At 56.6% G+C, this 56,855-nt stretch carries 53 protein-coding genes and 1 riboswitch (2 of these 54 running past the window's edge); of the genes, 33 read left to right on the forward strand and 20 right to left on the reverse strand.

Annotation, left to right across the window (positions count from 1 at the left end; all coding sequences use genetic code 11):
* Together tynA and paaZ are read right to left on the reverse strand one after the other, a co-directional pair.
* A protein-coding gene (tynA, locus tag MY052_RS11665) for a primary-amine oxidase (RefSeq protein ID WP_248538866.1) crosses the window boundary here: on the reverse strand, positions 1-810 show its beginning. Its footprint begins 1,458 nt before the window's first position; only the first 810 of its 2,268 coding nucleotides appear in the window; it begins with the start codon at positions 808-810; its stop codon lies off the left edge, out of view.
* Between the two features lie 248 nt (positions 811-1,058).
* Positions 1,059-3,104 (reverse strand): phenylacetic acid degradation bifunctional protein PaaZ, encoded by a 2,046-nt coding sequence (gene paaZ / locus MY052_RS11670; RefSeq protein WP_248538867.1) that lies wholly within the window; start codon positions 3,102-3,104, stop codon positions 1,059-1,061.
* A 285-nt stretch (positions 3,105-3,389) separates the two neighbouring features.
* Here paaZ and paaA point away from each other — a divergent pair, with 285 nt between their 5' ends.
* The 13 genes from paaA to paaY all read left to right on the forward strand — a co-directional run bounded on the left by paaA (position 3,390) and on the right by paaY (position 14,585).
* Positions 3,390-4,322, forward strand: a complete 933-nt coding sequence (paaA, locus tag MY052_RS11675; protein ID WP_248538868.1) for a 1,2-phenylacetyl-CoA epoxidase subunit PaaA — start codon at positions 3,390-3,392, stop codon at positions 4,320-4,322.
* A 10-nt stretch (positions 4,323-4,332) separates the two neighbouring features.
* Entirely contained in the window at positions 4,333-4,620 is a 288-nt protein-coding gene (gene paaB, locus MY052_RS11680) for a 1,2-phenylacetyl-CoA epoxidase subunit PaaB (RefSeq protein WP_032943000.1), read from the forward strand.
* Between the two features lie 7 nt (positions 4,621-4,627).
* Complete coding sequence (paaC, locus tag MY052_RS11685; protein WP_115074164.1) at positions 4,628-5,383, forward strand: 1,2-phenylacetyl-CoA epoxidase subunit PaaC; 756 nt, start codon at positions 4,628-4,630, stop codon at positions 5,381-5,383.
* Positions 5,384-5,395: 12 nt separating this feature from the next.
* Positions 5,396-5,896, forward strand: a complete 501-nt coding sequence (paaD, locus tag MY052_RS11690) for a 1,2-phenylacetyl-CoA epoxidase subunit PaaD (RefSeq protein WP_248538869.1) — start codon at positions 5,396-5,398, stop codon at positions 5,894-5,896.
* A 7-nt stretch (positions 5,897-5,903) separates the two neighbouring features.
* Positions 5,904-6,974 carry a 1,2-phenylacetyl-CoA epoxidase subunit PaaE gene (paaE, locus tag MY052_RS11695; RefSeq protein ID WP_202218011.1) on the forward strand — a complete coding sequence of 357 codons (1,071 nt, stop codon included), beginning with the start codon at positions 5,904-5,906 and terminating at the stop codon, positions 6,972-6,974.
* On the forward strand, positions 6,971-7,738 hold the full coding sequence (gene paaF / locus MY052_RS11700) for a 2,3-dehydroadipyl-CoA hydratase PaaF (protein WP_202218012.1): 768 nt from the start codon (positions 6,971-6,973) through the stop codon (positions 7,736-7,738). Before paaE ends, paaF begins: the two co-directional genes overlap by 4 nt.
* A 2-nt stretch (positions 7,739-7,740) precedes the next feature.
* Positions 7,741-8,529: a 2-(1,2-epoxy-1,2-dihydrophenyl)acetyl-CoA isomerase PaaG gene (gene paaG, locus MY052_RS11705; RefSeq protein WP_202218013.1), complete on the forward strand. Its 789-nt coding sequence runs from the start codon at positions 7,741-7,743 to the stop codon at positions 8,527-8,529.
* 3 nt (positions 8,530-8,532) lie between these two features.
* On the forward strand, positions 8,533-9,951 hold the full coding sequence (locus MY052_RS11710; RefSeq protein ID WP_248538870.1) for a 3-hydroxyacyl-CoA dehydrogenase: 1,419 nt from the start codon (positions 8,533-8,535) through the stop codon (positions 9,949-9,951).
* Positions 9,944-10,366, forward strand: a complete 423-nt coding sequence (gene paaI, locus MY052_RS11715; RefSeq protein ID WP_035897858.1) for a hydroxyphenylacetyl-CoA thioesterase PaaI — start codon at positions 9,944-9,946, stop codon at positions 10,364-10,366. The genes MY052_RS11710 and paaI overlap by 8 nt, the downstream gene beginning before the upstream one ends.
* A complete protein-coding gene (gene pcaF, locus MY052_RS11720) occupies positions 10,366-11,571 on the forward strand; it encodes a 3-oxoadipyl-CoA thiolase (RefSeq protein ID WP_248538871.1) in 1,206 nt (401 codons plus the stop codon). The genes paaI and pcaF overlap by 1 nt, the downstream gene beginning before the upstream one ends.
* A gap of 28 nt (positions 11,572-11,599) precedes the next feature.
* Entirely contained in the window at positions 11,600-12,916 is a 1,317-nt protein-coding gene (gene paaK, locus MY052_RS11725) for a phenylacetate--CoA ligase PaaK (protein WP_035897384.1), read from the forward strand.
* A 134-nt stretch (positions 12,917-13,050) separates the two neighbouring features.
* On the forward strand, positions 13,051-13,977 hold the full coding sequence (gene paaX, locus MY052_RS11730) for a phenylacetic acid degradation operon negative regulatory protein PaaX (protein ID WP_185064500.1): 927 nt from the start codon (positions 13,051-13,053) through the stop codon (positions 13,975-13,977).
* An 11-nt stretch (positions 13,978-13,988) separates the two neighbouring features.
* Positions 13,989-14,585 (forward strand): phenylacetic acid degradation protein PaaY, encoded by a 597-nt coding sequence (gene paaY, locus MY052_RS11735; protein ID WP_248538872.1) that lies wholly within the window; start codon positions 13,989-13,991, stop codon positions 14,583-14,585.
* Here paaY and MY052_RS11740 read toward each other — a convergent pair.
* A complete protein-coding gene (locus MY052_RS11740) occupies positions 14,578-15,471 on the reverse strand; it encodes a LysR family transcriptional regulator (RefSeq protein ID WP_248538873.1) in 894 nt (297 codons plus the stop codon). The two genes, paaY and MY052_RS11740, sit on opposite strands and share 8 nt — an antisense overlap.
* Before the next feature lie 102 nt (positions 15,472-15,573).
* Here MY052_RS11740 and MY052_RS11745 point away from each other — a divergent pair, with 102 nt between their 5' ends.
* On the forward strand, positions 15,574-16,128 hold the full coding sequence (locus tag MY052_RS11745; protein ID WP_202218018.1) for an AAA family ATPase: 555 nt from the start codon (positions 15,574-15,576) through the stop codon (positions 16,126-16,128).
* Between the two features lie 71 nt (positions 16,129-16,199).
* Positions 16,200-16,427, forward strand: a complete 228-nt coding sequence (gene pptA / locus MY052_RS11750; RefSeq protein WP_248538874.1) for a tautomerase PptA — start codon at positions 16,200-16,202, stop codon at positions 16,425-16,427.
* A 93-nt stretch (positions 16,428-16,520) separates the two neighbouring features.
* Here the strand turns inward: pptA and MY052_RS11755 are convergent, their stop codons facing one another.
* Entirely contained in the window at positions 16,521-17,102 is a 582-nt protein-coding gene (locus tag MY052_RS11755) for a flavin reductase family protein (protein ID WP_248538875.1), read from the reverse strand.
* A 212-nt stretch (positions 17,103-17,314) separates the two neighbouring features.
* On the opposite strand from MY052_RS11755, the gene MY052_RS11760 reads away from it, so the two are divergent.
* The 5 genes from MY052_RS11760 to MY052_RS11780 all read left to right on the forward strand — a co-directional run bounded on the left by MY052_RS11760 (position 17,315) and on the right by MY052_RS11780 (position 22,537).
* Positions 17,315-18,016, forward strand: coding sequence for an ABC transporter ATP-binding protein (locus MY052_RS11760; RefSeq protein WP_248538876.1), 702 nt, complete (start codon positions 17,315-17,317; stop codon positions 18,014-18,016).
* Entirely contained in the window at positions 18,013-18,972 is a 960-nt protein-coding gene (locus tag MY052_RS11765; protein WP_035897398.1) for an ABC transporter substrate-binding protein, read from the forward strand. The genes MY052_RS11760 and MY052_RS11765 overlap by 4 nt, the downstream gene beginning before the upstream one ends.
* A gap of 98 nt (positions 18,973-19,070) precedes the next feature.
* The gene (locus tag MY052_RS11770) at positions 19,071-20,723 is read left to right on the forward strand and encodes an ABC transporter permease (RefSeq protein ID WP_248538877.1); all 1,653 of its coding nucleotides are present in this window, start codon (positions 19,071-19,073) and stop codon (positions 20,721-20,723) included.
* Positions 20,724-20,801: 78 nt separating this feature from the next.
* Positions 20,802-21,647, forward strand: coding sequence for an N-hydroxyarylamine O-acetyltransferase (nhoA, locus tag MY052_RS11775; RefSeq protein WP_248538878.1), 846 nt, complete (start codon positions 20,802-20,804; stop codon positions 21,645-21,647).
* Between the two features lie 101 nt (positions 21,648-21,748).
* A complete protein-coding gene (locus MY052_RS11780; RefSeq protein ID WP_248538933.1) occupies positions 21,749-22,537 on the forward strand; it encodes an MBL fold metallo-hydrolase in 789 nt (262 codons plus the stop codon).
* Between the two features lie 47 nt (positions 22,538-22,584).
* On the opposite strand, the gene MY052_RS11785 is transcribed toward MY052_RS11780, so the two are convergent.
* The 7 genes from MY052_RS11785 to MY052_RS11815 form a co-directional block, all read right to left on the reverse strand.
* Positions 22,585-23,598: a magnesium transporter gene (locus MY052_RS11785; protein ID WP_248538879.1), complete on the reverse strand. Its 1,014-nt coding sequence runs from the start codon at positions 23,596-23,598 to the stop codon at positions 22,585-22,587.
* Positions 23,599-23,652: 54 nt separating this feature from the next.
* Positions 23,653-23,836, reverse strand: a riboswitch (M-box (ykoK) riboswitch).
* A gap of 194 nt (positions 23,837-24,030) precedes the next feature.
* A complete protein-coding gene (narI, locus tag MY052_RS11790; protein ID WP_035897318.1) occupies positions 24,031-24,711 on the reverse strand; it encodes a respiratory nitrate reductase subunit gamma in 681 nt (226 codons plus the stop codon).
* Positions 24,708-25,403 (reverse strand): nitrate reductase molybdenum cofactor assembly chaperone, encoded by a 696-nt coding sequence (gene narW / locus MY052_RS11795; protein WP_035897317.1) that lies wholly within the window; start codon positions 25,401-25,403, stop codon positions 24,708-24,710. The genes narI and narW overlap by 4 nt, the downstream gene beginning before the upstream one ends.
* Positions 25,403-26,929: a nitrate reductase subunit beta gene (gene narH, locus MY052_RS11800; protein WP_202218024.1), complete on the reverse strand. Its 1,527-nt coding sequence runs from the start codon at positions 26,927-26,929 to the stop codon at positions 25,403-25,405. Before narH ends, narW begins: the two co-directional genes overlap by 1 nt.
* On the reverse strand, positions 26,926-30,666 hold the full coding sequence (locus tag MY052_RS11805) for a nitrate reductase subunit alpha (RefSeq protein WP_248538880.1): 3,741 nt from the start codon (positions 30,664-30,666) through the stop codon (positions 26,926-26,928). The genes narH and MY052_RS11805 overlap by 4 nt, the downstream gene beginning before the upstream one ends.
* Before the next feature lie 61 nt (positions 30,667-30,727).
* Entirely contained in the window at positions 30,728-32,113 is a 1,386-nt protein-coding gene (locus MY052_RS11810; protein ID WP_248538881.1) for a NarK family nitrate/nitrite MFS transporter, read from the reverse strand.
* A gap of 176 nt (positions 32,114-32,289) precedes the next feature.
* Positions 32,290-32,871, reverse strand: coding sequence for a TetR family transcriptional regulator (locus MY052_RS11815; RefSeq protein WP_035897575.1), 582 nt, complete (start codon positions 32,869-32,871; stop codon positions 32,290-32,292).
* Positions 32,872-32,993: 122 nt separating this feature from the next.
* Here MY052_RS11815 and MY052_RS11820 point away from each other — a divergent pair, with 122 nt between their 5' ends.
* From MY052_RS11820 to MY052_RS11830, 3 genes are all read left to right on the forward strand, one after another.
* Positions 32,994-34,484: an MFS transporter gene (locus tag MY052_RS11820; RefSeq protein WP_248538882.1), complete on the forward strand. Its 1,491-nt coding sequence runs from the start codon at positions 32,994-32,996 to the stop codon at positions 34,482-34,484.
* A 127-nt stretch (positions 34,485-34,611) separates the two neighbouring features.
* Positions 34,612-35,013: an antitoxin Xre-like helix-turn-helix domain-containing protein gene (locus MY052_RS11825; protein ID WP_035896960.1), complete on the forward strand. Its 402-nt coding sequence runs from the start codon at positions 34,612-34,614 to the stop codon at positions 35,011-35,013.
* The gene (locus MY052_RS11830) at positions 35,010-35,705 is read left to right on the forward strand and encodes an RES family NAD+ phosphorylase (RefSeq protein ID WP_051910821.1); all 696 of its coding nucleotides are present in this window, start codon (positions 35,010-35,012) and stop codon (positions 35,703-35,705) included. The genes MY052_RS11825 and MY052_RS11830 overlap by 4 nt, the downstream gene beginning before the upstream one ends.
* A gap of 5 nt (positions 35,706-35,710) precedes the next feature.
* Here the strand turns inward: MY052_RS11830 and yddG are convergent, their stop codons facing one another.
* Positions 35,711-36,589 carry an aromatic amino acid DMT transporter YddG gene (gene yddG / locus MY052_RS11835; RefSeq protein ID WP_248538883.1) on the reverse strand — a complete coding sequence of 293 codons (879 nt, stop codon included), beginning with the start codon at positions 36,587-36,589 and terminating at the stop codon, positions 35,711-35,713.
* A gap of 220 nt (positions 36,590-36,809) precedes the next feature.
* Here yddG and fdnG point away from each other — a divergent pair, with 220 nt between their 5' ends.
* Genes fdnG through fdnI form a run of 3 tightly spaced genes read left to right on the forward strand, consistent with a single transcriptional unit; the run spans position 36,810 to position 41,405 of the window.
* Complete coding sequence (gene fdnG / locus MY052_RS11840; protein ID WP_148077168.1) at positions 36,810-39,857, forward strand: formate dehydrogenase-N subunit alpha; 3,048 nt, start codon at positions 36,810-36,812, stop codon at positions 39,855-39,857.
* Positions 39,858-39,868: 11 nt separating this feature from the next.
* Positions 39,869-40,756: a formate dehydrogenase subunit beta gene (fdxH, locus tag MY052_RS11845; protein ID WP_035896968.1), complete on the forward strand. Its 888-nt coding sequence runs from the start codon at positions 39,869-39,871 to the stop codon at positions 40,754-40,756.
* Positions 40,749-41,405, forward strand: a complete 657-nt coding sequence (fdnI, locus tag MY052_RS11850) for a formate dehydrogenase-N subunit gamma (RefSeq protein WP_035896970.1) — start codon at positions 40,749-40,751, stop codon at positions 41,403-41,405. Before fdxH ends, fdnI begins: the two co-directional genes overlap by 8 nt.
* Before the next feature lie 85 nt (positions 41,406-41,490).
* Here fdnI and MY052_RS11855 read toward each other — a convergent pair whose 3' ends face one another.
* Positions 41,491-41,814, reverse strand: coding sequence for a CcdB family protein (locus MY052_RS11855; protein WP_248538884.1), 324 nt, complete (start codon positions 41,812-41,814; stop codon positions 41,491-41,493).
* Entirely contained in the window at positions 41,814-42,005 is a 192-nt protein-coding gene (locus tag MY052_RS11860) for a hypothetical protein (RefSeq protein WP_248538885.1), read from the reverse strand. Before MY052_RS11860 ends, MY052_RS11855 begins: the two co-directional genes overlap by 1 nt.
* A gap of 255 nt (positions 42,006-42,260) precedes the next feature.
* Between MY052_RS11860 and araJ the strand changes: the two genes are divergently transcribed.
* Positions 42,261-43,427, forward strand: a complete 1,167-nt coding sequence (gene araJ, locus MY052_RS11865; protein WP_248538886.1) for an MFS transporter AraJ — start codon at positions 42,261-42,263, stop codon at positions 43,425-43,427.
* A gap of 35 nt (positions 43,428-43,462) precedes the next feature.
* On the opposite strand, the gene adhP is transcribed toward araJ, so the two are convergent.
* Entirely contained in the window at positions 43,463-44,473 is a 1,011-nt protein-coding gene (gene adhP, locus MY052_RS11870) for an alcohol dehydrogenase AdhP (protein WP_202218032.1), read from the reverse strand.
* Positions 44,474-44,690: 217 nt separating this feature from the next.
* Between adhP and MY052_RS11875 the strand changes: the two genes are divergently transcribed.
* Positions 44,691-45,290 carry an inorganic diphosphatase gene (locus tag MY052_RS11875; RefSeq protein ID WP_248538887.1) on the forward strand — a complete coding sequence of 200 codons (600 nt, stop codon included), beginning with the start codon at positions 44,691-44,693 and terminating at the stop codon, positions 45,288-45,290.
* A 94-nt stretch (positions 45,291-45,384) separates the two neighbouring features.
* Here the strand turns inward: MY052_RS11875 and MY052_RS11880 are convergent, their stop codons facing one another.
* A complete protein-coding gene (locus MY052_RS11880; protein ID WP_248538888.1) occupies positions 45,385-47,097 on the reverse strand; it encodes an ABC-F family ATP-binding cassette domain-containing protein in 1,713 nt (570 codons plus the stop codon).
* 413 nt (positions 47,098-47,510) lie between these two features.
* Complete coding sequence (locus MY052_RS11885) at positions 47,511-49,205, reverse strand: NAD-dependent malic enzyme (protein WP_248538889.1); 1,695 nt, start codon at positions 49,203-49,205, stop codon at positions 47,511-47,513.
* Positions 49,206-49,502: 297 nt separating this feature from the next.
* Between MY052_RS11885 and MY052_RS11890 the strand changes: the two genes are divergently transcribed.
* Positions 49,503-50,549, forward strand: coding sequence for an NAD(P)-dependent alcohol dehydrogenase (locus MY052_RS11890; protein WP_035896129.1), 1,047 nt, complete (start codon positions 49,503-49,505; stop codon positions 50,547-50,549).
* 184 nt (positions 50,550-50,733) lie between these two features.
* Here the strand turns inward: MY052_RS11890 and MY052_RS11895 are convergent, their stop codons facing one another.
* Positions 50,734-51,759 (reverse strand): SDR family oxidoreductase, encoded by a 1,026-nt coding sequence (locus MY052_RS11895; RefSeq protein ID WP_248538890.1) that lies wholly within the window; start codon positions 51,757-51,759, stop codon positions 50,734-50,736.
* Positions 51,760-51,861: 102 nt separating this feature from the next.
* On the opposite strand from MY052_RS11895, the gene MY052_RS11900 reads away from it, so the two are divergent.
* Complete coding sequence (locus tag MY052_RS11900; RefSeq protein ID WP_248538891.1) at positions 51,862-52,791, forward strand: AraC family transcriptional regulator; 930 nt, start codon at positions 51,862-51,864, stop codon at positions 52,789-52,791.
* Here the strand turns inward: MY052_RS11900 and MY052_RS11905 are convergent.
* Positions 52,772-53,530 carry a class I SAM-dependent methyltransferase gene (locus MY052_RS11905; protein ID WP_202218037.1) on the reverse strand — a complete coding sequence of 253 codons (759 nt, stop codon included), beginning with the start codon at positions 53,528-53,530 and terminating at the stop codon, positions 52,772-52,774. The genes MY052_RS11900 and MY052_RS11905 overlap by 20 nt on opposite strands.
* A gap of 102 nt (positions 53,531-53,632) precedes the next feature.
* Here MY052_RS11905 and MY052_RS11910 point away from each other — a divergent pair, with 102 nt between their 5' ends.
* Positions 53,633-54,418, forward strand: coding sequence for a helix-turn-helix transcriptional regulator (locus tag MY052_RS11910; protein WP_248538892.1), 786 nt, complete (start codon positions 53,633-53,635; stop codon positions 54,416-54,418).
* 69 nt (positions 54,419-54,487) lie between these two features.
* Here MY052_RS11910 and MY052_RS11915 read toward each other — a convergent pair whose 3' ends face one another.
* The gene (locus MY052_RS11915; RefSeq protein WP_202218039.1) at positions 54,488-55,393 is read right to left on the reverse strand and encodes a LysR family transcriptional regulator; all 906 of its coding nucleotides are present in this window, start codon (positions 55,391-55,393) and stop codon (positions 54,488-54,490) included.
* A gap of 115 nt (positions 55,394-55,508) precedes the next feature.
* On the opposite strand from MY052_RS11915, the gene MY052_RS11920 reads away from it, so the two are divergent.
* Together MY052_RS11920 and MY052_RS11925 are read left to right on the forward strand one after the other, a co-directional pair.
* Positions 55,509-56,486, forward strand: coding sequence for a 2Fe-2S iron-sulfur cluster-binding protein (locus tag MY052_RS11920; protein ID WP_202218040.1), 978 nt, complete (start codon positions 55,509-55,511; stop codon positions 56,484-56,486).
* 37 nt (positions 56,487-56,523) lie between these two features.
* A protein-coding gene (locus tag MY052_RS11925) for an aromatic ring-hydroxylating dioxygenase subunit alpha (protein ID WP_202218041.1) crosses the window boundary here: on the forward strand, positions 56,524-56,855 show its start. Its footprint extends 925 nt past the window's final position; 332 of the gene's 1,257 nt are visible here — the first part of the coding sequence; it begins with the start codon at positions 56,524-56,526; its stop codon lies off the right edge, out of view.

The raw sequence follows: 56,855 nt of genomic DNA on the forward strand, positions 1-56,855 counted from the left end.
CGCGTCCTGCTTCAGGCCGTCTTTACCGTCAAAGTAGCCGACGGTCAGCGGGGTGGTGACCACTTTAGTGGTGTCTTTAATGCCGTGTTTTTTCAGCACGTCAGCAAATTCGGTGCTGGCGTTGATGATGTTCTGCACACTGACGAAGTCGTCAATCAGCACCATGCCGTGCGCATCTTTAATCGGTGTCCAGGAGAGGACTTTTTTGTTTTGCAGGTCAACCACGGCTTCAATCACGTGCTTGCCGTCCAGCATCACCACGTCGGCGGTGCGCGGGGCATTAACCGGGGTGCCTTTTAAGGCAAAGGCCCATACCGCCTGTTTGTCCGGTTCATGCAGGGAAATCTCGGTAAAGCGGGTGTTCGGCTGGAACTCCGGTGCGGCCTTCACAATGGTGACCGCTTCGCTGATTTCAGCGGAAGAGAGCGAGTTCAGCGGGTGCGGCACTTTCTCAACCTGGAAGGTTTGATCGAGGCCCGACTGGAAGACGTCGTTGATAAAGGTGTCGGATACCCACGCTTTACCGTCTTTCATCACCACCGGCACCTGCAGGTTCAGGGTTTTGCCGTTGACGATGGCGGTTTTTGCGCCCGGTTTTACCTTCACGAACGCCCCGTCTTTAATTAGCGTGTACATCTGCGCGTAATCATCCCACTGGACGTCCGCGCCGAAATCTTGCAGGGTTTTATCCATCGGAACCATATGCGCTTCGCCGCCGTGGGCGAATGCCGGAGCTTGCCAGGCGCAGAACAGGGCGACGGCCAGCGCCAGCGCTGTTTTACGGTTTGAACGAATCGAGCCTTTTGACATTGTGACCTCATTTTATCGTTATGTTGTGCCTTGCCGCTGCTACTTCGGCTTCAGTCTCTTAAGCTAACAGCGGAAGGTCACGAAGCGTTTGCTTGCTCTTGCCAGGTTGTTTGTCAGTTTTGCCAGTTACAAAAAATGCCTCCGCAGAGGCATTGGGTTTTCATGTGGTGCATTCCCGGCGTCGCTTCGCTCGGCTGGGCTACGAGTTCATTTTGTAGCCCGGCCGAGGTGTAGCCGACGCCGGGGTCTTACGCCGGGAAATCCCCGTGCTGACGCGCAACCAGCGTCAGAATGGAATACAGCGCCACCGCCTGCTGATGCTGATTGAAAATCTCCACCGCCCATTCCACTACGCCGGTGGCTTTTTCTTCGGCGTTGCGCTGGCGTTTGACCGTTTTACGCTTACAGGTGAGACGCACCTGAATGGTATCGCCTGGTTTCACCGGCTCGATAAAGCGCAGGTTTTCCATACCGTAGTTGGCGATAACCGGGCCGACGCCCGCATCAACAAACAGACCCGCAGCGGCGGAAATCAGGAAGTAACCGTGCACTACGCGCTCGCCGAAAATGGAGTCGGCGGCGGCAATCTTGTCCATATGGGCATAGAAGTGGTCGCCGCTGAGGCAGGCGAAGTTCACGATATCCGCTTCGGTTAACGTACGGCGTGGCGTCAGCAGGCTATCGCCAGGCTGGATCTCCTCGAAGTACTTACGGAACGGATGAATACGATCTTCTACCACCTGTGCGCCGCGCACCCATTGCTGGCTTACCGCCGCCAGCATGGTTGGGCTGCCCTGAATGGCGGTGCGCTGCATGTAGTGTTTCACCGCGCGCAGGCCGCCCAGCTCTTCACCGCCGCCTGCACGTCCCGGACCGCCGTGTACCAGCTGCGGCAGAGGTGAACCGTGACCGGTGGATTCTGTCGATGATTCTTCGTTCAGTACCTGAATACGCCCGTGTGCGCGGGCCGCACCGAGGATAAATTCGCGCGCCAGTTCGCCGCTTGCCGTCACCAGCGTACCCGCCAGGCTGCCTTCACCGGAACGGGCCAGCGTCATCGCGTGTTCGCTATTCTTATACGGCATCAGGGTGGCGACCGGGCCAAAGGCTTCAATCGCATGCACCGCGGAAACTTCATCCGGCTGCGCGCAGAACAGCAGGGTTGGTGGGAAGAACGCCCCGGCCGCGTTGAGATCCGCTTTGCCGCCCAGCAGCACTTCACATCCCGCTTCCACCAGACGGTTAACGTTGTCCTGCACGTCCTGACGCTGATCGCTATTGACCAGCGAGCCCATCTTCACGCCTTCCTGCGCCGGGTCGCCGACCACCACTTTTTGCAGACGAGCAATCAGCGCGTCGCCCACCGCTTTCACCTGAGCCTGCGGCACGATAATGCGGCGGATAGCGGTACATTTTTGCCCGGCCTTGGTGGTCATCTCGCGCACGACTTCGCGGATAAACAGGGCAAATTCCGGCTGCTCTGGCGTGACATCGTCGCCCAGCACGCAGCAGTTCAGCGAGTCCGCTTCCATGGTGAAGGGGACAGACTTCGCCACCAGATTCGGATGCACGCGCAGCTGCTGTCCGGTATGCGCCGAACCGGTAAAGGTCACCACGTCCTGGCTGTCGAGGTGGTCGAGCAGGTCGCCCGCGCCGCCGCAGATAAGGCTAATCGCGCCGTCCGGCACCAGGCCGCTGTCGATGGTGGCTTTCACCATCGCCTGGGTGAGTTGGGCGGTAGCGGTCGCCGGTTTGATGATTGCAGGCATCCCGGCAAGCCAGGTCGGTGCCAGCTTCTCTAACATGCCCCAGCAAGGGAAGTTAAAGGCATTGATGTGCACCGCAACGCCGGACTTTGACGTCAGCACATGGCGTGCGGCAAAGCCACCCTGTTTGGACAGCGGGATCAGCTCGTCTTCCGGCCACAGCACGTCGTCCGGCAGCTCGCGGCCGCCCAGGCTTGCATAGGTGAAGAGGGTGCCGATACCGCCTTCGATATCCACCCAGCTATCGCCGCGCGTTGCGCCGGTCTCGGCGGAGATGGCGTAGAAATCGGCCTTGAGATCCATCAGATGTTTGGCGACCGCCTTCAGCATCGCGCTGCGTTCAATAAAGGTCATCGCCTGAAGCGCTTTGCCGCCGTGCTCAATGGCGAAGCGACGCGCCTGCGCCATATCCAACCCTTCGCTTGTCACTTCCCACAGCGGTTCGCCGCTGATGGCGTGGTGAATGGTACGGGCACGGCCCCGGCCGGTTTGCCAGGTGCCGGACAAATAGCTGGCTAACTGCTGCATGGTGTTTCTCCAGATATGTTACGTAAACCTGCCTTTAATAGTTCTTTTCTGAATCATGAAAAGCAAGCCTGATTTTAATAATTTATTAACAATGCGATCGCAGACACTTTACGTGTATTGATTATGATTCGGTTTCACTGCGATAAATCAACGGGTATTGCGGTGCCCATCACAAAATTCACAAACAAAATTTGTGGTTTTATTTAACTAAGATGTAACTTTTACAAAACAACATGATTCACAAAAATTTATTTGTTGAATTTATCGGAATCATAAGGTGATGACGTGACAACAGAAGAACAACGCTTTGACCGGCGCATCGCGCAGGATACCGCTATCGAACCGCAGGACTGGATGCCGGACGCGTACCGCAAGACGCTGATCCGCCAGATTGGCCAGCATGCGCACTCGGAAATCGTCGGCATGCTGCCGGAAGGCAACTGGATCACCCGTGCCCCAACGCTTCGCCGTAAAGCGATTCTGCTGGCGAAGGTGCAGGACGAAGCCGGGCATGGCCTCTACCTCTATAGCGCGGCGGAAACCCTTGGCTGCGCGCGTGAAGACATCTACCAGAAGATGCTCGACGGGCAGATGAAGTACTCCTCCATCTTTAACTACCCGACGCTCACCTGGGCGGATATCGGCGTGATCGGCTGGCTGGTCGATGGCGCGGCGATCGTCAACCAGGTGGCGCTGTGCCGTACCTCTTACGGCCCGTATGCCCGTGCGATGGTCAAAATCTGCAAAGAAGAGAGCTTCCACCAGCGACAGGGCTTTGAAGCCTGTATGGCGCTGGCGGCGGGCAGTGAAGAACAGCGTCAGATGCTGCAGGACGCCATTAACCGCTTCTGGTGGCCGGCATTAATGATGTTTGGGCCGAGCGACGACAACTCGCCGAACAGCGCCCGCAGCATGGCGTGGAAAATCAAACTGCATTCCAACGATGAACTGCGTCAGCGTTTCGTCGACAACACCGTCCCGCAGGTCGACATTCTCGGCATGAAGGTGCCGGATGCGGACCTCTATCTGGACGAGTCCACCGGTCACTATCGCTACGGCGAAATCGACTGGCAGGAACTGAATGAAGTCATCAACGGGCGTGGTATTTGCAACCACGAACGTCTGGGCGCCAAGCGCAAAGCCTGGGAAGAGGGTGCATGGGTGCGCGAAGCTGCGCTGGCTCATGCCGAAAAACAACGCGCTCGCGATGCCGCCTGAGGAGAAAAAAATGAGCAAAACATACTGGCCGTTATACGAAGTATTTGTCCGCAGCAAACAGGGGCTGTCGCACCGTCACGTGGGCAGCCTGCACGCCGCCGACGATCAGATGGCGCTGGAAAACGCGCGTGACGCCTACACCCGCCGCAGCGAAGGCTGCTCCATCTGGGTGGTGAAGGCGAGCGAAATCGTCGCCTCCCAGCCGGAAGAGCGCGGTGAGTTTTTCGACCCTGCTGAGAGCAAGGTCTACCGTCATCCGACCTTCTACACCGTGCCAGACGGCATGGAACATATGTGAGGCAACGATGAACACGCAAAACCCCGTTGCAACCTATGCACTGCGTCTTGGCGATAACGGCCTGGTGCTGGCCCAGCGTTTAGGCGCCTGGTGCGGCCACGCGCCGGAGCTGGAAATTGACCTGGCGCTGGCCAATATCGGCCTCGACCTGCTGGGTCAGGCGCGCAACTTCCTGAGCTATGCCGCGGAACTGAACGGCAGCGGCGACGAAGACACGCTGGCCTTTGGCCGCGACGAACGCCAGTTCAGCAACGTGCTGCTGGTCGAACAGCCGAACGGCAATTTCGCCGACACCATCGCCCGTCAGTTCTTTATGGATGCCTGGCACGTGGCGCTGTTCAGCCGTCTGGTTAACAGCCGCGACGCGCAGATTGCCGCCATCGCCGCCAAAGGGCTGAAAGAGGTGCGTTATCACCTGCGCTTTAGCCGCGGCTGGCTGGAGCGTCTGGGCAACGGTACCGACTACTCCGCGCAGTTGATGCAGCAAGCGGTCAACAGCCTGTGGCGTTTCACCGGCGAACTGTTTATGGCCGACGAGCTGGATATCAGCCTGAGCGAGCAGGGCATTGCCGTTGACCCGCGCGAATTAGCGGCCGAATGGCAAACGACGGTGCACACCGCGCTGCTCGACGCCGGTCTGCAGATCCCTGAAGAAGCGGCGTTCCGTCGCGGCGGCAAGCAGGGGCTGCACAGCGAACATCTCGGCCCGATGCTGGCAGAGATGCAGTATTTACAGCGGTCGTATCCCGGCCAGCAGTGGTAGCAGGAGGTGGCTATGCAACGTCTCGCCGCAATCGCGCCCCCGGAGGTTCGTACCGTCTGGGGATTGTTAAGCGCCATTCCAGACCCGGAAGTGCCGGTGCTGACCATTACCGACCTCGGCATGGTGCGCCGCGTTGAGCGTCACGGCGACGGCTGGGTGATTGGCTTTACGCCGACCTACTCGGGTTGCCCGGCCACCGAACATCTGCTGGGTGAAATTCGGACGGTGATGGCGGAGCACGGCTATACGCCGGTGCACATCGTGCTGCAGCTCGATCCGCCGTGGACCACCGACTGGATGAGCCCGGATGCCCGCGAGCGTCTGCGCCAGTACGGTATCAGCCCGCCGCAGGCTCATGCCTGCCACGCCGACGAGATGCCAAAGGATGTGGCCTGCCCACGCTGCGGCAGCATCCACACGTCGCTGATTAGTGAATTCGGTTCCACGGCCTGTAAAGCGCTGTACCGCTGCGATAGCTGCCGTGAACCCTTTGATTACTTTAAATGTATTTGAGGCTGCGATGACAACATTTCATTCGCTTACCGTGGCAAAGGTCGAACCGGAAACCCGTGATTCGGTCACCATTACCTTTGCCATTCCTGATGCACTGCGTAGCGTCTACGCCTTTCGTCCGGGCCAGCACCTGACGCTCAAAACCCGCCTGGGCGGGGAAGAGTTACGCCGCTGCTACTCCATTTGCCGCAGCCGCTCGCCGTCAGAAATCAGCGTGGCGGTCAAAGCCATCGACGGTGGCCGTTTCTCCCGCTATGCCCAGAGCGATATTCAGCAGGGCATGGAATTTGAGGTGATGGTGCCGCAGGGGCACTTTGGCTACCAGCCGCAGGCCGAGCGTGAAGCGGAATATCTGGCGATTGCCGCCGGTTCCGGCATTACGCCGATGATGGCGATTATTGAAGCGACGCTGACGACCGAACCGGCCAGCCAGTTCACCCTGATTTACGGCAACCGCAGCAGCCACAGCATGATGTTCCGTCAGGCGCTGGCTGACCTGAAAGACCGCTACCCGCAGCGTTTACAGGTGGTGCATCTGTTCAGCCAGGAGTCGATGGACAGCGACCTGCTGCAAGGGCGCATTGACGGCGCCAAGCTGCATGCACTGGGCAAAACGCTGCTTGATTTCAGCCGCTTTGACGACGCCTTTATCTGCGGCCCGTCGGCGATGATGGACGAAGCCGAAGTGGCGCTGCGCGAACTGGGCGTGCCGGAAAAATCCATTCACCTCGAACGCTTCAATACGCCGGGTACCAGCGTGAAACGCGCCACCGGCGTGCAGGCGGAAGGCCGCACGGTCACTATTCGTCAGGATGGCCGCGATCGCCTGATTTCGCTGAACGCCGAAGATGACAGCATTCTTGATGCGGCGCTGCGTCAGGGCGCTGACCTGCCGTTCGCCTGTAAAGGCGGCGTCTGCGCCACCTGCAAATGCAAGGTGGTGAGCGGTGAGGTGGCGATGGCCGCCAACTATAGCCTCGAAGCCGATGAAGTGGCGGCGGGTTATGTACTGAGCTGCCAGGCGCTGCCAACCAGCGGCGATGTGGTGGTCGACTTCGATGCGCGGGGGATGGCATGAGCGAACTGCTGATTACCCGTCATGACCGCGTGCTGCAACTGACCCTGAACCGCCCGCAGGCGCGTAATGCGTTAAACAACGCGCTGCTAACGCAGATAGCCGACGCGCTGGAAACCGCGGCGGCGGACGCCAGCATCAGCGTGTGCGTGATTAGCGGCAACCCGCGCTATTTCGCTGCCGGTGCTGACCTCAACGAGATGGCAGAAAAAGACCTGCCCGCCACCTTCGACGATATTCGTCCGCGTCTGTGGGCACGCATTGACGCCTTCAACAAGCCGTTGATTGCGGTGGTGAACGGCTACGCGCTGGGCGCGGGCTGCGAGCTGGCGCTGCTGTGTGACCTGGTGATTGCCGGTGATAACGCCCGCTTTGGTCTGCCGGAAATTACCCTCGGTACCATGCCGGGCGCGGGCGGCACGCAGCGTCTTATTCGCAGCGTCGGCAAAGCGCTGGCGAGCCGCATGGTGCTGAGCGGCGAAAGCATTGACGCCGAACGCGCACAGCAGGCTGGGCTGGTGAGTGACATTCACCCGGCGAATCTCTCAGATGAATATGCGCTGAAGCTGGCGGCGACCATCGCCAGCCGCTCACCGCTGGCGCTGCGGGCGGCGAAACAGTCACTGCGTCTGGCGCATGAAGTGAGCTTACAGGCCGGTCTGGTGCAGGAACGTCAGTTATTTACGCTGCTGAGCGGTACTGAAGATCGTCGTGAAGGCGTGAGCGCCTTTTTAGAAAAACGCACACCGGAATTTAAAGGACGCTAATCGTGGACGCATTCATTCTCAGCGAAGTGGAACAGGGCGTAATGACCCTCACCCTGAACCGCCCGGACCGACTCAACAGCTTTAACGACGTGATGCACCAGCAGCTTGCCGATTGCCTGAAACAGGCTGAACGCGACGACACCATTCGCTGCCTGCTGATTACCGGTGCCGGACGCGGTTTTTGCGCCGGACAGGATCTGAACGACCGTAACGTTGACCCGAGCGGCCCCGCGCCGGATCTGGGCATGTCGGTAGAACGCTTTTACAACCCGCTGGTGCGCCGTTTAGCCGCGCTGCCGAAGCCGGTTATCTGCGCCGTTAACGGTGTGGCCGCAGGTGCCGGTGCCACGCTGGCGATGGGCTGCGACATCGTGCTCGCCGCGCGCTCGGCGAGGTTTGTGATGGCCTTCAGCAAGCTCGGTCTGGTGCCGGACTGCGGCGGAAGCTGGGTGCTGCCGCGCGTTGCCGGTCGCGCTCGCGCCGTCGGCCTGCTGATGCTCGGCGATAACCTCAGCGCCGAACAGGCCGCGCAGTGGGGGATGATCTGGCAGGTGGTGGACGACGCCGAGTTGAAAGACACCGCGCTGACCATGGCTCGCCATTTTGCCACTCAGCCGACCTACGGCCTGGGGCTGATTAAGAAAGCCTTACAGCTTTCCGAAACCAATACGCTTGATGAGCAGCTTGAGCTTGAGCGCGACTATCAGCGTATGGCCGGTCGCAGCGACGACTATCGCGAAGGTGTCAGCGCCTTCCTCGCCAAACGTCCACCACAGTTCAGCGGGAAATAAGCCATGAGTCAGACTCTTCACACCGTCGCCGTGATTGGCGGCGGCACCATGGGCGCCGGGATTGTCGAAGTAGCGGCCAGCGCCGGGCACTCGGTGCTGCTGTATGACATTTCCGCCGAGGCGATTACTCGCGCCATCGACGGCATTGCCCAGCGTCTGAACGCCCGCGTTAGCCGCGGCAAAGTCAGCGCCGGGCAAGCGCAGGCGCTGTTGGCGCGCATTACGCCAGCAACCGAATTAACGCAGCTAGCCGATGCGCAGTTAGTTATTGAGGCCGCCTCCGAACGTCTTGAGATTAAAAAAGCGCTGTTCAGCGAACTGGCAGAGATTTGCTCGCCGTCGGCGCTGCTGACCAGCAACACCTCGTCCATCTCGATTACCGCCATTGCGGCGGGCATCAAGCATCCGGAACGCGTGGCGGGGCTGCACTTCTTTAACCCTGCACCGGTAATGAAACTGGTGGAAGTGGTGAGCGGTCTTGCCACCTCAACGGAAGTGGTTGAGCAGCTTTGTCAGTGCGTGAGCGCCTGGGGCAAACAGCCGGTACGCTGCCGTTCCACGCCGGGCTTTATCGTCAACCGCGTGGCACGCCCGTTCTACGCCGAAGCCTGGCGCGCGCTGGAAGAGCAGGTGGCATCCGCGGAAGTGATTGACGCGGCGCTGCGCGACGGCGGCGGTTTCCCGATGGGGCCGCTGGCGCTGACCGACCTTATCGGCCAGGACGTGAACTTTGCCGTGACCTGTTCGGTGTTTAACGCCTTCTGGCAGGACCGCCGTTTTCTGCCGTCGCTGCTGCAACAGGAGCTGGCGCTGGCGGGGCGTCTGGGCATGAAGAGCGGGCACGGTGTCTACCGCTGGCCTGTAGAAAATCAGCCTGAACTGGCGCTGGCTGCCGTTTCTGCTGACCGCGCGGCGAACACCGTTAAAAGTGACGTTGTCACCGAATTGGACGATGTACTGCTGCTGGAAACCACCGGTGAAACGGCGCTGGCCTTAAGCGTGCAGCACCAGCGCCCGGTGGTGGTGTATGACCATGCGGCGGGAAATACCGTCGTGCTGGCAAGCGCTTCAACCAATCCGGATTCAGCCACCGACAAAGCGGTGTACTACTTCCAGCAGCAGGGCAAAAACGTGCTGCGTATTGCCGACTACCCGGGGCTTCTGGTGTGGCGCACGGTAGCGATGCTGGCGAACGAAGCGCTGGATGCGGTGCAAAAAGGCGTCGCTAACGCGGACGATATCGATACCGCGATGCGCTTAGGGGTGAACTACCCACGTGGGCCACTGGCCTGGGGAGAATCGCTGGGCTGGGGACGCGTGCTGCGTCTGCTGGAGAATCTACAACAGCATTACGGCGAAGAACGCTATCGCCCAAGTGCGCTGCTGCGCCAGAAAGCGCTGATGGAGATGCGTCATGAGTAATGAAGCCTGGCGCAATGCCCGCGCCATGTACGAGAAGGACACCTGCGCTCGTGAGCTGGGGATTGAGCTTATCGAAATGGACCAGGGTTTTGCGCAGATGACGATGGTGGTCACGCCAAAAATGCTCAACGGTCACCAGACCTGCCACGGCGGTCAGCTGTTTTCGCTGGCGGATACCGCGTTTGCCTACGCCTGCAACAGCCAGGGGCTGGCGGCGGTCGCCTCGGCGGCGAGCATCGATTTTCTGCGCCCGGCCTTCACCGGCGACCTGCTCACCGCCACCGCGCGGGTGAAACAGCAGGGCAAACTGACCGGCGTGTATGACATTGAAATTGTGAATCAACAGCAAAAAACCGTGGCGCTGTTTCGCGGCAAATCGCACCGCATCGGCGGCACTATTACAGGAGAAGTCTAATGCGTGATGCGTTTATTTGTGACGGTATTCGTACCCCGATTGGCCGCTACGCGGGCGGGCTAGCCGGGGTTCGCGCCGACGATCTGGCGGCGATTCCGCTGCGCGAGCTGCTGAGCCGTAACCCGACGTTAGACCCAACCTGTATCGACGACGTGATTTTCGGCTGCGCTAACCAGGCCGGGGAAGATAACCGTAACGTCGCGCATATGGCGACGCTGCTGGCGGGTTATCCGTACGGCGTGTCTGGTACCACCATTAACCGCCTGTGCGGCTCCGGTCTCGACGCGATTGGCTTTGCCGCGCGGGCCATAAAAGCGGGCGATGCGGACCTGATGATTGCCGGTGGCGTGGAGTCCATGTCCCGCGCGCCGTTCGTGATGGGCAAGGCGACCACGCCTTACCAGCGTCAGGCTGAAATGTTTGATACCACCATCGGCTGGCGTTTTGTGAACCCGCTCATGCAGCAACAATTTGGTACTGACAGCATGCCGGAAACGGCAGAGAATGTAGCGGAATTGTTAAATATCAGCCGTGCCGATCAGGATGCCTTTGCGTACCGCAGCCAGCAGCGTACCGCCAAAGCGCAGCGCGACGGCATTCTGGCGCAGGAAATTGTGCCGGTGCAGATTATCGGTAAGAAAGGCGCGGTCAGCGCGGTGCGTGAAGATGAGCATCCGCGCGCGGAAACCACGTTGGAGCAACTGGCCTCGCTGAAAACCCCGTTCCGTAAGGGCGGCGTGGTGACGGCGGGCAACGCTTCCGGCGTCAACGACGGTGCGGCGGCGCTGATTATTGCAAGCCAGCAGCAGGCCGCCGCGCAGGGCTTAACGCCACGTGCGCGCATCGTCGCCATGGCGACTGCGGGCGTTGAACCGAAGTACATGGGGCTGGGGCCGGTTCCGGCGGTGCGTAAAGTGCTGGAGCGCGCCGGGCTGAATATTAACGATATGGACGTGATTGAGCTGAATGAAGCCTTTGCCGCCCAGGCGCTGGGCGTGCTCAGACAGCTTGGACTGGCGGACGACGCAGCGCATGTGAATCCCAACGGTGGCGCCATCGCCTTAGGCCACCCGTTAGGCATGAGCGGCGCGCGGCTGGCGCTGGCAGCGACGCTGGAGCTGGAACGACGCAATGGACGCTATGCGCTGTGTACGATGTGTATTGGCGTGGGTCAGGGCATTGCCATGATCCTCGAGCGAGTGTGAGCTAATTGACCTGCGAGTACCCTACAACATGACAACTACAACAAAATTAGATCCGATTGAAACCGCATCGCGTGACGAGTTACAGGCTCTGCAAACCGAACGCCTGAAGTGGACGCTGAAACACGCCTACGAAAATGTGCCGATGTACCGCCGTAAGTTTGATGCGGCGGGGGTTCACCCGGATGATTTCCGTGAGCTGAGTGACCTGAGTAAATTCCCGTGCACCACCAAACAGGATCTGCGTGATAACTATCCGTTCGATACCTTCGCGGTGCCGATGGAGCAGGTGGTGCGTATCCATGCGTCGTCCGGTACTACCGGCAAGCCGACCGTCGTGGGCTATACGCAAAATGATATCGATACCTGGGCGAACATCGTCGCCCGTTCGCTGCGCGCTGCTGGCGGTTCGGCGAAGGATAAAATTCACGTGGCCTACGGCTACGGCCTGTTCACCGGCGGCCTGGGCGCGCACTACGGTGCCGAGCGTTTAGGGGCGACGGTGATCCCGATGTCCGGCGGCCAGACCGAGAAACAGGCGCAGCTGATCCGTGATTTTAAGCCCGACATGATCATGGTCACGCCATCTTACTGCCTGAACCTGATTGAAGAACTGGAACGCCAGATGGGCGGCGACGCGCGCGGCTGTTCGCTGCGTACCGGCGTCTTCGGCGCCGAGCCGTGGACCACCGGCATGAAGGCGGAGATTGAACGTCGCCTCGGTATTACCGCGTTGGATATCTATGGCCTGTCCGAAGTCATGGGGCCGGGCGTGGCGATGGAGTGTATTGAAACCGCCGACGGCCCAACCATCTGGGAAGATCATTTCTTCCCGGAAGTGGTCAACCCGGAAGACGGTACGCCGCTGGCCGACGGCGAGCACGGCGAACTGCTGTTCACCACGCTCACCAAAGAAGCGCTGCCGGTCATTCGCTACCGCACCCGCGACCTGACGCGTCTGTTGCCGGGCACCGCCCGCACCATGCGCCGGATGGATCGCATCAGTGGCCGCAGCGATGACATGCTGATTATTCGCGGCGTGAACGTTTTCCCATCGCAGGTGGAAGAAGAGATCCTCAAAATTGAACATCTGGCGCCGCACTACCAGCTGGAAGTCGATCGTCGTGGGCATCTTGATTCACTTTCGATTCGCGTTGAGCTGAAAGAGAGTAGCCTCGTGCTGAGCCACGAGCAGCGCTGCCAGATTTGCCACCATCTGCGTCATCGCATTAAGTCGATGGTGGGCATTTCAACGGATGTCAGCATCGTTAACTGCGGCAGCATTCCACGCTCCGAAGGCAAGGCCTGCCGCGTGTTTGACCTGCGTAAAGCCGCCGCCAACGGCTAAGCAATGTAGCCCGGCCGAGCGAAGCGACGCCGGGTTTTTGCACCGAACTACTCCCGGCGTCACTTCGTTCGGCCGGGCTACAAATTCCTGTGCTATGATTCAAAAAGGACAAAAACAACAACACTATGAATCATATGGAAAAACTCGATAGCTTTATTCAGCAGGCGGTGACCGCGATGCCGATCAGCGGCACCTCGCTGATTGCCTCACTGTACGGTGACTGTTTATCTCAGCGCGGTGGAGAAGTCTGGCTTGGCAGCGTGGCGGCGCTGCTGGAAGGGCTGGGCTTTGGTGAACGTTTTGTGCGTACCGCGCTGTTTCGCCTCAACAAAGAAGAGTGGCTGGACGTTGTTCGCATCGGCCGCCGCAGTTTCTATCGCCTGAGCGATAAAGGGCTGCGCCTGACGCGTCGCGCCGAAAGCAAAATTTATCGCGCCAGCGCACCGGAATGGGACGGTACCTGGCTGCTGCTGCTCTCCGAAGGGCTGGAAAAAAATACCCTTGCCGAAGTGAAAAAACAGCTGATCTGGCAGGGGTTTGGCGTACTTGCGCCAAGCCTTCTGGCTTCGCCATCGCAAAAGCTGGCGGACGTCCAGTCGCTGCTGCACGAAGCGGGCGTAGCGGAAAACGTTATCTTCTTCGAAGCCCATTCGCCGCTGGCGCTCTCCCGCGCCGCGCTGCGTGAGCGAGTCGAAGAGTGCTGGCATCTGACTGAACAGAACGCCATGTATGAGGCGTTTATTACGCTGTTCCGTCCGCTGCTGCCGCTGTTACGCGATGCCGAGCACGATGAGCTAACGCCGGAACGCTGCTTCCAGATTCGCCTGCTGCTGATTCACTTCTATCGCCGCGTGGTGCTGAAGGATCCGCTACTGCCAGAAGAGTTGCTGCCCGCCCACTGGCTGGGCCAGACCGCGCGCCAGCTCTGTATCAACATCTATCAACGCGTTGCCCCAGGGGCGCAGGCTTTCGTCAGTGAAAAAGGCGAAAGCTCGGTGGGCGAACTGCCCGCGCCGGGGCCGCTCTATTACCAGCGTTTTGGGGGATTACCCGAAGCGTAACAGGAGAAGCCATGCCGATTTACCAGATTGACGGGATGACCCCGGTTGTTCCAGTGGAAAGCTACGTTCATCCGACCGCCGTACTGATTGGCGATGTGATCCTTGGCAAAGGGGTTTACGTTGGCCCCAACGCTAGCCTGCGCGGCGATTTTGGGCGTATCGTCGTCAAAGATGGTGCGAATATCCAGGATAACTGCGTCATGCACGGTTTCCCCGGGCAGGACACGGTGGTGGAAGAGGACGGGCATATCGGCCACGGCGCTATTTTGCACGGCTGTGTGATTGGTCGTAATGCGTTGGTCGGCATGAGCGCGGTGATTATCGACGGTGCGACCATCGGTGAGAACAGCATCGTTGGCGCGTGCGCTTTTGTCAAAGCGCGGGCGGAAATGCCCGCCAATCACCTGATTATCGGCAGCCCGGCGAAGGCGATTCGCAGCTTAACCGAGCAGGAGCTTGAGTGGAAGAAACAGGGCACGCGCGAGTATCAGGTGCTGGTCGAACGATGCCAGAAGACGCTGGTTGCCGTCGAACCGTTAACCGAAGAAGAGCCGGGCCGTAAGCGTCTGGAGTTTGACGAAAACCTGCGGCCGAAATCCGCTATTTAGGGTAGCGCAACGCCTCCACCAACAACGCAAACGCGGTGGTGTGCTGGCGGCGGCTGGGGTAATAAAGATAATAACCGGGAAACGGCGCGCACCAGTCGTCAAGCACGCACTGTAAGCGCCCGGCGGCTACGCTATCCAGGACGGTGTCCTCAGGAACATAGGCCAGCCCCAAACCGGCTTCTGCGGCTTCAATACGCTGCGGCAGGCAGTTTAGGATCAGTTGCCCCTCAACGCGCACGCGCAGAGGCTCGCCGTTTTGTTCAAACTCCCAGGCATACAATCCGCCGCGCGTCGGCAGGCGCATATTAATACAGCGGTGTTGCGCTAAATCGTGCGGCGTTTGCGGAACGCCATAGCGGGCAAGGTACTCCGGCGAACCAACGACGACCATCCGCATATCCGGGCCAATCCGCACCGCAATCATATCGCGCGCCACCTGTTCCCCTAAACGCACACCGGCGTCTAAACGCGCATCGACAATATCCGTCAGGCCGTTATCGACCGTTACCTCAATATTGATTTCCGGGTACTGCACCATAAAAGGCTTAATCAGCGGCCAGATGACGGTATTCATCGCATGCTCGCCGACGGTGAGGCGAATGTTGCCCGCCGGGCGATCGCGCGTATCGCGCAGCGCAGAAATTTCCTGTTCAATTTCCTGCAGGTGCGGGGTAAGCCGCTGATACAGCTTTTCGCCCGCCTCGGTCGGGGAGACGTTGCGGGTGGTGCGCGTTAGCAGGCGCACGTCGAGACGGCTTTCCAGATTGCGCATCGCGTGGCTCAGCGCCGACTGCGACACGCCAAGCTGCGCCGCCGCGCGGGTAAAACTGCGCTCGCGCGCCACGACCATAAAAGAGATGAGGTCGTTGATGTTGTCTTTAAGCATGGGATGTGGCCATTAATGAATCTGGTTCATAGCTCCAGAGGGATTTTTTTAGTTTAATGTTCGTCGCGCGATATGCAACCCGGGAACGTGAGTGAGAGGCCAATGAAAATCAATGTGGTAGGCACCAGCGGCGTGGGGAAGTCTACGCTGGCAAAGCGTCTGGCGGCGCTGTTTTCTGTGCCCTATATCGAAATGGATACGCTTTACTGGCGGCCAGACTGGCAGGGCGTAACCGATGAGGAACTCTTTGCCGCGCTGACGCAGGCAACCGCTGCGCCCGGTTGGGTACTTGACGGTAATTACAATCGCAGTCGCCCGGTAAAATGGCGCGACGTGGATCTGGTGGTGTGGGTGGATTACAGCTTCTGGCGCACCTTCCGCCAGGCGGTCTGGCGTGCCGCAAGCCGGGCGTGGCGACAACAGGAATTGTGGCCTGGCACCGGTAACCGGGAGAGCTTCCGGCGTTCCTTCTTCAGCCGTGACTCCATTATCCTCTGGACGCTGAAAACCTGGCGGCCAAACCGCGCGCGTTATCTGCGGGATATGGCCGATCCTGCCTGGCAGCATATCCGCTTTGTGCGGCTGCGCAATCAGCGTGAAACCGAAGCGTTTATCACGCAGTTGATGGCCGAAAAAGCGCGGCAATCTACCGCTTAAGCGCACGAAAAGGCAGTGGTTTACGCCAGGCTATGGTAGCTTTATGGCTCTAACCATAAGGAGCCCTGCAGATGCCACACGTTGATATCAAATGTTTTCCCCGTGACCTGAGCGACGAGCAAAAAACCGCGCTGGCAGCGGACATCACCGAAGTATTAATTCGCCATCTGAATAGCAAAGAGGGCGCCGTTAGCGTTGCCCTGAATCAGGTACAGCAGAGCGACTGGCAGCAGGTGTGGGACACCGAGATTGCCCCACATATGGATGAGCTGATTAAAAAACCCGGCTACAGCATGTAAGCCTTTCGTAGCCCGGACGAGGCGCTAGCCGACTCCGGGGAGGCTCGGAGCCATTCCCGGTGGTGCTTCGTTTGGCCGGGCTACCCTTGCTGGCTACTCTGAAGGAGTGTTGGCGCGGATTTGTTTTCCGCTCGCGACGAACGTTCCTGCGCCGAGATGATGCAGCGTATTGCGCTTATCGTCGTCGAAATGCCAGCGTCCGGCGACAAATGCCTGCTCATCCGCCGCGGCGGAAACCACTTCGCCAAACAGCGTGTCGTATTGCCCGGCGGCGGCCGTGGCGGGCAGCAGTCGGCACTCCATCCACGCCAGACATTTCTCTTCAATTACCGGCAGCCCCAGCACCGGGCCTTTCACCACCGGAATACCGTAGGCGTTGAATTTATCCTCTTCGCGTCCGCTGACGCTGCCAACGGCATACGTCCAACTGGCGGCGGCGACGCCTGGTACCACGATGCCGAACGTGCCGTTGCGCTCAATAATCTCCCGCGACCAGGCGCTCTTATCGACCACGATAGCGATGCGCGGCGGCTCGAACTCCACTGGCATTGACCAGGCCGCGGCCATCACGTTGCGTCGTTTTGACTCGACGTCAAAGCTGGTAATGAGGATGGTCGGGCCGTGATTGAGCAGGCGGCTGGCGTGGTGAAGTTCAACGGGGCGAAAACGGCTCATAAGGATTTCCTGAATAATGGGATGGGGTTAACCACACACTAAATCGCAATAAAAGCGTAATCAATACGTCATATCACCTGCCTATAGTCGCCAGCACTAAGTCCCAAAGAGGATAACAATATGTTGGCTCCCCTGATCTTCATGCAGGTGAGCGCGGCCCGTCGGATTTCGACCGCGGGTGAAGCATTGCTTTCCCATCGGGGAGGGCGAAAATGCGCGCGCTAACTGGCATTCGGCTCGACGGCGTTTCTTTCGCTTTCGGTGCCGCCACCGTTCTTAATCACATCAACCTGCAGATCGATGCGGGCAGCATCGTGGCATTGCTTGGGCCTTCCGGCTGCGGCAAAAGCACGTTACTGCGCCTGCTGGCAGGACTTACCGTTCCCGCTGAAGGTGAAATTCATTTCGGCGACCGTCTTATTGCCAGACCCGGCTGGGGGCTGCCGCCCGAACAGCGCGATATCGGCATGGTTTTCCAGGACTATGCGCTGTGGCCGCATATGACTGCCGCTGAAAACGTCGCTTTTCCGCTGCGAATGCGCGGCGTGGCCCGTGATGAGCGGACGCGCCGGGTTAATGACGCGCTGGCGATGGTCGGGCTTTCCGGTTTCGGCGAACGTAAGCCTTCCGGGCTCTCCGGCGGGCAGCAGCAGCGCGTGGCGCTGGCAAGGGCGATCGTCGCCGAACCACGGGTACTGCTGTTTGATGAGCCGCTTTCCAACCTCGATAGCGAACTGCGTGAATCGTTATGTCTGGAGATGAGCCGACTGCTGCGCCAGCTCGGCATCACCGCCGTGTACGTCACCCACGACCGCCGCGAGGCCGAACTGCTGGCCGACCGAATTGTGCACCTTTCTGCGGGCAGCATTGCTGCTGTTCGCACCGTTGCTTCTACCTCAAGGGAACTTGTATGAAATCCGTTAAAAAAGGCGTTGCGCTCGCGATGATGTTATCTGCTTCGATGATTTCCAGCGCCCATGCGCTGACCGTATACACCGCAGGCCCAGGTTCTCTGGCAAAAAATCTGGCCAGCGGCTATGAAAAGAAAACCGGCGTGAAGGTGAATATCTTCCAGGCCACCACCGGCAAGGTGATGGCCCGTCTGGAAGCCGAGCAGGCTAACCCGCAGGCGGACGTGCTGATTTCTGCCTCGTGGGACACCGCTGAAGACTTGCACGGCCGCGGCTGGTTGCTGCCATATCAGAGCGGGAATGCCGATAAGGTTCCGGCGGCGCTGAAATCTACCGACTATGTGGCGCAGGGTATTTCGGCACTGGGTATTGTCTGGAACACCAAAAGCGGTACTCCGGAGCCGAAAGAGTGGCGCGACCTGACCGAAGCGGCGTTTAAAGACAAAGTCACCACGCCGGACCCGGCGCTTTCTGGTGCCTCACTCGATTTGCTGATCGGGTTACAAAATGGCATGGGTGATAAAGCCTGGGCGCTGTTTGATGAACTGAAAAAGAACGGCATGGTGGTGAGCGGGCCGAACGCGCAGGCGGTTACGCCGGTGATGCAGGGGGCGAAAGCGGCGGTATTTGGCGCGGTGGACTATGTCTCCTACGGTAATATCGATCAGGGCGAATCGCTGAAGGTGATTTTCCCGGCAAGCGGTACGGTGATTGCGCCGCGCCCGATGATGATCCTCAAATCCACACAACATGCGGATGAGGCGAAAGCCTTTGTCGACTACGTGCTGTCGCCGGAGGGGCAGGCAATGGTGGCCGAAGCGTGGCTGATGCCGGCTCGCAGCGATGTGTCGGCGAAACGCCCGTTGCTGAACGACCTGAAAGTGCTGCCAACCGCCAGCGATGGTAGCAGCGAGCGCAGCGCCGTTCTGGCTCGGTTCAATACGTTGTTCGGGCAGTAAATTTCCGTCGCCCGGCCGAGCAAAGCGACGCCGGGATTTAGCATTGTGTACAACCCCGGCGGCGCTTCGCTTGGCCGGGCTACAATCTGGAACCTCGGGTGAAACAAAAATCCCTCTCTTTCGTCACCCTCATCGCTCTGGTGGCGCTGGTGGCATTACCGCTCTTTTTCATTCTGTTGCAGGCTATTTTCCCGCAACTTAGCGCAGGTTCGCTGCATCAGCCATTTAGTGGGATTACGGCTTTACTGAGCGATCCGCAGCTGATGCCGATGCTCGGTGGAACCCTATGGATTGCCTGCGGCGTGGCGTTGATGAGCGTGATTGTCGGCCTGCCGCTCGGCGTGCTGCGCGGGCTGTTTAACCTGCCGCTGCCGAAACTGTGGGATCTGCTGTTCTTAATTCCGTTCCTCACGCCACCGTATATCGCTGCGCTGTCATGGATGCTGGTGTTGCAGCATAACGGTTACCTGCAGCAGTTGACCGGTTGGGATCTGAACGATCTACTGTTTAGCCGCACGGGGATCGTGCTGGTGATGACCCTGAATATCTTCCCGGTGGTCTATTTTGCCGTCTCCCGCAGCCTGCTGGCGAGCGGGCAGCGGCTGGCAATTGTTGCACGGGTTCACGGGGCGAGCGCCTGGCGGGCATTCTGGCACGTCACGCTGCCGATGCTTTCCCCGGCGCTGGCGGCGGGGATGCTGCTGGCCTTTACTCTGGCGATTGAAGAGTACGGGGTGCCTGCGGCGCTGGGCTCGCGGGCGGGCGTGGTGATGCTCACCGTAGGCATTGAGAAAAAGCTCGCGGACTGGCCTATCGATCTCACCGGTGCGTCGCTGCTGTCGGTACTGCTGATTACCGTGGCGCTGCTCGCCTGGTGGTTACAAAAACGGCTGACGGGAACGACGGAGGTCACCAGCGTCACCGGAAAACCCGGGGAGAACAGCGGGGCGTCGCTCGGAGTGATGACGCTACCTGCGCTGCTGGTGATGGGCGGTGTTGGTGGCCTGGCGGTACTGCTTCCCGGCGCGTCGATGGTCGCAACCAGCCTGATGGGGACGCTTTCCGGCGGATTGAACATGGGCAACTTTACGTTGAAGCACTTTAGCGCGCTGTTCGCGCAGCAGGGCGATGCGCTGTCGGCGCTGGGTACCAGTTTATCGCTGGCGCTAGCCTCTGCACTGATTGTCGGCCTGCTCGGGCTGGTGGCGGCCTGGCTGGTGCTGGTACAAAAAATCAAAGGCAGCGCACTGATCGATGCCCTGTCGCTGATGCCTGCCGCGCTGCCGGGAGTGGTGGTGGGCGTTGGGCTGATTCTACTGTGGAATCAGCCGTTCTGGCCGGTCTCACCTTACAATACGTGGTTTATGCTGCTGCTCTCTTATTGCTGTCTGCTACTGCCGTGGCCGGTACGCTATGTCGGCAGCGCCCTGCGTCAGTTGGGGAATAATCTGGAGCCCGCGGCGCGGGTGCACGGTGCGTCGCCGTGGCAGGCGCTACGGCTGATTGTCCTGCCGCTGGTGTTTCCGGCGCTGCTGGCGGCGATGCTGATGGTGTTTGCCGTTGCTTCCCGTGAACTGGTGACTTCTCTGCTGCTGGCACCGGCGGGGACGCAGACCGTAGCGGTGTTTATATGGCGGCAGTTCGAGCAGGGGTCGGTCGGTCAGGGGATGGCGATGGCGAGCCTGACGCTGTTCGTCGGGCTGGGGTTAATGCTGACCGCGCTGGGGTTAATGCAACGAAGTACACGGTAGGTTAACCGATCGCACAAATCGGTCAGTAGACCGGGCAAAATAGGTTATAAAGAACGGACACCAACGCTGGAGGCATTGATGACCCCTTTCTTAAGCGCCTATTTTGCTCGTCTCGGTTGGACGGGAACCCCTGACGTATCCATTGAGACGCTGCGCAGTCTGCATATCCACCACAACAGCGCCATTCCGTTCGAGAACCTTGACGTGCTGTTACCGCGCGAGATGCACCTCGACGATCAATCACTGGAAGACAAGCTGGTTCACGCACGTCGTGGCGGCTACTGTTTTGAACAAAACGGTCTGTTTGAGCGCGTACTGCGCGAACTGGGTTTCCACGTGCGCAGCCTGCTGGGCCGCGTGGTGCTATCGCATCCGCCGCAGATGCCGCCACGAACCCACCGCCTGCTGCTGGTGGACGTTGACGGCGAGCGCTGGATTGCTGACGTAGGCTTTGGCGGGCAGACGCTGACCGCGCCAATCAAGCTGCTGGCGGATATTACCCAGACGACGCCGCACGGCGACTATCGTCTGCTGTATGAAAATCAGGAATGGATTTTACAGTTCAGCCACCACGATCACTGGCAGTCGATGTATCACTTCGATTTAGGTCGTCAGTATGCGTCAGATTACGTGATGGGCAACTTCTGGTCGGCGCACTGGCCGCAGTCGCATTTCCGCCACCATCTGCTGATGTGTCGTCACCTGCCGGACGGCGGCAAAATGACGCTGACCAACTTCCACTTTACCCACTGGGATAACAATCACGTGGTCGAGAAGATTGATTTCCCGGACGTGCCCGCGCTGTACGAGGCGCTGCAAATCCGCTTCGGGCTTGGTGTGACCGACCCGAAATATGGCTTTAGCGTCAGCGAACTGGAAGCCATTATGGCGGCATTCGACACCCACCCCGAAGCCGGAAAATAACCCGTAGCCCGGCCGAGGCGTAGCTGACGCCGGGGTTTGACACCGAGATGCCCCGGCGGCGCTTCGCTTTGCCGGGCTACGAAATGTTCAGGGATGAGATGATGGCATTAACGATTCATATATTGCTTGAAAACCACCTGGCTCGCGGTGCCGATAGCGGACTCCGAGCCAAAGCGGGATTAAGCCTGCAGCTTGAGGATGAAACCACCTCGATTCTTTTCGATACCGGCCCTGATGACAGTTTCCGGCACAATGCCGAGCGAATGGGGATTTCGCTGGATAACCTCACGGCGACGGTGCTTTCACACGGTCATTACGACCATTGCGGCGGCGTACCCTGGCTGCCGGATAACAGCCGCATTATTTGCCATCCGACCATCGGCAACGAGCGCTATGCCACGCTGAACGTGGCGGGGCGCAGCCATAAAATCAAAAAGCTGTCGCTGGAGATTGATTACGCTCGCCATCGTATGGAGTGCACCCGCGCGCCGCTGCACATTAGTGACCGTTTTATCTGGTCAGGCGAAATAGCCGTTGATAGCCCCAAAGCCTACGGTGTGACCGGCTACCAAACGGATTACGTGATTGATGAGGGGGTGTTGATTTATCTGTCCGAACGCGGGCTGGTCATTATTACCGGCTGCGGGCATCGCGGGATTATCAACATCGTGCGGCACTGCCAGCAGATTACCGGCATCGACAAGGTTCACGCGATTATCGGCGGTTTTCATCTGCGCAGTGCTTCACCGCGCACGCTCTGGCAGGTCAGGCAATTTTTACAGCAGCTTAACCCCGATAAAATCATGGGCTGCCACTGCACCGGCGCGTGGGGAAAACTGTGGCTGCCGGAGGTTATCTCCCCGGCAACCGGCGACACCTTCACCCTGTAGCCCGACGTCGCTTCGCTTGGCCGGGCTACGGAATGAGAGGCTTCGCGCTAGCTTAACCCTAAGAAATGCTGAGCGATTTTGAAGTAAATAATCAGCCCGGTGCCGTCAATCAGCGTGGCGATAAACGGCGCGGAAACCACCGCCGGGTCGATGCCGACGCGTTTAATGACCAGCGGGATCACCGAGGAGACGATCGCGCTCCAGATGGTAACGCACACCAGCGTCAGGCTGACGATAAAGGTGATTTCCGGGCCAATGCCCATGATCCATGCTCGCAGACAGCCTGCTGCGCCGAGCGTGATGGCGACAAGCATCGCCGTCGACATCTCTTTACGCAGAATTCGCCCCAGATCCCTTAAGCCCACTTCGCCAAGCGCCATGGCGCGCACCAGCGTCGAGGTGATTTGCGTACCGCTGTTGCCCCCGGTGCCAATCAGCAGCGGGATAAAGAAGGCCAGCGCGATGGCGGACTCCAGCGCCTCTTCAAAGTGCTGAATCACGGTACTGGTGTACGCTTCCGCGATAAACAGCAGCAGCAGCCAGACGGCGCGTTTTTTCCACAGCGTAACCGGGCTAATCTCCAGATACGGTTTTTCCAGCGGCAACGTCGCCCCCTGAAGCTGCGCATCTTCGGTGATTTCATCGGCTAACAGCTTATCAATCTCTTTTTCATTGAGGCAGCCGATAAGCTTGCCGTTTTCAATCACCGGTAGCAGCGTCAGGCGGTGCTTTTCGATAAGCTCTGCGGCCACGTCGCGGGTATCGTCCGGACCGACGTGGAATAGGGTGGTGGTCATCAGCTGCGCGACCGGCTGATTATCGTCGGACGCTTGTAACAGCGCGCGAGTGGATAATATTCCACGCAGGTTGTCGCCGGAAACCACGAATACGGCGCAGGGGAAATGATCGTCATTTAATTGTCGCAGGAACATCTCGCGCGCTTCTTTTACGCTGAGAGGTTCCGGCAACGAAATAAATGTTTTCGACATGTAGCTTGAGATAATATCGCCCGTAGCCGGGGCAGTTGGGTAGTGCGGCGCAGTGGCATGAATATAAGACATCAAAATGTTCCCTATAGAAATTCTATATAGGGCGATCAAAACTGGAAATGCTGAGAAAAATCCCTACGTCCCGGTTTTAGCACTGAACAACGTATCTGTACGACCTTGAGCCGTCAGAAGTTATCTTGGCAACACCTTGATTCGATGGATGCCTGTATTTCCCTGTGATGGTCTCTCTCGATACCACCAGGGCGATAACTTATGTTTATTCAGGAGCCTCGCCATAACAAGATTATTAATTACGATGCTGAGTGAATTTATATTTCCCGCGTGATTTCAGACACGCTGGTAAATTCAACGAGCGTAATATAGCGCGTTATTATTCATTGTGGTGGTGAAAGATAAAGTGGTTGAGATTAGGTTTAGTATTTTGTTTGTGGCGTAAAAAACCCGGCGTCGCGATGCTCAGCCGGGCTACAGGGATTAAAACGGTTATCGGCGTGAGCGTACGACCTGATAACGGCGAGTCAGGTATTCCACCGGCGCGCTCCAGACGTGTACCAGGCGGGTGAACGGGAACAGCAGGAAGATGGTCATGCCGAGCACCAGATGCACGCGGTAAATCCAGGCCACGCCGTCCAGGTGCGCCGATGCGCCGCCGTGGAAAGTGACCACCGCCTGCGCCCAGTCCACCAGCTTCAGCATCTCGCTGCCGTCAGGGTGCTGCGCGGAGAACGGAATGGTGGTCAGGCCGAGGCAGCACTGGATCAGCAAAATACTGAGGATCAGAATATCCGCCGTCGATGAGGTTGCGCGAATGCGCGGGTTGAACAGACGACGAATCAGCAGACCCGCGCCGCCGACCAGCGTCATTACCCCACAGGCACCGCCGAGAATCATCGCCATCAGCTGTTTCTGCGACAGCGGCAGCCAGGATTCATATACCCAGTGCGGCGTCAACATGCCGAAGAAGTGGCCGAAGAAGATCCCCAGAATACCGACGTGGAACAGGTTGGACCAAATCACCATCCCGCGCTTATCGAGCATCTGGCTGGAGGAGGCGCGCCAGGTGTACTGACCATAGTCGTAGCGCAACCAACTGCCCAGCAGGAACACCGTGCCGCAGAGGTAAGGGTAGATGTCGTAAAAAAAGACGTTGAGGTACTGTATCATTTCGGGCCTCCCGCACGGACGTCCACGTACTGTGGCGCCACGTCCTGGCTAAAGCGTCGTTGATAACTTTGCAGCGGGGAACTGTCACAGGCGGTGGCGTTATCTTCGATAAACTTCACCTGTTCCTCTTCCCAGACTGCGTCCAGCGCCTGACGGGTATCATCTCGCGCTTCGCCCGCCACCTGTTTTGTGACACTGTCACTTGATAATGATGTTTTCGCCAATGACAGCAGGGTATCGAACAGCTGATACCACGGTGCCTGACGCTGTTTCAGCCGACCGCCAATCAGCGCCAGAATTGGCGCGACGTTTTGCAGGCCTTCCTGCGCCTGAGCCTGTGGCAGAATGCTGAGATACTCGAGATAGAGCGGCAGATGGTCAGGCAGCTCGCGGCAGTCGAGCTGCAAACCGGCCTGTTCATACTGCGACATGAGCTCAACCATCGCTTGACCACGATCGCGGGATTCCGCATGGACGTGCTCAAACAGCATGAGTGACGTTGCGCGCCCGCGCTCGAAAATCTCGCACCATTCGGCCTGCTTATCGAGCAGCGAGGCCGCCAGATGCTGTTCCAGGAACGGGCGCAGCGCCGGGGCATCGCTGTCGATTAACGCAAATAGCTCATCCTTGTTGTCCCAGCTGAGCTCATCGGGGTACTCCAGCAGCAGCCCGATTATTTTCAGGACTCGCATTAGTTTTTCTCCCCGATATTGATGGCGTCTATACGATGGCTGTTAAACAGGTTGAACTTGGTGTCCGACCCGTGACAACCGTCGCCGAAGGTGAAGCCGCAGCCCTTGCTTTCCGGGAAGGCATCTTCCGCCATTTCACGGTGGCTGGTTGGAATAACGAAACGGTCTTCGTAGTTGGCAATTGCCAGGTAGCGGTACATCTCTTCAACCTGTTCCACGCTTAAGCCCACTTCTTCAATCGCGCGGGTGTCGGTGACGCCTTCAACGGTCTGAGAGCGTTTGTAGTGACGCATTGCCATCATGCGTTTCAGCGCGCGCAGTACCGGGCCAGTGTCGCCCGCGCTGAGCATATTCGCCAGGTACTGTACCGGAATACGCAGGCTTTCCACCGCCGGCAGAATGCTGTCGGTTTTTGGCAGACCACCGGCATCGGCAACGGACTGAATCGGTGACAGCGGCGGTACGTACCACACCATCGGCAGCGTGCGGTATTCCGGATGCAGCGGCAGAGCTAGCTTCCAGTCCATCGCCATTTTGTACACCGGTGAACGTTGTGCGGCGTCGAGCGTGTTCTGGGTGATGCCCTGTTTCAATGCTTCTTCAATCACCGCAGGGTCGTGCGGGTCGAGGAACACATCGCACTGACGCTCGTAGAGATCGGTCTCGTGTTCGGTGCTGGCTGCTTCTTCGATACGGTCAGCGTCATACAGCAGCACGCCGAGATAGCGAATTCGCCCCACGCAGGTTTCCGAACAGACGGTTGGCTGGCCGGATTCAATACGCGGGTAGCAGAAAATGCATTTTTCGGATTTGCCGCTTTTCCAGTTGAAGTAGATTTTTTTGTACGGGCAACCGGTGATACACATACGCCAGCCGCGGCACTTGTCCTGGTCAATCAGCACGATGCCGTCTTCTTCACGCTTGTAAATCGCGCCGCTCGGGCAGGTGGCGACACAGCTTGGGTTCAGGCAGTGTTCGCACAGGCGCGGCAGGTACATCATGAAAGTGTTTTCGAACTGGCCGTACATCTCTTTTTGCATCGCCGCGAAGTTCTGGTCATGGGCGCGTTTTTCAAATTCGCCGCCGAGCAACTCTTCCCAGTTCGGGCCCCATTCAATTTTGTTCATCCGCTGGCCGCTAATCAGCGAGCGCGGGCGGGCGGTGGGCAGGTTTTTGCCTTCCGGCGCATTGTGCAGGTGCTGGTAGTCGTAGGTGAAAGGTTCGTAGTAATCGTCGATGCCAGGGATAAGCGGGTTGGCGAAGATTTTCGACAGCACGCCCAGACGGCCGCCCATGCGCGGGGTCAGTTTTCCGCTGATACCGCGCACCCAGCCGCCTTGCCATTTCTCCTGGTTTTCCCAGTCTTTCGGGAAGCCGATGCCCGGTTTGGTCTCGACGTTGTTAAACCACGCGTATTCCATCCCTTCGCGGCTGCTCCAGACGTTTTTACAGGTCACGGAGCAGGTGTGGCAGCCAATGCATTTATCAAGGTTTAAAACCATCCCAACCTGTGAGCGTATCTTCATTTTGCCGCCTCCTGAACCTGGTCATTGCCTTCATCATCCAGCCAATTAATGTTTTTCATTTTGCGAATCATAATGAACTCATCACGGTTCGAACCGACCGTTCCGTAGTAGTTGAAGCTATAGGCAAGCTGCGCATAGCCGCCAATCATATGGGTGGGTTTCGGGCAGATGCGAGTGACCGAGTTGTGAATCCCTCCGCGTCGTCCGGTGACCTCAGAGCCTGGAATGTTCATGATGCGTTCCTGAGCGTGGTACATCATGGTCATGCCCGGCGGCACGCGCTGGCTGACTACCGCGCGGGCGGTGAGCGCACCGTTGGCGTTGAACGCTTCAATCCAGTCGTTATCGGCGATACCTAGCTCTTTGGCATCGGTTTCGCTCAGCCAGACGATCGGCCCGCCGCGCGACAGCGTTAACATCAGCAGGTTTTCGCTATAGGTGGAGTGAATGCCCCATTTCTGGTGCGGCGTCAGGAAGTTCAGCGCTTTTTCCGGGAAGCCGTTTGGCGGAATTTCCTTCATGTGGCTGACGCTGCGGGTGTCGATTGGCGGGCGATAGGCCACCAGGCTTTCGCCGAAATCGCGCATCCACGGGTGATCCTGATACAGCGACTGGCGGCCCGACACGGTGCGCCACGGGATCAGCTCGTGCACGTTGGTGTAGCCCGCGTTATAGGAGACGTGCTCATCTTCAAGGCCGGACCAGGTCGGGCTGGAGATGATTTTGCGCGGCTGCGCCTGAATATCGCGGAAGCGAATTTTCTCGTCTTCTTTGTTGGTCGCCAGATGGGTGTGGTTGAGGCCGGTAAATTCGCCTAGCGCTTGCCAGGCTTTCACCGCAACCTGCCCGTTGGTTTCCGGGGCTAAGGTGAGGATCACTTCGGCGGCATCAATCGCCGTTTCAATGCATGGGCGGCCTTTTGCCGGGCCGTCGAGCTTGACGTAGTTGAGCTTACCGAGGAAGTCGATCTCGGTCTGGGTTTTCCAACCGATGCCTTTGCCGCCGTTGCCGAGTTTGTCCATCAATGGGCCGAGCGAGGTAAAGCGCTCGTAGGTGGCCGGGTAGTCGCGTTCAACGGCGACAATGTTTGGCGCGGTTTTGCCTGGGATCAGGTCACATTCGCCTTTGCGCCAGTCCTGAATGGCAAACGGCTGCGCCAGCTCCGCCGGGGAGTCGTGCTGTAACGGTTGCAGCACCACGTCGGTTTCTACGCCGAGGTGACCCTGACAGATTTCCGAGAACGCTTTGGCGATGCCTTTGTAGATTTCCCAGTCGCTTTTGGACTCCCACGCCGGATCCACCGCCGCGGAAAGCGGGTGAATGAACGGGTGCATATCCGAGGTGTTCATATCGTCTTTTTCGTACCAGGTGGCGGTCGGCAGGACGATATCGGAGAACAGGCAGGTACTGGACATACGGAAATCAAGCGTGACCAGCAGGTCGAGTTTGCCCTCGATGGCGGCGGTCTGCCACTCCACTTCTTCCGGTTTTACGTCGTCGGTCGAACCCAAATCCTCGCCCTGAATCCCGCTGTCGGCACCGAGCAGATACTTCAGCATGTACTCGTGGCCTTTACCGGAGGAGCCCAGCAGGTTGGAGCGCCAGATAAACAGGTTACGCGGATGGTTCGCGCCGTTATCCGGCTGTTCGCTGGCAAAACGAATATCGCCAGACTTCAGCGCCTGAACGGTGTACTCCTGCGGCGTCATGCCTGCCGCTTCCGCTTTGGCCTTCACGGTCAGCGGGTTGAGGTTCAACTGCGGTGCGGACGGCAGCCAGCCCATACGCTCGGCGCGGACGTTAAAATCTATCAGATGCCCGGTGTACTTTTTCGGGTCGGCCAGCGGTGAGAGTAGTTCTTGCGCGGTCAGCTTCTCATAGCGCCATTGGCTGGCGTGGTTGTAGAAGTAGGAGGTGCTGTTCATCTGGCGCGGCGGACGGTTCCAGTCCAGCGCAAAGGCCAGCGGCAGCCAGCCGGTTTGCGGACGCAGCTTCTCCTGGCCCACGTAGTGCGCCCAGCCGCCGCCGCTTTGACCGACGCAGCCGCAGAACACCAGCATGTTGATCATCCCACGGTAGTTCATGTCCATGTGGTACCAGTGGTTGACCCCGGCACCGAGGATGATCATCGAACGACCGTGCGTTTTGTGCGCGGTGTCGGCGAACTCAAGGGCAATCTTTTCGATGTTGTGGCGTGATACGCCCGTTATCTGCTCGCCCCAGGCCGGGGTATAGGCTTTCACCTCATCGAAGCTTTTCGCCGCCAGGTCATCGTCCAGGCCGCGATCGAGGCCGTAGTTAGCGAGCACCAGGTCATAGACGCTTACGACCAGACGGCTGCTGCCATCGGCGAAGGTCAGCTGTTTTGCCGGCAGCTTGCGTACCAGAATCGGGTCTTGTTTGACGCTGCGAAAGTGCGGGTTTTCGTTGCCGCCAAAGTAGGGGAACGCCACGCCAGCCACGGTATCGCGGTTATCCAGCAATGAGAGCGCAAGCTCTGTCTCTTTGCCCGAGGCCAGCGATTCAAGGTTCCATTTGCCTTTTTCCCCCCAGCGGAAGCCTATCGAGCCGTTAGGTACCACCAGTTCGCCGTCGAGGCTATAGGCAACGGTTTTCCATTCCGGGTTATTGGCTTCGCCGAGCCCATCGACCAGGTCAGAGGCGCGCAGCAGGCGACCTGCGGTATACGAACCGTCGTCGCGGCTGTCGAGCATCACCAGCATCGGCATGTCGGTGTAGCGGCGGCAGTAGTTGATGAAATATTCGCTCGGGTTATCGAGGTGGAACGCTTTGAGGATCACGTGACCCATCGCCATAGCCAGTGCGCTGTCGGTACCCTGTTTCGGTGCCAGCCATTGGTCGCTGAGCTTGGCGACTTCAGAGAAGTCTGGGGTGATGGCAACGGTCTTGGTGCCTTTGTAGCGCACCTCGGTAAAGAAGTGGGCGTCCGGGGTACGGGTCTGCGGCACGTTAGAACCCCAGGCGATGATATAGCTAGAGTTGTACCAGTCGGCGGATTCCGGCACGTCGGTCTGCTCGCCCCAGGTCATCGGCGACGCTGGCGGTAAGTCGCAGTACCAATCGTAAAAACTTAAGCAGGTGCCGCCAATCAAGGAGAGATAGCGGGTACCGGCGGCGTAGGAGACCATCGACATCGCCGGAATAGGTGAAAAGCCCGCCACGCGGTCGGGGCCGTACTTTTTAATTGTCCAGACGTTGGCGGCGGCAATCAGCTGATTAAGCTCTTTCCACGAGGAACGCACAAAGCCGCCTTTACCGCGCGCTTGCTTGTAGCTGCGGGTTTTTTCCGGGTCTTTCATGATGCTGTCCCAGGCCACCATTGGGTCCGGGTGCGCGGCGAGGGCTTCGCGCCACAGCTCAATCAGCTTTTTGCGCGCCAGCGGGTATTTGAGGCGGTTGGCGCTATAGAGATACCAGGAGTAGCTGGCGCCGCGCGGGCAGCCGCGAGGCTCATGGTTTGGCAGGTCAGGGCGGGTGCGGGGATAGTCGGTCTGTTGAGTTTCCCAGGTGACCAGCCCGTTTTTAACATAGATTTTCCAACTGCATGAGCCCGTACAGTTCACCCCATGCGTGGAGCGAACGATTTTGTCGAATTGCCAGCGCTGACGATAGCTGTCTTCCCAGTCGCGGTTGTTGTCATAGACCTGTCCGTGACCGTTGGCAAAGGTCTCGCCTTTCTGCTTAAAGTAGCGAAAGCGATCCAGTAGCTTGCTCATACTTGCTCCTCCTGACGGGGGGTTTTGCTCCCCCGTGGTTACACTGCTCACATAGTTATGTTTATTTTGACGTCGGTTTGCGGCGGCCGTAGACGAGCCATGTCACCAGTACGCACACGACGTAGAAGACAAAGAACACTTTCATGGCGCCGACCGGTGAACCGGTCATGGCTAAAGAGGTGCCGAAGGCTTTCGGAATGAAGAAACCGCCGACTGCGCCGATAGCGGAGATAAAACCCAGCGCGGCGGCGGTATCGGTTACCGCCTCGTGCTGGGCCTGTTCATCCGTACCGCCGCGTTTTTTAACGCTGTCGATAGTGATTTGACGGAAAATCACCGCGATCATCTGGAAGGTGGAGCCGCTGCCGAGCCCGGCGGTGAGGAACAGGCCCATAAATACGACGTAGAAGGCGAGGAAGCTGCCGGAGCCGCTGCCCGGTAAGGTCAGGAACAGCAGGCCGGTGAATACCGCCATCAGTACGAAGTTCACCAGCGTCACCTTCACGCCGCCCAGTCTGTCCGAAATCACACCGCCAAATGAGCGCGCCAGCGCGCCGATAAACGGCCCGAAGAAGGCGAGTTTGAGGATGTTAACGTCCGGGAACTGGGTTTTTGCCAGCATCGCGAAGCCCGCTGAAAAACCGATAAAGGATCCGAAGGTCGCCAGATAGAGCAGGCTCAACAGCCACATATGCGGGCGCTTCAGTACCGGAAGTTGGTCACGCACGGAGGCTTTGGAGCTGGCAATATCATTCATCCCCACCCAGGCCGCGATAGTCGCGATAATTAGCAGCGGTACCCAGATAACGGCAGCATTCGCCAGCGAGAGAATGGAACCATCTTCCTGCGGTACGCCGTGAATGCCGATAAAGGTGAAGATGGGCAGGAAGATCACCGCTGGCGCCACCATCTGCATCACGCTGACGCCAAGGTTGCCCAGGCCGCCGTTGATGCCGAGTGCGCTGCCTTGTTTCGCTTTCGGGAAGAAGAAACTGATGTTGCCCATGCTGGAAGCAAAGTTAGCACCAGCAAAACCACATAGCAGTGCGATGATAATAAATACCCAGTAGGGGGTAGCGGTGTTCTGAATGGCAATGCCTAACCAGATGCACGGTACCACCAGGATCACCGTACTTACCACCGTCCATTTGCGCCCGCCCAATATGGGTACCATAAAGGAGTAGGGGACACGTAATATTGCACCGGAAAGTGAAGGTAGTGCTGTTAATAAAAAGAGTTGGTCGGTGGTGAAATTAAATCCGACTTTATTAAGATTGACCGCAACTGCACTAAATAACATCCAGACGCAGAAGGCGAGTAATAAACAGGCTACGGAAATCCACAGATTTCGCCTCGCAATTGATTTTCCTTTATTTTCCCAGAAGCCAGGATTTTCAGGTTTCCATTCTTTTAGAAGGTAATAATTCTCTTTCTCATTGCTTGCCATATAATCCTCGAGGAACGCGTCATAAAAAAGAAACAAAGGAAAAACAGCGAGGTAGGTGAGGAGGGGTATTATTGTCAGGCCGTTTTATCTCTTTATCGTTGAAGAATAGATAAAAAAAACGCGTTGTAAGAAAACGCGCTGTGAATAAAACGTTGTTAATTGTTACTAAATGTAAATTAAGTGGGCTTGAGCTCTAGCGTAATATAATGTTGTATATAGCGAGTGAAAATTTCGTCACTTATTTCTGCCATCCCTAGTGCATAAATTCCGTCTAGTCCACACACTAATGCAATTAATCGCCACGCAATGTTTTCCGCGCTATCTATTGGCCTGAATTCATTCGCTTCTGTTCCCCGCAAAATGAGTGATACGGTTTCCTTATGCCACATATCCATCGTGAGCAGGTAGGCCCCTTTTATTTCACTATCGCTGTCTGCCAGCAGCTGCGCTTCACGCCACAAGCGTATATAGGGTTCAAGTCGGCCATCGTCACTGCCAAGCATAGAAAAGAGGCGGTCATGCCAGCTCGCATCGTCCGCCACCAGAGGCATATCGAGCATTTCACGGATCAGCCTGACGAAGGCGAGGGATTTGAGTTCACCAATTGAGGTGAAGTGGTGATGTACCTGGCCGCTGGATACGCCGGCGACGCTGGCAATGTTGCGCACGGTCATGGCATTAAAACCCCCGCTTAGCGCCACCTGCATGGCGGTTTTGAGGATCGCTTCGCGCCGTTCTTCTCGATTTAAATAGTTCATTTTTCTTCGTTTAAGTAGGGTTTAGATGAGAATAACAAACAATTGGACATGCGTTCAACAATCCGGCAGGATCCTTTTCCTGGACATGCGTCCAACAAATTAACGATGTGAGGAATGGAAAAATGTCACGCCAATGGTTAACGCTCATGGCTATCCTGATGGTCTATATCCCGGTGGCGATTGATGCCACCGTGCTGCACGTAGCCGCGCCGACGCTTAGCGTTGCGCTGGGCACCAGCGGCAATGAGCTGCTGTGGATCATTGATATCTATTCATTAGTGATGGCCGGTATGGTGCTGCCGATGGGGGCGCTCGGCGATAAAATTGGTTTTAAACGTCTGCTGCTGCTCGGCAGCGGGATCTTTGGTCTGGCCTCGCTGGCGGCAGCGTTTTCACCGACCGCGATGACGCTGATTGCTTCCCGCGCGCTGCTAGCGATTGGTGCAGCGATGATTGTTCCGGCAACGCTTGCCGGGATCCGCACCACCTTTGCTGAAGCCCGTCACCGTAATATGGCGCTGGGGCTGTGGGCCGCCGTTGGCTCCGGCGGCGCGGCGTTTGGCCCGCTGGTGGGCGGTCTGCTGCTCGAGCACTTCTATTGGGGCTCGGTGTTCCTGATAAACGTCCCGATTGTGCTGGTGGTGATTGCGATTAATGCCCGAGTGGTACCGCGTCAGCCTGCGCGACGTGAACAGCCGCTTAATCTTTTCCAGGCGCTGGTGCTGATTGCCGCCATCCTGATGCTGGTATTTAGCGCCAAATCAGCGCTGAAAGGGCAGCTTGCGCTGTGGCTGGTGGCAATGGTCGCGGTTGCCGGTGCCGGAATGCTGTACTGGTTTGTTCGCAAACAGCTATCGGCCACGCGCCCGATGGTGGATATGCGCCTCTTTACCCATCGCGTTATTTTAAGCGGGGTGATGATGGCGATGACGGCGCTGATCACGTTGGTCGGCTTTGAGCTGTTGATGGCGCAGGAGTTGCAGTTTGTGCATGGCAAAACGCCGTTTGAAGCCGGGCTGTTTATGCTGCCGGTCATGGTGGCGAGCGGCTTTAGTGGCCCGATTGCCGGGGTGCTGGTGTCGAAGCTTGGGCTGCGTGAAGTGGCGACCGGCGGGATGTTGTTAAGCGCGCTGAGCTTTATTGGTCTGTCGATGATTGATTTTAGCACCCAGCAGTGGCTGGCGTGGGGGCTGATGACGCTGCTGGGCTTTAGCGTAGCCAGCGCGCTACTGGCTTCCAGTTCAGCCATTATGGCGGCGGCCCCGAAAGAGAAAGCGGCGGCGGCAGGGGCGATTGAAACGATGGCCTACGAGCTGGGCGCGGGGCTGGGCATTGCGCTGTTCGGCCTGATCCTGACCCGCAGCTACACTTCGTCGATTGTGCTGCCCGCAGGGGTAGACGGCGCGGCGGCTGAGCAGGCTTCGTCATCGATTAGTGAAGCCATTAAGCTGGCGCAGTCGATGCCAGCCATTCCTGCGCAACACCTGATTGAGGCGGCAAAAACGGCCTTTATCAACTCGCACAGCATCGTGCTGGCGACGGCGGGCGTACTGTTGCTTCTGCTGGCCGCCGGTATCTGGCGCAGCCTGGCGAAGGTGCCGAATCCGGCATGATTTTCTGATGGACCAGTCGTGCCCTCTCAGGTGGATGTGTACATTATTGAACATTTACACTACAATCGTTATTAAATGTACACGCCTCTTTTCGGATGATGTACGGAGATAACGTACGGGAGGGCATATGGCCACAGTACAAGAAAGCCATGTAAACGGGAATGTCGACACCAGCAAAGCGCTGCCGGTTGTCTTCCGCATTCTGGAAAAATGGCAATGTAACACAGATGAACAACTTCGATTGTTGGGTATTAGTTCACGTTCAACATTGAACAAATACAAAGAATCGAAGGGCGGCATTCGCTTAAGCGCGGATATCCAGGAACGTATGAGCTACATCCTGAACATCCATAAGTGCCTGCGGTTACTATTCACCGCCGATGACAGCATCTACGGCTGGGTGCGTAAACCGAACTCGCATCCTTTCTTTGCTGGGCGTTCGGCCATGGACGTGATGAACGGTGGCCGGGTTGCCGACCTTTATGAGGTCGCCACGCGGCTTCAGTCCTGGCGAGGAGGCATGGCTTGAGCACTGAAGCGCCACCACTCATTGATTTAACCGGGGCCGCGGCGTATCGGATCATCCCTAGCCGCTATCCCACCATCGATTTGTTCGAGGACGTTGCCAGCAGCGATGAGCTGGAAGCGGTCTGGGCCGTTGAAGCCCTGACCAACGAGCGGCTGCTTGAGCAGGCGGGTGAGTTGATGCGGGTGCCGAAAGCCGATTGGCTGGTCGGGCTAAACGGCAGCAGCTATGTGATGGCGGCCTTTACGCATATCAATCCTGAAGGGGCGCGATTTAGCACCGGCGATTTTGGCGGCTATTACTGCGCCCCTCAACTCGATACCGCCATTAAAGAGACGGTGTATCATCAGGAACGTATTTTCGGTTATACCAATGAACCGGCGCAGAAGGTACAGATGCGGGTGCTGTTTACCGAATTTGATGCAACCTTAGCGGATATCACCCAAGAGCCGTTTATTTCATCACCACTCTATCACGCCACGGATTACAGCCAGTCTAAGGTTTTTGCGCAGGCGCAGAAAATGCAGGGGAGAGACGGGATTCATTACTGTTCAGTGCGCCATACCGGCCACACCTGCTATGTGCTTTATCGGCCCTGCCTGGTCACAAAAGTCACGCAGGCAGAGCATCTGGAGTACCACTGGAACGGTCGTTCAATTACTAACATTCTGAGCATTAAGCTCTACGGCGACTAATTGATTTACCGCCGGGTGGCCTGCCAGCAGAGCAGTGACCCCACGCAGACCATCGCCGCGCCTTGCCAGAATGACCAGGAGAGCGCGGCGCTAAGCAATACCGCCGCCAGCGCCGAAGAGAGGACGGGCGTAAAGTAAGACGCAACGGCCAGCAGGCTGACGTTGCCGTGGAGAATTCCCACGTTCCACGCCGCATAGGCTAATCCTAACGCCAGGGCGCACATCACCAGTTTAATGACCACCGGCCAGCTAAAGATCATCGGCGGTTGGTTGCTTAGCAGGAATTTCACCCACAGGCTTAACGCCGTTAGCAGAACAAATAGCGTAATCCCGTTTTTGCCTTTGGCGTATTTGGCGGTGACGGTGCAGTACGCCGCCCAGATAAACGCTCCGACAAAAGCCAGAATATAGCTAAGCGGGCTGGAGATGACGTTGCGGGTTATTTCGTTGAGATCCAGCCCTTGTTCGCCGCCTAATACCCAGGTCACGCCGAAAACGGAAAGCAATAATCCAGGGATAATTAACCAGCTACTTTTTTGACCGTTGAACACAATGGCAAACAGAATCGTCAGGCTTGGCCAGAGATAATTGACCATGCCGACCTCAATTGCCTGCTGGCGGGTGCCCGCGTAGCCGAGCGAAAGCGCAAGACAGATTTCATAGCTGACAAACAGCACGCTACCGGCCACAAGATAACGCGGTGGAATCTGACGCAGCTGTGGGAAGCCGACGGTGAAGATGAGCAGCAGGCCGCTCAGGCTGTAAATCATCGCCGCTCCGCCTACGGGGCCAAGCCCTTCACTGACGCCGCGAATCAGCCCTACCATAGTGCTCCATAAGACAATAGCGCTGAGTCCCGTTAGCGTCGCTTTCTTATTATCCATCTCTAACCTGATGCTTTTACGAACGAAGTTTTCGGTTATAACATTTTTTTGCGACGGCTGGTGATATTTCTCCGCGACACCTAACCCTAAAGGATTAATGAAAATCGCTGACCCTGACTATTAAGGGGGGCTCAGTTTTCGACATTGATTTGACGCAAAAAAAACAGGGGCATTGCTGTTAGTTTTTCTCCCGAAGTACATCCATACAATGAGGAAAATAATGGACGTCAGCCGCAGAAAGTTTTTTAAAATCTGCGCGGGCGGTATGGCTGGGACGACGGCTGCGGCATTAGGGTTTGCCCCAAAAATGGCGTTAGCACAGGCGCGAAATTTCAAATTACTCCGCGCTAAAGAAGTTCGTAACTCCTGCACATACTGCTCCGTAGGTTGTGGGCTATTAATGTATAGCCTGGGCGATGGAGCCAAAAATACCCGGGAAGCGATTTACCACATTGAAGGTGACCCGGATCATCCGGTAAGCCGTGGCGCACTGTGCCCGAAAGGCGCGGGGCTGCTGGACTATGTACACAGTGAAAACCGCCTGCGCTATCCGGAATACCGCGCACCTGGCTCAGATAAATGGCAGCGTATTTCGTGGAATGAAGCCTTCGATCGCATCGCAAAATTGATGAAGGCCGACCGCGACGCCAACTTTATTGAGAAGAATGAGCAGGGCGTAACGGTTAACCGCTGGCTCTCCACCGGGATGCTGTGCGCATCCGCGGCAAGTAATGAGACCGGCATGCTGACGCAGAAGTTTGTGCGCTCACTCGGCATGCTGGCGGTAGACAACCAGGCGCGCGTCTGACACGGACCAACGGTAGCAAGTCTTGCTCCAACATTTGGTCGCGGTGCGATGACCAACCACTGGGTTGATATCAAAAATGCTAACGTCGTGATGGTGATGGGCGGTAACGCCGCAGAAGCCCATCCAGTGGGATTCCGCTGGGCGATGGAAGCGAAGAACAACAACGATGCGACGCTTATCGTCGTCGACCCGCGCTTTACGCGTACGGCGTCGGTTGCCGATATCTATGCGCCGATTCGTTCCGGTACTGACATTACCTTCCTGTCGGGCGTACTGCTGTATCTTATCGAAAACAATAAGATCAACGCCGAATACGTGAAGCATTACACCAACGCCAGCCTGCTGGTGCGGGATGACTTTGCCTTCGAAGACGGCCTGTTCAGCGGCTACGATGCCGAGAAGCGCCAGTACGACAAATCGTCCTGGAACTATCAGTACGATGAAAACGGCTATGCCAAACGCGATGAAACGCTGACCCATCCGCGCTGCGTGTGGAACCTGCTGAAGCAGCACGTTTCCCGTTATACGCCGGACGTGGTGGAAAACATCTGCGGGACGCCGAAAGCGGACTTCCTGAAAGTGTGTGACGTGCTGGCTTCTACCAGCGCGGCAGACCGCACGACAACCTTCCTGTATGCACTGGGCTGGACGCAGCACACCGTTGGGGCGCAGAACATTCGCACCATGGCGATGATTCAGCTGCTGCTCGGAAATATGGGGATGGCAGGCGGCGGCGTGAATGCTTTGCGCGGTCACTCAAACATTCAGGGCTTAACCGATTTAGGTCTGCTGTCGACGAGCCTGACCGGTTACCTGACGCTGCCGTCAGACAAACAGGCGGATCTGCAAACCTACCTGGCCGCCAATACGCCGAAAGCGCTGCTGCCGGATCAGGTGAACTACTGGAGCAACTATCCGAAGTTCTTCGTCAGTCTGATGAAGTCGTTTTACGGCGATGCGGCGACGAAAGATAACGATTGGGGCTTTAACTGGTTGCCGAAATGGGACCAGGCCTACGACGTTATCAAATACTTCAACATGATGGATAACGGTAAAGTCACCGGCTACATCTGCCAGGGCTTTAACCCGGTTGCGTCGTTCCCGGACAAAAACAAGGTAGTACGCAGCTTAAGCAAGCTGAAGTACATGGTGGTTATCGACCCGTTAGTGACCGAAACCTCGACCTTCTGGCAGAACCACGGCGAGTCTAACGACGTTGACCCATCAACGATTCAGACTGAAGTGTTCCGCCTGCCGTCGACCTGCTTTGCCGAAGAAGATGGCTCTATTGCCAACTCCGGCCGCTGGCTGCAGTGGCACTGGAAAGGCCAGGACGCTCCGGGTGAAGCGCGTAACGACGGCGAGATTCTGGCCGGTATTTATCACCGTCTGCGCGAGATGTATCGCAACGAAGGTGGTAAAGGCGTTGAACCGCTGCTGAAAATGGGCTGGAACTACAAACAGCCAGAAAGCCCTGAGTCTGAAGAAGTCGCGAAAGAGAACAACGGCTACGCGCTGGCAGACCTGTATGACGCCAACGGCGTGCTGGTGGCCAAAAAAGGTCAGCTGCTTAATAGCTTTGCGCTGCTTCGCGATGACGGTACTACGGCTTCCTCCTGCTGGATCTACACCGGTAGCTGGACCGAAAAAGGTAACCAGATGGCCAACCGCGATAACGCCGACCCGTCAGGGCTGGGTAATACGCTGGGTTGGGCATGGGCATGGCCGCTGAACCGTCGCGTGCTGTATAACCGCGCCTCGGCGGACGTTAACGGCAAACCGTGGGATCCGAAACGGATGCTGATCCAGTGGGATGGTACTAAATGGGCCGGTAACGACATTCCGGACTTTAATACCGCGCCGCCGGGTAGCAAAACCAATCCGTTTATCATGCAACAGGAAGGGCTGGGCCGCCTGTTTGCGCTCGATAAGCTGGCAGAAGGGCCGTTCCCGGAACACTACGAGCCGATGGAAACGCCGCTGGGGACTAACCCATTGCACCCGAACGTCATTTCGAGCCCGGTGGTTCGTCTGTACGAAGAAGATGCCGTACGTCTTGGGAAGAAAGACAAGTTCCCATACGTCGGGACCACCTATCGTCTGACCGAGCATTTCCACACCTGGACTAAACATGCGCGTCTGAACGCTATTGCGCAGCCGGAACAGTTTGTGGAAATAAGTGAAGGGCTGGCAAAAGCCAAAGGCATTGCCAACGGCGATCGCGTTACCGTCAGCAGCAAGCGTGGCTTTATTCGCGCGGTGGCGGTGGTGACGCGTCGTCTGCAAACCCTGAACGTGAACGGGCAGCAGGTCGAAACCGTCGGTATTCCGTTGCACTGGGGCTTTGAGGGCGTGGCGCGTAAAGGCTATATCGCCAATACCCTGACGCCGAACGTCGGCGATTCCAACTCGCAGACGCCGGAGTATAAGGCGTTTCTGGTTAACATCGAGAAAGCGTAAGGAGCGTTTAAATGGCGATGGAAACACAAGACATTATTAAACGCTCTGCAACTAACCCGATTACGCCCGCGCCTCGAGCGCGGGACTATAAGGATGAAGTTGCCAAGCTGATTGATGTCTCCTCCTGCGTGGGCTGTAAAGCCTGCCAGGTGGCCTGCTCCGAGTGGAACGATATTCGTGACGAAGTGGGGCATTGCGTCGGGGTTTACGATAACCCGGCGGACCTGAGCGCCAAGTCCTGGACGGTGATGCGTTTTAGCGAAACCGAACAGAACGGCAAGCTCGAGTGGCTGATTCGTAAAGACGGCTGTATGCACTGTGAAGATCCGGGCTGCCTGAAGGCATGCCCGTCCGCCGGGGCGATTATTCAGTACGCTAACGGGATCGTCGATTTCCAGCAGGAAAACTGTATCGGCTGCGGTTACTGCATCGCCGGGTGTCCGTTTAATATTCCGCGCCTCAATAAAGAGGATAACCGCGTTTATAAATGCACCCTGTGTGTGGATCGCGTGAGCGTGGGTCAGGAACCGGCCTGCGTGAAAACCTGTCCGACCGGTGCTATTCACTTCGGCACCAAGAAAGAGATGCTGGATGTGGCACAAGAGCGCGTCGATAAGCTTAAGAAACGCGGCTACCCGCATGCCGGTATCTATAATCCGCAAGGCGTGGGCGGAACGCACGTGATGTATGTACTGCATCATGCGGATCAGCCAGAGCTGTATCACAAGCTGCCGAAGGACCCGGCCATTGATACCAGCATTAATCTGTGGAAAGGGGCGCTGAAACCGCTCTCCGCCGCGGGCTTTATCGCCACCTTTGCCGGGCTGATCTATCACTACATCGGTATTGGCCCGAACAAAGAAGTGGATGATGACGAAGAGGAGGATGGCCATGAGTAAGTCGAAAATGATTGTGCGCACGAAGTTTGTCGATCGCGCCTGTCACTGGACGGTGGCTATCTGCTTCTTCCTGGTGGCGGTATCGGGGATTTCGTTCTTCTTCCCGACGCTGCAATGGCTGACCGAAACCTTCGGTACGCCGCAGATGGGGCGTATTCTGCACCCGTTCTTCGGCGTATTGATCTTCGTGGTGCTGATGTTTATGTTTGCCCGCTTCGTGCATCACAACATTCCGGATAAGCAGGATATTCCGTGGGTGCTGGGGATTGTCGAAGTGCTGAAAGGCAACGAGCATAAGGTGGCGAAGGTCGGGAAGTATAACGCTGGGCAGAAGATGATGTTCTGGACCATCATGAGCATGATTTTCGTGCTGCTGGTGACCGGGGTGATTATCTGGCGTCCTTACTTTGCGCCGTTCTTCCCGATTCAGGTGATTCGCTACGCGCTGCTGATTCACGCCGCTTCCGCTATCATTCTGATCCACGCGATCCTTATCCATATGTATATGGCGTTCTGGGTCAAAGGGTCGATTAAAGGGATGATTGAAGGGAAGGTGAGTCGCCGCTGGGCGCAGAAACACCATCCGCGCTGGTATCGTGAAGTTGAGCGAGTAGAGGCGAAGAAAGAGAGTTCGGAAGGGATGAAGTAGGGATTTTTTCCGGAAGTGAAGAGCGGTTTGATATCCCTTGACGGGGAGCGTTAAGCCGCTCTTTTTGTTTGTGATTTTAATATACTCAAGTGTTGGTGACGAGAGCATCAATTGCCGATATCACGCTTGAACGAGCATGGCGTAAATTACAGACAAAATAGAGGTTGCTAAGCTTCTTTTTATCTATGCTGGTCATCGATGGCGTATTGATTGCTACTGTCTGGAAGTCAATATTCACCAACGGCGTTGCCTGATGGTAATAACCGTTTAAATAAGCATGACTACTTAAAGGAAGTACCAGGCGTGTTGACAGATCGCCATAATAGTCATGTTGGATCACCATAATAAACGGATGAATAAGACGGGTCCTCTCCGATGGATTTCGATAAACATCAAACTGTTGGCACATTAAAGTACCTCGTAAAAAGGATCATCGGATAACAGCCCTGTCATTTGCGTAAACCCGTTCATTCTGTTGATAAATTCACGATCTTCGTTAGCGTTGTTGAGTTGACCGATATCTCCAGGCGAGGTGTTACTCACTGAGCCGTTTGGAATGGTGTTTTTCGGCATTTCCCTAACCGTGTTGTTTGATTTCATTATGACCTCCTTGTAAAGAATAGGACGATTATCCGCCGTTCTCGCTAAAACACAATTAGCCTGATTCAGCCTTTGCGCGCCGCCTTCCAGAAAATATTCTTCTGTTGCATTACGCACTAATATCGGCATCGTATATGAATCATTCACGCTGTATATATGGACAAACCCGTTACCGCACCTTTTTGTCTGGTCTGCTTCCCATGAATGGTCAATAATGCCCCTCTGCAAACGCAACAGAAACAAGTGATTAGAGGGATGAAAAAAACAATTTTTGCGCTGGCGCTGGGCACGTTTGGTCTGGGGATGGCGGAATTTGGCATTATGGGCGTGCTGCCGGAACTGGCGCGTGATGTGGGGATCTCGATCCCGGCGGCAGGCAATATGATCTCCTGGTATGCCTTCGGCGTGGTGATCGGTGCGCCGATTATTGCGCTGTTTTCCACGCGCTTCTCCCTGAAGTCAATCATGCTGCTGCTGGCGGCGCTCTGTGTGTTGGGTAACGTTATTTTTACCGTGTCATCGAGCTACACAATGCTGGCTATTGGGCGACTGGTGTCGGGCTTTCCGCACGGGGCGTTCTTTGGCGTGGGGGCCATTATTCTGTCGAAGATTGCGCCGCGTGGCAGGGTGACGGCGGCGGTAGCGGGGATGATCGCCGGGATGACGGTGGCAAATCTGGTTGGCGTACCTGCGGGGACGTGGCTGGGTCATCAGTTCAGCTGGCGCTATACCTTCCTGGCGATTGCGCTGTTTGACGTGGTGGTGCTGGTGGCGATTATTGCCTGGGTGCCAACGCTGTTTGATAAATCCGACGCGCGCCTACGTGAGCAGTTCCACTTTCTGAAAAGTCCTGCACCGTGGTTAATCTTTGCGGCGACGATGTTTGGTAACGCTGGCGTGTTCGCTTGGTTCAGCTATATCAAGCCGTTTATGATGAACGTCTCAGGTTTCCCCGAAGGGGCAATCATGTTCATTATGATGCTGGTGGGACTGGGCATGGTGCTGGGTAACATTCTCAGTGGCAAGCTTTCCGGGCGCTACAGCCCGCTGCGCATTGCGGCAACAACCGATTTCGTTATCGTGGTCGCGCTGCTGCTAATATTCGCGCTCGGTGGTTTTAAAATTGCGTCGCTGGTGCTGGCGTTTATCTGCTGTGCGGGGCTATTTGCGCTTTCCGCACCGTTGCAGATTTTGCTGCTGCAGAACGCGAAGGGCGGTGAAATGCTAGGGGCGGCGGGTGGTCAGATTGCTTTTAACCTTGGTAGCGCGATAGGTGCGTTCTTCGGGGGGCTGATGATCACGTTGAATTTCGGCTGGAGTTCAGTGGCACTGCCGGCGGCGGCGCTGTCGTTCCTGGCGATGTCGTCTTTGCTGCTTTATGCGCGTTACCAACAACGGCAACAGAAGCTGGTGGCGGCCTGAGAGTAGCCTCTCCTGTGAGGGAGAGGCTCAGGGCATTAATGGCGAAGATCGATAACCATACGGCCACGGATCTGGCCCAATTCCATCTCTTTGAAGATAGCGTTGATGTCGTTTAACGGACGCAGCGCCACTTTCGGCACCACTTTCCCTTCAGCGGCAAACTGGAAGGCCTCGGTCAGATCCTGACGGGTACCGACCAGCGAACCGACCACTTCAATACCGTCCAGCACCAGACGCGGAATATCGAGGCTCATCGCTTCCGGCGGCAGGCCAACGGCCACCACGCGGCCACCGGCACGTACGGCGTCAACCGCAGAGTTAAAGGCAGCTTTCGCGACGGCGGTAACGACCGCAGCGTGCGCGCCGCCGGTCAGTTCCTGCACCTGCTTCGCGGCATCTTCACTGCGTGAATTGATGATAAGGTCCGCGCCCATCTCTTTAGCCAGCTTCAACTGCTCATCGTTCACATCGAGGGCAATCACTTTCGCATTAAAGACGTTTTTCGCGTATTGCAGCGCCAGGTTGCCCAGACCACCCAAGCCGTAAATGGCAATCCACTGGCCCGGTTTGATTTTCGAGATTTTGACCGCTTTGTAGGTGGTGACGCCAGCACAGGTGATGCTGCTCGCCGCGGCGGAATCAAGGCCATCCGGAACCTTGACCGAATAGTCAGCGGTGACGATGCACTCTTCAGCCATCCCGCCATCGACGGTATAGCCTGCGTTTTTCACTGAACGACACAGCGTTTCGTTGCCGCTGTTACAGTATTCACAGTGGCCACAGCCTTCGAAGAACCAGGCAACGCTAGCACGGTCGCCTACTTTAAGAGAGGAGACGCCAGGACCGATTGCTTTGACGATCCCAATACCTTCATGGCCGAGGATAACCCCAGTCTTGTCACCAAAATCACCGTTTTTCACGTGCAGGTCGGTGTGACAGACTCCACAGCATTCCATCGCTAACAGGGCTTCACCGTGCTGCAGTGGGCGCAGCGTTTTTTCAGTGACGTTTACCTGATGGTCATGTGTGACAACAGCAGCCTTCATATCCTACTCCTGGTTAATATGTATTTGATAATAATACTCATTAATGATTAGTGATAATGACGAAAATTGCAAGCCGGAGGGTGGGAAGAATCTAGTGGTTTTTCATATTGATAGCACTGAGCGTTAACAACTTTGTCATCAAGCGGTCATCATTTGTTCATCCGTAAACTCTACCGTGTCGTTTTTGATTTTCTTATAACGATAGAGTGACAACACAATGCATCTGGTAAAAACAATCCTGGCCGCAAGCCTGTTCCTTTCTGCCGCCGCGCAGGCGCACAACGTACTTGACTTCCCGCAGCCTGAAAACAACCCTGAAGAGTTTTATGCGGTAACTGAGATCCCGGCGGGCGGCATTATTAAATATGAAACTGACGCGAAAACCGGTTTTCTGGTCGCCGACCGCTTTCAGTCTATGCCGGTTGCCTATCCTGCAAACTACGGTTCACTGACGCAGTCGCTGGCAGGTGACGGCGACCCGTTGGACGTTGTGTTCTATACCCGTGCTCCAATGGCGCCGGGCACGCTTATCAAACTGCGCGCGATTGGCGTGTTGAAGATGATTGATGGTGGCGAGAAAGACGACAAAATTATTGCCGTACCTACCAGCAAAATTGACCCAACCTACGACGATATCAAGAACGTGAGCGATCTGCCGAAGGTTGAGCTGGAGCGCTTGCAGGCGTTTTTCCGCGTCTATAAACAGCTTCCGGAAGGGCGCAAAAAGGTAGAGCTGAACGGTTTTAATGATGCCGCTGCGGCGAAGCAGGAAATTAAGCAGGCGTGGGACGCCTGGAAAGAGAAGAATCCACAGTAATACGTAGCCCGGATGAGGCGGAACGCCGACTCCGGGATTATCTGGAGTAGGGAGAAAACCCGGCGTTGCTGTGCAAGGCCGGGCTACGGGTAGGTTAAACTAACTGATTATTGATGGTTGCAATCTCCTCACGCCAGCGCTGCTGCAACTGCGGCTTCTGATGTTTAGGTTTACGCGCCAGGTCTTCGGCTAACCGCCACTCAAGCTCAATTAAGCGCTCCAGCAGGTCATCCGCCTCCGTTGTGGCTTTTTCTTCTGTGACGGTGACGGAGCGCGGTGCGTCCGGGCAAGCACGGTGGCGAAGTTGCTCGTACACCGCGTCAGCGTCCGGCCATTCGCTCAAGCCATTCTCGTCAATCAACCAGAAACGGTTACAGCTATTGCTGATGAGCTGACGGTCGTGGCTGACCAACAGCACGCCGCCGGGATACTCACAAAGCGTTTGCGCAAGCGCCGCTTTACCGTCGATATCTAGGTGGTTCGTGGGTTCATCAAGCAACAGCAGACTGTATCGGGCAAGCGATAATCCGACGAACAGCAGGCGAGAACGCTCACCGCCGCTTAAAGTACTGACCTTTTGCCCGTGCCGCGCCCAGCCAAAACCCGCTGAAATCAGCGCGCGTTTTCGGGTTTCTGCATACGGTTCAAATGCTTCAAGTGCGTCCAGCAGGCTATCTTCGTCGGCTAACTGGTGCAGCGTCTGATCGTAATAACCTGCTTTCAGGCGCGGATGAAGCTTCAGCCCGGCATCGGCCGACGACTGCTGCATCTGCCGCCACAGTAGGCGCAACAGCGAGGACTTACCGCCGCCGTTACGTCCCATAATGGCAACGCGATCGCCGCTTTGTAGCCGCGCAATATCAGTCGTAAACAGCGCCGGTAGGTCTGGTGCAGGCGGCACGGGCAGGTTGTCCATTTCCAGCAGACGGTCTGCCCGCAGCGCATCGCCGTGGAGCGCGAGCGTCCATGGTGTGCCGGCGGTAAGTTCCGTTTGGCTCTCCTTCAATCGCGTAACCTGTTTTTCCATCTGCTTGGCTTTACGCGAGAGATCTTCGTTGTCATACACCCGTCCCCAGGTGGCCAGCCGTTTGGCGCTGGCGGTGACGCGGTCAATCTCTTTTTGTTCCGCCTTATGCCGCAGCGCATCGCTCTCATCCTGCTCTTCCAGCGCCTGACGGGCTTTTGTGCAGGGGAGTGAAAATGCGTGCAGGGTTTTATCACGCAAAATCCAGCTGGTATTAGTGACGGCATCCAGCAGCGGATTATCGTGTGAAACCAGTACGAAGCTGCCGCTCCAGCTATTCAGGAAGTTCTCCAGCCACAGCAGCGTTGGCAGGTCGAGGTGGTTGCCCGGTTCATCCAGCAGCAGCAGATCCGGTTGCAGGATGAGCGCTCGAGCCAACAGCAACCGCGTGTGCTGGCCGCCGCTCAGCGTTGCCGCCGGGTTATCTATCTCTGCGGGGGAAAACCCCATTTCCGTTAACAAACGCTCGGCTTGCCAGCGTTGGCTTTCACGAGCCGATTCCGACAGCTGTGCCAGTACGGCCTGGATCAGCGTGCGGTCGAGTAGTTCAGCGGGAAGATGTTGTTCTACGCGAGCCATCAGACAATGGTTAGCCAACGCGACGAGCCCGGAAGAGGGTATCAGCGTGCCGTCCAGTACCTGTAACAGGGTACTTTTGCCGCAGCCGTTGTAGCCGATAAGGCCAATGCGGTCGCCTTTTTTCAGGGTAAAGGAAAGGTCTGTAAAAAGAGGGCCGAAAGCCGTCTCAACATGAAGAGATTGTGCAGTTAATAATGTGCTCATTTGCTTACTCAAGAGTTACAGGCATGGGAATGCCTCGTCAAACATCGCTGACGATAACTAAGTAAGCCCGAGGGAAGGGTTTAGGGATTGGTGTCTTCGCTCAAGCAGAAGTTATCGCAGCATGAAACCGATAACGCTTGAGCTGGTGCGATCACCAAATGTATGTGAAACATTGAAAATTTCACAGTACAGCATAATTAACCTCCTCTTAATGTTGTCAGGTTGAAAGGTAATGGCAGTGTAGCGGCCATGTGAATATTAATCTAGTGAATATAATATTAGTTACAACATACATTATAAGGGCTGTAAAATAATCAGCATTGACTATCGTGCCAGTTTTCTTTTGTTCTACAGGGGAGCGAGGAATGAACCCGGCGACGCTGCGCTTGGCCGGGCTACAATTTTGCTACGAGTTAGATGGAGGTACGACGGTAGCTACGGTATTCCGGCAGCCAGAAGTTCTCATCAATCGCTTCTTGCAGGGCGTCGGCGGAGGTATTGGTTGCGACACCTTGTTGCTGGGCCATTTTACCGACCGCGAACGCGATAGCGCGGGAGACTTTATGAATGTCTTTCAGCTCTGGCAGCACCAGACCGTCGCCATTGTTCGCGAGCGGAGAGTGTTTGGCCAACGTTTCACTTGCGGACATCAGCATCTCGTCAGTAATACGCGACGCGCCCGAGGCAATCACCCCCAGACCAATTCCCGGGAAGATATAGGAGTTGTTGCACTGAGCGATAGGATAGACGGTATCTTTCCAGGTGACCGGTGCGAACGGGCTACCGGTGGCAACCAGCGCCTGACCGTCGGTCCAACTGATGATGTCTTGCGGCGTAGCTTCAACGCGTGACGTTGGGTTCGACAGCGGCATCACAATCGGACGTGGGCAGTGCTTGTGCATCTCACGAATAATTTCTTCCGTGAATAGCCCGGTCTGGCCGGAAACGCCGATCAAAATGTTTGGCTTCACGTTGCGCACCACGTCGAGCAGGGAAATCTCGTCGTTATCGTGCTGCCAACCCTGAATTTTTTCCTGTTTCTGCGCCAGTTTGCTCTGGAATGGAAGCAGGTTAGGCATCTGGTCGGTCAGCAGGCCAAAGCGGTCAACCATAAATACGCGGCTACGCGCCTGTTCCTCACTCAACCCTTCGCGCTGCATCTGAGCGATAATCTGCTCGGCGATACCGCAGCCCGCAGAGCCTGCGCCCAGGAAGACCACTTTCTGCTCATTAAGCTGGCTGCCCGCCGCGCGGCTTGCCGCAATCAGCGTACCGGCAGTAACCGCCGCGGTGCCCTGGATGTCATCGTTAAAGCAGCAGATCTCATCGCGGTAGCGGTTGAGCAGCGGCATCGCGTTTTTCTGCGCGAAGTCTTCAAACTGCAGCAGCACGTTTGGCCAGCGGTGTTTCACGGCCTGGATGAAATCATCCACAAACTGATAGTACTCGTCGTCACTGATACGCGGGTTACGACAGCCCATGTAAAGCGGGTCGTTCAGCAACTGCTGGTTATTGGTACCCACATCCAGCACCACCGGCAGCGTATAGGCCGGGCTGATGCCGCCACAGGCGGTGTACAGGGAAAGCTTACCGATAGGAATACCCATGCCGCCGATGCCCTGGTCGCCCAGGCCGAGAATACGCTCACCGTCGGTCACCACAATCACTTTGATATTGTGGTTTGGTACGTTCTGCAGAATATCGTCCATGTTATGACGATTCTGATAGGAGATAAAGACACCGCGGGCGCGGCGGTAAATCTCAGAGAAACGTTCGCAAGCCGCACCCACGGTTGGGGTGTAGATAACCGGCATCATCTCATCAAGATGATTTTCTACCAGGCGATAGAACAGCGTTTCGTTAGTGTCCTGGATATTGCGCAGGTAGATATGCTTGTCGATTTCAGTTTTAAAGCCCTGGTACTGGATCCAGGCACGTTCGGCCTGCTCCTCAATGCTCTCAACCACTTCAGGCAGCAGCCCGAGCAGGTTGAAGTTGCTGCGTTCTTCCATACTGAACGCGCTGCCTTTATTCAGCAGGGGAAATTCCAACAGAACCGGCCCCGCATAGGGGATATAAAGGGAACGATTTTTATTGCCTGGTAACATCTTACGTAACTCCGTTGTCTTTCAATCCAGCCATCTTTGCCGGGCCGGTAGAAACTGCAGCGCGCAAGATTATAGAGCAACGATTAACACGATGCTGACAAATTGGGCGTAAGAGCACAAAAAAACGCACGATTGCTTATAACATCGCCAATTAACCCTTTGTGCGATGGTGAAGGCGGGGATGTATTCATGAACTAAGCTCATGACGGTATTGCAACAGTGGGCATAGTTTCAGTGAGCAATGTGCTGTAGGTTGTACCCTGGCTGAAAATGAAACACGTAATGCGAGGTAACGTCATGAAAGTGTTAGGTTATGCTGCTACAAACCCATCGACACCGCTAGCGCCATTCACCTTCGAGCGCCGCGAACCGCGCCCGGATGACGTGGTTATCGATATTCTCTACTGCGGCGTATGCCATTCGGACCTGCACCAGGCGCGCAACGACTGGGGATTCAGTACCTATCCGATTGTTCCCGGGCATGAAATTGTCGGTCGCGTACGTACCGTTGGAAAGGGTGTGACCAAGTTTAAGCAGGGCGATCTGGCCGCTATTGGCTGCATGGTTGACTCTTGTCGCGTTTGCCAGCCGTGCCAGCACGGGCTTGAGCAGTACTGTGAAGAGGGTAACGTTCAGACTTACAACGGTCAGGATCGTCACGACCATTCCACCACCTATGGCGGTTATTCTCAGACGATTGTTGCCAGCCAGGATTTTGTGCTGCACGTCCCGGAAAACATGGATTTAAAAGGTGCCGCGCCGCTGCTGTGCGCCGGTATCACCACCTGGTCGCCGCTGCGTCACTGGAAGGTGGGTGCCAACAGTAAAGTGGCGGTAGTAGGGTTAGGTGGGTTAGGGCACATGGCCATCAAACTGGCCAGCGCGCTGGGCGCGGAAGTCACGCTATTTACCCGTTCTCCTGGTAAAGAGGCGGATGCCCGCCGCCTTGGTGCCCATCACGTCGTGGTGTCTACTGACCCGGCCCAGATGGCGAAAGTGCAAAATCAGTTCGATCTGATTATTGATACCGTACCGTACGTTCACGAGGTCAATCCCTATCTGCCAACCCTGACGCTCGACGGCACGCTGGTCTTTGTTGGCCTGCTGGGCGATATGCCGGAGTCGAGCACGCTGCCGCTATTACTGGGTCGCCGTTCTATTGCCGGTTCCTGTATTGGCGGGATTGCCGAAACGCAGGAAATGCTCGATTTTTGCGGTAAACATGGCATCACTGCCGATATAGAAATGATTGATATTCATAACATTAACGATGCGTTTGAACGTATGCTCAAAAGCGATGTGAAGTACCGTTTTGTTATCGATATGGCGACATTGAGCGCATAACTTTTGTCAGGCTTAAGGCTTCCCCGGCTGAGCGCAGCGACGCCGGGAAACACATCAATATAAAAGGTCGGGGACATAATCGTGACACTGTAACTAATTAAGGCGTTATGGTCGGGCGGATTAGTCTTTGCCGCACATCCTGCAATGTGCCGGGCAATGCCTGATGGCGTTGCGCTTATTAGGCCTACACCAGGCCAAGTGCAATAAGACTTTCGGCGGTGGCGACAATCGCCGCCTGCGGGGAACGCGGTTTCCAACCCAGTAACGTCGTCGCCTTTTCATGGCTCACGTTCATATCGACCCCCAGCAGTTTTACCATTCCCAGCATTACCGGGTTGTTCTGCGCTGCGGCGCGCACCATTTCATCGCTCATCGGCAGCGTCGATACTTTACTTGCCGCATCCCCCAACGCCTGGCGAAGCGTGTTCGCCACATCGAGGATAGTCAAGCTGTGCCCAGCGCTGGCAAGAAAACGCTCGCCGTTGGCCGCCGGATGCGTCATCGCCAACAGGTGCAGGTCGGCAACGTCACGCACGTCCACAAAGCAGGAGTTGATATTCGGGCAGCCCGGCTCGCCATCGAGCATGTTTTTGATAATGCGGGTGGAGTGAGAATAGTCAGCGCCCAATACCGGCCCCAGTACCGCGACCGGATTAATTGCCGAAAGTTCCAGACCGTTGCCTTCGCGGGCGATGAACTCCCACGCAGCGCGTTCGGACAGCGTTTTTGATTTCTGGTATGGCCAGACATCGCCGCTGACGTCACTCCAGTCGTTTTCGGTAAATGGGCGAGGGTAATCGGCCGGGTGGCCCACGCCGATAGCGCCAAACGCCGAGGTTAACACCACGCGCTGTACGCCTGCATCGCGGGCGGCGCGCAGTACGCGCAGGTTGCCGTCAATGGCCGGATTCACCCAATCGGCCTCTTGAGTCTGGCTGCCGGAAGGAGTTGGAGACGCACCGTGCATCACGAAGCGACAACCCGCAACGGCATCGTCCCAGCCGTTGTCAGCGGTCAGATCCGCCACCACGAACGAAAGATCGGCGCCAGGTTCAACGCCGCCTTGCTGTAAATTGCGGCGAACCTCTTCTTCACGCTCAGCGGAGCGTACGGTGGTACGTACCTGATATCCGTTATTAAGCAGGGAAATAATGCAGTGTTGAGCGATAAAACCGGTGCCGCCGGTGACTAAAACGCGTGCTTTACTCATGATGCAATTCTCTTTATGCGATGGGTATATGACATAGAGTAAGCAGCGGTAGTCAGATTGTGAATGCTTGATAGTGCGTCTGAGTTGCTCGATAGTACGGAAATGAACATTGATCCGTTTTCAGACATCCTCAAACTGACGCATGCCGAATCGCTGGTAACCGGTGGGTTCACCGCCGGTGGTCGGTGGGCGCTGCGTTTTCCTGCGCCGGATAAAATCAAATTCTTCGCCATTCTTCGCGGTCAGTGCTGGGTATTGCTGGAAGGGGAACCGGAACCCATCTTATTCGCAACCGGTGATGTCGGGTTACTCAGCGCGAAGCGCGAGTTTGTGCTGGCAAGCCATCCGGACGTCGAGCCTATTGATGCCATGAGCGTGTTCTTTGGCGCGGGCAAACCGCATGCGCCCATTGGTGAAGGTAATGACATTGAACATATCGGCGGTCACGTTCTGCTGAACCCGACCAGCGGTAAGTTGCTGACCCACGTGCTACCACCGTGGATTCATGTACCGGCAAACTCAGCGCAGGCCTCATCGTTCCGCTGGCTTTTGGATCAACTAGTACAAGAACGTGTTCAACATCAGCCCGGTTCACAGCTGGTTTCAACGCAGTTGGCGCAGCTGTTATTTGTGCAAATCCTACCCGCTCACTTGCAGAATAACGAGACGCTACCCGTCGGTTGGCTTCGGGTGTTGGGCGACCGCCGCTTAACGCCAGCGTTGCAGCTGATGCACGGCGACCCGGCTCGTGCGTGGCACCTGGAGGAACTGGCAAAGGCCTGCGCCATGTCGCGTACGGTATTTGCGCAGCATTTCCGACAAACCGCAGGCATGACCCCGATTGCCTATCTGACACAGTGGCGCATGCGGCTTGCCAAACAGGCGCTAAGCGAAGCGAGCGAGCAGGTGGCTGAAGTGGCACAAACGCTCGGGTACGCCTCGGTTAGCGCGTTTAGCAACGCGTTTAAGCGGGAAACCGGTTTATCCCCAAAAGCCTGGCGACAAACCGCACTTAGCGCGCCTGAAACATAATGGTGTCGCTGACAAAGCTACCGTCGGCGGCAATCTCAAAATGCGTGCGCACTTCATCAGAGACTTTATCCTGCAAATAGCGGATAGCCTCGACGATATTTTCTGGCGTTTTCATTCGAGCCACCCAGGATGAAAATTCCAGATGCAGTTTATCGCCGACCAATTTATCCACCACCATCCCGCGATTGTTGACCATCGACAACCATTCACCCTGAGAGTAGTTATGAATGTGCGATGGATCACGCAGCATTTCGACCGTTTGCAACCAGACGTTGAGCATTGCTTTGCCCGGAGACGCGATATCCATCAGGATAAAACGGCCGCCAGGTTTGAGGACGCGGCGAATCTCCATCAACGCCGCCTGAATATCATGCCAGTGGTGCGCAGAGTAGCGGCTGATAACAATATCAAAGCTGTTATCCGCGAAAGGCAGAATTTCCGCCGGACCTTGTGCACAGCTGATATTACCCATCCCGCGCTTTTGGGCTTCCTGTTCCACAACTTCCAGCATCCCTTCGGACAAATCATACGCGGTGACCTCAGCGACCAAAGGAGAGGCGGTAAAGCTGGCATGCCCGGCACCACAGCCGACGTCCAACAGGCGTGCTTGCGTATCATCGACCAGCCATTCGGCCAGACGACGTAAATCAGCCCCCTGGGCGTGGACGTTACTCTGCAAATAAGCGGCAGCCTGACCGCTAAACTGGGACTTCACTAATGCTTCATGATGGTTGCTCATACCGGTCTTCCTCTGTTGTTATGTTCTTGTTAAAACGGACTATACGCCGGGATTAATACGGGTACAATATTGGCACTTATACTGGTATATCGAGTTACTACCATGGACAACACGGGACTGAAAGGGCCAGAAGCGCTGGGGACATTTTTACGCGTTAAACGGGAAAATACCTCGCCGGAAATGCTGGGGATCCCGGTGCTTTCGCGCCGGAGAACAAAAGGGCTGCGCCGGGAAGAGGTGGCGCAGATGAGTGGGATCAGCACCACCTGGTATACCTGGCTTGAACAGGGACGCGATATCACCGTTTCGGCTCAAACGCTGTCAGGAATTGCCTTTGCGCTCAAGCTCAAGCCTGCTGAGCGGGAATATCTTTTTTTGTTGGCGCATAAAAGCGATCCGCTGATTGAGCAGGTTCCCGCAGTCGAGCAGACCATTTTGTCCGCCGTATACGCCGTGTCAGAGCCCTGTTATTTACTGGATCTCACCTGGCAGGTGCTGTCATGGAATAAAGGTGCCGAAACGTTGTTTAAGGGCTTTCTCGATAGCGAAAAATCCCCGAACATGATGCACTTTATGTTCCTGAACCCGCTCGCCCGGACGTTGGTCGATAACTGGGAGGTGCGTGCTCGCCGTATTGTCGCGGAGCTTCGTTCTGATGCTATTCATTATCCTAACGACACCACGCTCAACGCGTTTGTGCAGCAGATGAGTGAAAACAGCAGTGATTTTCGTGAATTCTGGTCCCAACAGCAGGTTATCGTGCGGGAAGGTGGCGCGCGTGTTTTTCATCATGCCACGCGAGGCGATCTGACCTATCGCCAGCTCAGCTGGCAGTTGGCAAGCAACCGAGCGCTGAAAATGATCATGCTGGTTCCCGAATCGTGCTGACGAAGCTGGTTTTATTACCCGGCGGATTGAAAGGCTTAATAAGTGACAGTGTCACTTAAAAACGGTTAGTTACTCGGTAAACAGACGCATAAAACAACGGCGTAACCAGGTGTTGGCTGCATCCTGATGCACATGGCTATGCCAGAACAGGTTAATCTGGATAGTCGGCAGATCGTAAGGTAATGGACGGATAACCAGCCCAAACCGTTGCGCTGTCTGTAACGCCAGTTTTTCAGTCACCGTGACGATAAAATCGGTTTCGCTCAGAATATAAGGAATCGCCATAAAATGGGGGACACACAGTTGCCCCTGGTCGGCAATACCGGCTTTGGCAAAGAGTTCAAAAATACGTTTATGGCCGGAGTCTTGCGCCATGACCTTGATATGCTGCGCCTCGCGAAAGGCGGCCTCATCAAAGGGCTGGTTGCTCAGCGGATGGTCTTTACGCATTAAGCAGACATAGCGCTGATCGAAGAGCCGCCGCTGATAAAACCCGGCTTCAAGCTGCGGCAGCAGACCAATAGCCAGATCCACGCCACCGTTCTCCATTTCTGTTTTTAGCGGTACTGCCGTATCACGAACCGTCGTGATACGCACGCCGGGCGCTTCTTTGCTCAATAAATTCATCAGCCTGGGCAGCAGGTAAATTTCCCCAAGGTCGGTCATCGCGACGCGAAACTCACGCTGACTTTCCCACGGGTTAAAACTATTGCGGTAGCTCAGCGTCTTTTCCAGCGCGCAGAGAATTTCATCCACATCACCGGCAATCGCTTCCGCATATGGCGTAGGGCGCATCCCTCGGGATGCTTTTTCAAACAGCTCATCGCCCAGCATCGTCCGCAAGCGCTTAATAGCATGGCTGACGGAAGGTTGGGTAAGGCCCATCATTTCGGCGACTCTGCCGGTATGGCGCTCATTGTACATATGGCGAAAGAGCACCAGCAGGTTCAGGTCGAATTCAGCTAAACGTGACATAGATATCGTTATCAATCCGATTAATAACCGCTATAAACCACACGGTATATCTCACCGCTCCGTTTCTTTATACGATTCATTAACAAAATAACAACATTAATGGTAAGGAACTGTGATGCAAGTGGATTTCATGCCGTCTCGTCGTCAGGTCGCCGTTACCCCCGGCAGTAATCTGTTGGATGTATTACGTGAGCACCAAATTCCCATCTCTTACAGCTGCATGGCCGGTCGCTGTCAGACCTGTCGCTGCCGGGTGATATCTGGCGATGTCGCTCATACGCTGCCGGACGATGCACCAGAACTGGAAACGGGTGAGGTGCTGGCCTGCTGCGCCACGTTGCTGTCACCGAGCGTCATTGAGCTTCCGCCTGCGGATGAAGTTGTGGTGCATCCAGCGCGTACCCTCAAAACCACGGTTGTCTCTTTTACGACGCTTTGTCACGACGTATGGCGTCTACGCCTGAAGCCCGCCAAGCCGTTTTCCTGGTCCGCTGGGCAGTTTGTCCGTTTGACGTTTCCCGGAGGCGGCCAGCGTAGTTATTCCATGGCGGGCTGTCCGCAAGATGACGAACTGGAGTTTCATATTCGTATCGTCTCCGATGGACGGGTCACACCTGGGTTACTGGAAACGCTCGAACCAGGTACCGCCATCAAGCTCAACGGCCCGCTGGGTGCCAGTTGGCTACGTCAGAAACATGAAGGCCCGATACTCTGCGTCGCTGGCGGCACGGGCCTTGCGCCGCAGCTATCCATTATCCGCTCCGCGCTGGCCGCCGGCATGCGTAACCCCATCCACCTCTATTACGGCAGCCGCTGGGCGGCAGATCTCTATGGCGTTGAGATGCTGGACGAGCTGGCACAGACATACGGCAACTTCCGATATCAAGTGGTGTTAAGCCAGGAGTCATCAGCATCGGGTGTCCGCAGCGGAAGATTACCTGCTGCGGTCATTCAGGATTTGCCGACGCTGGCAGGCTGGAAGGTTTATCCCGCCGGGCCGCCCGCGATGGTTGAGGCGATGACGCTTCAGGCAAAAGCGTTGGGCGCAAGAGCAGAGGATATTCACGCCGATGCGTTTTATTACCAATCGTAATGTCGTTTACCTGCATAGATAACAAAAAGGAGTCACGATGAACTTCACCTCTGAACCGCAAAACAATTTACTGTGGCCTGACGATGGCACTAGTCGGATACCGTTCTGGGCCTACACTCGCGACGATATCTACCACCGCGAACTGGAAAAAATCTTCTATGGGAAGCACTGGTGCTACGTGGCGCTGGAAGCTGAAATCCCTGAACCGGGCGATTTTGTTCGCAGCGTGGTTGGCGAACGCTCGGTCATCGTGGTGCGCAATCAGCAGGGCGAGATCAACGTGGTTGAGAACCTCTGCGCCCACCGTGGCATGCGCTTTTGTCGTGAAAAATCAGGGAATCGCACCGACTTTGTGTGCCCCTATCACCA

Origin of the sequence: Kluyvera ascorbata (genome assembly GCF_023195735.1) — a bacterium.
GTDB classification, from domain to species: domain Bacteria; phylum Pseudomonadota; class Gammaproteobacteria; order Enterobacterales; family Enterobacteriaceae; genus Kluyvera; species Kluyvera ascorbata.

What these genes read in the sequence shown, in the direction of transcription:
- araJ (WP_248538886.1), top strand. Translation starts at nt 42,261, where the DNA reads ATGAAAAAAACAATTTTTGCGCTGGCGCTGGGCACGTTTGGTCTGGGG.
- MY052_RS11710 (WP_248538870.1), top strand. Translation starts at nt 8,533, where the DNA reads ATGAGTCAGACTCTTCACACCGTCGCCGTGATTGGCGGCGGCACCATG.
- MY052_RS11745 (WP_202218018.1), top strand. Translation starts at nt 15,574, where the DNA reads ATGAAAATCAATGTGGTAGGCACCAGCGGCGTGGGGAAGTCTACGCTG.
- MY052_RS11890 (WP_035896129.1), top strand. Translation starts at nt 49,503, where the DNA reads ATGAAAGTGTTAGGTTATGCTGCTACAAACCCATCGACACCGCTAGCG.
- narH (WP_202218024.1), bottom strand. Translation starts at nt 26,929, where the DNA reads ATGAAGATACGCTCACAGGTTGGGATGGTTTTAAACCTTGATAAATGC.
- MY052_RS11755 (WP_248538875.1), bottom strand. Translation starts at nt 17,102, where the DNA reads ATGAGCCGTTTTCGCCCCGTTGAACTTCACCACGCCAGCCGCCTGCTC.
- paaY (WP_248538872.1), top strand. Translation starts at nt 13,989, where the DNA reads ATGCCGATTTACCAGATTGACGGGATGACCCCGGTTGTTCCAGTGGAA.
- MY052_RS11915 (WP_202218039.1), bottom strand. Translation starts at nt 55,393, where the DNA reads ATGTCACGTTTAGCTGAATTCGACCTGAACCTGCTGGTGCTCTTTCGC.
- pcaF (WP_248538871.1), top strand. Translation starts at nt 10,366, where the DNA reads ATGCGTGATGCGTTTATTTGTGACGGTATTCGTACCCCGATTGGCCGC.
- MY052_RS11895 (WP_248538890.1), bottom strand. Translation starts at nt 51,759, where the DNA reads ATGAGTAAAGCACGCGTTTTAGTCACCGGCGGCACCGGTTTTATCGCT.
- MY052_RS11740 (WP_248538873.1), bottom strand. Translation starts at nt 15,471, where the DNA reads ATGCTTAAAGACAACATCAACGACCTCATCTCTTTTATGGTCGTGGCG.
- MY052_RS11815 (WP_035897575.1), bottom strand. Translation starts at nt 32,871, where the DNA reads ATGAACTATTTAAATCGAGAAGAACGGCGCGAAGCGATCCTCAAAACC.
- paaB (WP_032943000.1), top strand. Translation starts at nt 4,333, where the DNA reads ATGAGCAAAACATACTGGCCGTTATACGAAGTATTTGTCCGCAGCAAA.
- MY052_RS11805 (WP_248538880.1), bottom strand. Translation starts at nt 30,666, where the DNA reads ATGAGCAAGCTACTGGATCGCTTTCGCTACTTTAAGCAGAAAGGCGAG.
- MY052_RS11780 (WP_248538933.1), top strand. Translation starts at nt 21,749, where the DNA reads ATGGCATTAACGATTCATATATTGCTTGAAAACCACCTGGCTCGCGGT.
- MY052_RS11820 (WP_248538882.1), top strand. Translation starts at nt 32,994, where the DNA reads ATGTCACGCCAATGGTTAACGCTCATGGCTATCCTGATGGTCTATATC.
- nhoA (WP_248538878.1), top strand. Translation starts at nt 20,802, where the DNA reads ATGACCCCTTTCTTAAGCGCCTATTTTGCTCGTCTCGGTTGGACGGGA.
- paaK (WP_035897384.1), top strand. Translation starts at nt 11,600, where the DNA reads ATGACAACTACAACAAAATTAGATCCGATTGAAACCGCATCGCGTGAC.
- MY052_RS11900 (WP_248538891.1), top strand. Translation starts at nt 51,862, where the DNA reads ATGAACATTGATCCGTTTTCAGACATCCTCAAACTGACGCATGCCGAA.
- adhP (WP_202218032.1), bottom strand. Translation starts at nt 44,473, where the DNA reads ATGAAGGCTGCTGTTGTCACACATGACCATCAGGTAAACGTCACTGAA.
- narI (WP_035897318.1), bottom strand. Translation starts at nt 24,711, where the DNA reads ATGATACAGTACCTCAACGTCTTTTTTTACGACATCTACCCTTACCTC.
- pptA (WP_248538874.1), top strand. Translation starts at nt 16,200, where the DNA reads ATGCCACACGTTGATATCAAATGTTTTCCCCGTGACCTGAGCGACGAG.
- MY052_RS11920 (WP_202218040.1), top strand. Translation starts at nt 55,509, where the DNA reads ATGCAAGTGGATTTCATGCCGTCTCGTCGTCAGGTCGCCGTTACCCCC.
- MY052_RS11785 (WP_248538879.1), bottom strand. Translation starts at nt 23,598, where the DNA reads ATGTCTTATATTCATGCCACTGCGCCGCACTACCCAACTGCCCCGGCT.
- yddG (WP_248538883.1), bottom strand. Translation starts at nt 36,589, where the DNA reads ATGGATAATAAGAAAGCGACGCTAACGGGACTCAGCGCTATTGTCTTA.
- MY052_RS11765 (WP_035897398.1), top strand. Translation starts at nt 18,013, where the DNA reads ATGAAATCCGTTAAAAAAGGCGTTGCGCTCGCGATGATGTTATCTGCT.
- paaI (WP_035897858.1), top strand. Translation starts at nt 9,944, where the DNA reads ATGAGTAATGAAGCCTGGCGCAATGCCCGCGCCATGTACGAGAAGGAC.
- paaF (WP_202218012.1), top strand. Translation starts at nt 6,971, where the DNA reads ATGAGCGAACTGCTGATTACCCGTCATGACCGCGTGCTGCAACTGACC.
- fdxH (WP_035896968.1), top strand. Translation starts at nt 39,869, where the DNA reads ATGGCGATGGAAACACAAGACATTATTAAACGCTCTGCAACTAACCCG.
- MY052_RS11905 (WP_202218037.1), bottom strand. Translation starts at nt 53,530, where the DNA reads ATGAGCAACCATCATGAAGCATTAGTGAAGTCCCAGTTTAGCGGTCAG.
- MY052_RS11855 (WP_248538884.1), bottom strand. Translation starts at nt 41,814, where the DNA reads ATGTGCCAACAGTTTGATGTTTATCGAAATCCATCGGAGAGGACCCGT.
- paaC (WP_115074164.1), top strand. Translation starts at nt 4,628, where the DNA reads ATGAACACGCAAAACCCCGTTGCAACCTATGCACTGCGTCTTGGCGAT.
- fdnI (WP_035896970.1), top strand. Translation starts at nt 40,749, where the DNA reads ATGAGTAAGTCGAAAATGATTGTGCGCACGAAGTTTGTCGATCGCGCC.
- MY052_RS11760 (WP_248538876.1), top strand. Translation starts at nt 17,315, where the DNA reads ATGCGCGCGCTAACTGGCATTCGGCTCGACGGCGTTTCTTTCGCTTTC.
- MY052_RS11910 (WP_248538892.1), top strand. Translation starts at nt 53,633, where the DNA reads ATGGACAACACGGGACTGAAAGGGCCAGAAGCGCTGGGGACATTTTTA.
- paaZ (WP_248538867.1), bottom strand. Translation starts at nt 3,104, where the DNA reads ATGCAGCAGTTAGCCAGCTATTTGTCCGGCACCTGGCAAACCGGCCGG.
- paaE (WP_202218011.1), top strand. Translation starts at nt 5,904, where the DNA reads ATGACAACATTTCATTCGCTTACCGTGGCAAAGGTCGAACCGGAAACC.
- narW (WP_035897317.1), bottom strand. Translation starts at nt 25,403, where the DNA reads ATGCGAGTCCTGAAAATAATCGGGCTGCTGCTGGAGTACCCCGATGAG.
- MY052_RS11810 (WP_248538881.1), bottom strand. Translation starts at nt 32,113, where the DNA reads ATGGCAAGCAATGAGAAAGAGAATTATTACCTTCTAAAAGAATGGAAA.
- paaD (WP_248538869.1), top strand. Translation starts at nt 5,396, where the DNA reads ATGCAACGTCTCGCCGCAATCGCGCCCCCGGAGGTTCGTACCGTCTGG.
- paaX (WP_185064500.1), top strand. Translation starts at nt 13,051, where the DNA reads ATGGAAAAACTCGATAGCTTTATTCAGCAGGCGGTGACCGCGATGCCG.
- MY052_RS11875 (WP_248538887.1), top strand. Translation starts at nt 44,691, where the DNA reads ATGCATCTGGTAAAAACAATCCTGGCCGCAAGCCTGTTCCTTTCTGCC.
- MY052_RS11880 (WP_248538888.1), bottom strand. Translation starts at nt 47,097, where the DNA reads ATGAGCACATTATTAACTGCACAATCTCTTCATGTTGAGACGGCTTTC.
- MY052_RS11825 (WP_035896960.1), top strand. Translation starts at nt 34,612, where the DNA reads ATGGCCACAGTACAAGAAAGCCATGTAAACGGGAATGTCGACACCAGC.
- MY052_RS11885 (WP_248538889.1), bottom strand. Translation starts at nt 49,205, where the DNA reads ATGTTACCAGGCAATAAAAATCGTTCCCTTTATATCCCCTATGCGGGG.
- MY052_RS11860 (WP_248538885.1), bottom strand. Translation starts at nt 42,005, where the DNA reads ATGAAATCAAACAACACGGTTAGGGAAATGCCGAAAAACACCATTCCA.